Here is a 54602-nt window from a genome sequence, read left to right as displayed (position 1 = left end):
CCGTAGGAATCTTCGTCTCCGCGATCAATTCTCCGCTTCGCACCAGATCGAGAATTCCACTGCGGAGCTGCTCGTACAGTGGGGTTCTGGATGCTGGATCGAGGTGCACTCGCATATGGACCCTTTGCTCTCGTGCGCCTGCAGAACCAGGACAGTCAGAGGGCATCTTCCAGGCGTACCCCACCCGAAGTCAACATCAGTGTCTTCCCGATCGTCGACGGCGTTTCGATCAATGCTGCAATCACCTTTGCAACGTCGCCGCGCGGCACCGTTCCTCGCTCGAGTGGTGGCTCGGACAAGGCAATATGCGCCGTCGCGTCCTCGTCGGTCAATCCGCCCGGACGAAGGATGGTCCAGTCGAGTTTCGTTCTGGCTTTCAAATCTTCCTCGGCCGCCGTCTTGGCAGCCATGTACGCCTTCCAGCTGTCCTCGGCGTCAGCGGCTACCGGCTCACCTGCACCGAAGGAACTGATCTGAATGAACCGCTTGACTCCGGCCTTCTCCGCGGCGTCGGCCAGGAGCACCGAACCTGCTCGGTCCACCGAGTCCTTTCTCGCGGCCCCACCCGATCCGCCCGATCCGGCAGCGAACACGGCCGCGTCGGCGCCGGCGAGAACCTCGGCTACCTCGTCGACCGTCGCTGTTTCCAGATCGAGCACCACGGGAAGGGCACCCAGTGCCTCCACCGCACTCTCGTGTTCGGGGTTGCGAATCAATGCGACCGCGCGGTCGCCATGCGCAGTGAGCACCTGAATCAGGTGCTGCGCGATCTTTCCGTGGCCTCCAGCGATAACTACTCTCAGATCCGTCATGTCTAGTCGCCTACCCTGGTGGCAGAATCAACAAACATGGCTTCTACTGCGACTATTTACCACAATCCTCGTTGCAACACCTCTCGGACTGCGTTGAAGATCATCGAAGAATCCGGGCTGGAACCGACGATCGTGAAATACCTGGACACGCCGCCGACGAAGGACGGTCTCCGCAAGCTTCTCGACGACGCCGGCCTTTCTGCCTCGCAAGCAATCCGCACGCAGGAGCCGGTCTACAAGGAACTCGACTTGGCTCACGCCTCCGAGGACGAACTCATCGCGGCGATGGTCGAGCACCCCATTCTCATCGAACGGCCGATCGTGGTGACGGACCAGGGAACGGTGCTGGCGCGACCAGCGGACAAGGTCTGCGAAATTTTGTGATGCGCAGTTCGGCGTGGGCCACGATGCCTTTCCTGCCACTCAGGCAGAGGCCTCGAGCGAATCGCGTGCCACGGGGCAGGACATGCACCGCGGACCGCCACGTCCGGAGCCCAATTCCGAACCACTGATCCGCAACACCTCGATGCCCGACGCCTCCAGCCTGGCGTTGGTCTCGACATTGCGCTCGTAGGCGACGACGACACCGGGGGCAAGGGCGAGGGTGTTGTTGCCGTCGTCCCATTGCTCGCGTTCGGCGGTGACATGGTCGAGTCCGGTATCGATGACTCGGAGCTTGCCGATTCCCATCGCGTCCGCTGCAGCCTCCAGAAACGGATCGGCACCGCGGATGGAAACGCCGGCATCTTCTCGACGAATCGTGTACGCCGACAGCGTATTCTGAATGGCCGGATACATCACGACGGCATCGACGTCGACCATCGTGCACACGGTGTCCAGATGCATGGACGCACGCTCCTGCGCGATAGGAACAACCAGCACCGTATGGGCCAGGTCATCCTCGATCAGGCTGCGAGCCAATGCCTCTGCACCGGCAGGAGTGGTGCGCTCCCCTACCCCGACCGCCACCACACCCGGGGCGAGCAACAGCACATCGCCTCCTTCGACCGGAGCCGTCCGCGATTCGTAGGCGCGCCGAATACCGAGGAACCTCGGATGGAACGCATAGATCAGATCGGTCAAGGTCGTCTCGCGTAGACGAGCAGGCAACGCCAGGGACGTGATCGCGACGCGATTACCGATCCAGAACGAGGAGTCACGCGTGAACAGCAGATTCGGCAGCGGGTCGATGATGAAATCCGCTCCGTGGTGCATCCGACGAACCAGTGACGCGCCACTGAGTTCGGGGTCACCACTCTCCGCTTCCAGAAGCTCGTCGAACGTCATGCCTGCCATGAGGATCTGCGCCAAGTCCGCAGCAGGGACCCCTCGCAGGTGTGCGGAAAGATCGTGCGCCAACGCGCGGCCGAGACGCCGCTCGTTCACCGCCGCCGAAATGCCCTGCATCCGCGCTGCTCCGCTCACCGTCATCGCCTCGGTGAGCAACGTCGACAACAGCAGCACTTCGACGTCGCGGCCGCGCAGCAGTTCCGCGAACGCGTCGTGTTCCTCCTGCGCTCGATCGACCCACGGGATGCCGTCGAACAGTAGTTGATCACTGTTGCGGGGTGTAAGGCGTCGCAGTTCGTCGCCCGGGCGGTGAAGCATCACCGTACGTAGCGTTCCGACCTCGGAATCAGCGCCGAGTTCTGCAGTCATCACTCAACCGTAATGCGCTGTGCGCAACCTTGGGTCATTCACCGAACTGCCGAACTACTTCCGAAGCAGCTTGCTGAATTGATCGTTGGCCTTCTGCAGCACGAACTCGTACGGTGGCGCGAACTTGCGTGCCCACCAGTAAGCGAACCGAATATCGTTGGACGAGTACACCAGATAGCGATTCTTCACGATGCCCGCCAGGATCGCCTCGGCCACCGTCTCCGGTTGGACGGCACGTGCTTCGAACCGACGCTGCAGCTTCTGCACTCGCGGATCGTCACGGTCGACGCCCGCGATGTCCACCGTGTCGACCAGGCCTGTCTTGACTCCGCCTGGCACGACGAGACTCACCCCGATACCGTGCCGCTTCAGGTCGTATCTGAGCACCTCGGATGCGCCGCGCAATCCGTATTTGCTCGCACTGTAGGCGGCATGCCACGGCAATGGAATCAGCCCGGCGGCCGAAGAGACGTTCACCAGGTGTCCACCCCGGCCGGCTTTCACCATCGGCGGCAGGAAGTTCTCGATGACATGGATCGGACCCATCAGATTTACATCGATCATGGACTTCCAGTGCCGATGCTCGAGATTCTCCACGGTTCCCCACGCGGCAATGCCGGCGACGTTCATGACGATGTCGAGACTGCCGCCCTCTGCATGGACTTCGTCTGCGAATGCAGTCACATCTTCGAACACGGAAATATCGAATGATTTTGAGCGAGAGACCTTTCCACCTGCAGCCCGGACGGCGTCGACGGTGCCCTTCAGGCTTACGTCGTTGATGTCGGTGAGTATGAGTTCTGCACCCGCCGCACCGGCAGCGAGCGCTGTCGCACGGCCGATCCCGCTACCTGCACCGGTGATGAACGTCTTCTTACCGCGTAAATCGGTGATGCCCATGTCGGTGTCTCTTCTCCCACACTCTCGGCGGCATGCTGCTTTGCGTTCCTGACCGCACCTTACGCGTCGACCAAGTTGTCACGGGCAACACCGAGTTGTCACAGGAAACAAGGCGGAGGACACTTCCAGAGCAGACAAGGCGAGGAGATGACCATGGCACTGGTGTCCCGAGGATTCCACGGAAAGCGTCGCGGCAACGACGGTCGCACCCCACCAGGCCAGTACCTGGTCGACGATTTCCCCGTCTTGTCCCTCGGTCCGACACCCAGGGTGGACACGGACCGGTGGCAGTTCACCATCTCCACCGAGATGGGCTCCAAGCATCAGTGGAGTTGGCAGCAAATGCGTGCGCTGCCGGAAGAGAAGCCGACAGTGGATATTCACTGTGTCACCAAGTGGTCGAAACTCGACACTCGGTGGCGTGGCATCTCGCTCGACACGCTTCTCGACGGTATCGAGACGCAGGCCACGCACGCCATGGCGCACAGCCACGACGGTTACACCACCAATCTCCCCCTGACCGATCTGCGCGGCGGAAAAGCCTGGCTTGCATACACATTCGACGGCAAGCCGTTGAGTCCCGAACACGGAGGTCCAGCTCGACTCCTGGTGCCGCACCTGTACTTCTGGAAGTCCGCGAAATGGATCGAGAAGTTGACGCTACTCATGCGAGACGAACCGGGTTTCTGGGAGCGCAACGGCTATCACGACTACGGCGACCCCTGGCAGGAACAGCGATACCAGGGAGATTGAACGCACCATGAAATGGCTCGTCGCGACACTTGTCGAGAAGATATTCGAAACGGACACTGCCTGCACATTGATCTACGACGTCGAAGGTTGGCCCGGACACCAGCCAGGTCAGCACGTCGACATTCGTCTCACCGCCGAGGACGGATACAGCGCGCAACGAAGCTATTCTCTCGCCAAACCGAGCGACGGTGACCGAATCGCGTTGACGGTTCAGACCGTCGCCGACGGCGAGGTATCGCCTTACCTGACGTCCACGCTGGAGGTCGGTGAGCGGATCGAGATGCGCGGACCGATCGGCGGTTGGTTCGTCTGGAACGAGGCCCGCCCGTCACCGGTCCTGCTGGTTGCGGGAGGGTCTGGCATCGTGCCGCTGATGGCGATGACGCGGGCCCGCAGTCGCAGCGCGAGAAAGACCTCGTTCCGGTTGCTCTATTCGGTCAGATCTCCGGTCGACTTGATCTACGCCCGAGAGCTCCGCTCACTGCCGGAGGGCGTCGACGTCGACTATCGCTTCACCCGCGAGGCGCCGCCGGAATACGACGGCCGAGTGGGCCGACTGACTGCGCAGGATCTGGCGTCGGATAAGTGGCAGCCAGACTCCGCGCCGGACTGCTTTGTGTGCGGTCCTACAGGTTTCGTGGAGTCGGCTGCCGACATGCTCGTCGAACTTGGTCATGCGCCGTACCGGATCCGAACGGAACGATTCGGTCCGACCTGAACCGGTAGCTCACAAGCGTCGCGACATCTCGTCGCGGTACTCGTTGACCGTCTTCTCGATTCGCTCGGCGTCCTCTTCAGAGCCGCGCCGACGTGCGTCGTCGGCGCGGCTCTGCAAAGTACCGATTGCTTTTCGAAGGTCGGTGTCGGACATTACGCGGTAACTCGTTGTGTGGCTCATATCACACAGTGTCCGCCGGGCGTCGACCCTTAGCAAGCATGCTCAGACGTGAGAGCTACGCGTTGGTGAATTCCTCGGACGGCACGAAGCTCGACAGACTGCGCGCTGCGAACTCGCGGAAGTATCCGAGCTTGTTCGGCGGAACGAGTGACGGAAGCACGGTGTTCCATACCTTTTCCATGCGGGACGGTGCACTCTCCAGTGCGGACTGAGCTTCGGACACCATCAGAACGCCGGCGAGCATCTCGCATACGAGGAGCGAAGCGTTTCCGGAGTCGAGGTGATCGGCGACGTCACCGTGTTCGATCGCCCGATCGAAGAGATGCTCGAAGATGTTTCCCCAGGTGCAAAAAACACTGCCCCTTGCGGTTTCGGACCCGTCGATCTCCATCTGCAGCCGATACATCACTCGGACCAGAGGATCGGAAGCCGCCAGCTCGAGCACAGAGTACGAGATGCCGATGACCGACTCGAGTGCAGGTGATCGACTGTCGACCAAGCCAGCGCACGCAGTCGATACGCGCTCGTGACCCTCGTCGACAATGGCGCGGGCGAGTTCTTCCTTCGACGCGAAGTGGAAGTACAAGGCACCCTTGGTGACGCCGGATTGCGCGGACACCTGGCTCAGTGTCGCGTTCGCGTGCCCGACGTCGAGAAAAAGATCCGCTGCCGCCCGAAGCGCGGCCGCTCGTGTTGCTTCCGCTCTCAGTTGCCTAACCATGATCGTTCACCCCTGCCCAGTTACCTACCATGACACCTACGCTGTTCAGCGTGGACATCCGAGTCACAAGGAATCCGTAGTCTCGAACTCACTGAACCCGTACTCGCAGGGTAATAATAACCACAACTAAGTCCATAATGTGACTTAAGGTGCCCCGATGCGGCGAACACCTCACCGAATCAGATAACAACCGAGATAAAGAGTTCCACTTCACCGGACGGTGTAACGACTTCGATATCTTCTTTATATGCCCGGAATAGTGTTCCGGATTCAGTTGCCTCATCGACCTGGGCCCAGACATCGTCGATAGGATCGCGAAGATTACCGATCGGTACGAACTTTGCGAATACTCCGCTCGGGACTTGCAAGAACACGTCCCCCACAGGCACATCGCTCGGTGACAAATAAGGCAAACCGATCAGCGCGTTGTAGTCGCCGAGCTCGTCGGGAACGAAGACCGTACTGACCGCAACAGGGTCGGCCGACCTGTCTCGAATGCGTTCTCGCAGAAAGCGAAACAGCTCGCTACCGCTGGATTCGGAACCCGGAACGGCAAGTGGGGCTACCAACCCACCGAACAAATCGGCACCCCGCGCAGTCACGCTGTGCGTCATGCCGACGGTCCCGGAGATGCGATCGACAAGTACAAATCGATTTTGTACGCGTGCGGATAGCACTCGTAGTCGCCGGTGAACAATCGCTTGATCTCACCCTGATCTTCCGCATGGTCGATCTGTTTCCACAACCGCGTCATGACGTCGGGGAAATGGCCCACTGCGGAGAATTTCGCGTACTTTGCGCGCGGCACCCTGGCTATGAGGTGGCCCCGCGTCACTTGACTCAAAGAAGAGCATCGATAACCGACTATTTGCGTGTTATATGATCCGATACCGGGTGCGAAGTCTGTATAAATGGATGCGAGCGGACCGGAGATTTCTTGCTTGAGTACCGAGGACCACGCGCGATTCAGAGCGGGATCGTCCAACCTTCCCAACGCCCGCTTGGGGCTACGCACAGGAAGACCGGCGACCCACGTTTCCTCGAGGTCGACAATCTCGAAAGTCATTCACTCTCCACATAGCTCTCAGTGCGCACGTTAGAGAATGCTGGGCCAGGTCGACGTTTCCCGGTAGACGTCGACCACCAACTCTGATCTCAACTTGTAGCAAGACTACCGGGCTGAGACCTCTTCCTTCACACGACGCTCACCGGTCGCTTCGAGTGCCGCCCGGAAATCATCCACTCGAATGAGCTCTCCGGGTACCCGCAGAATAGCCGCTGCCGTGTTTCGTACTGCCCTACATCTGGTGGAGCTGAGGGGAATCGAACCCCTGACCTTCTCGATGCGAACGAGACGCGCTACCAACTGCGCCACAGCCCCTGGTGCAGCGTTTGACACTGCTGCGCAACCCTATCAAAGGGATCGGAAACCGCGGAACGTCAGGCCCCTGATGCCCGTCGTACGCCATGGCTCTCGCGCGCGGACTGCTGAAATGGCTCGTCGTAGTGGTCGAGATGCTCGAACTCCGGGTCCTCGTCGTCGATTTCCAGTACCACGGCTCCGGGCCGACGCAGTCGCTGTGGAACTAGCCGGAGCTCTTCGTCGGTGCGTGATTCCACACCGAGACGTGAGCGACCCGCTCGGGTCATCCGCCGCCGCCGGATCTCCTGCTCGATCTGGACCTGCCGACGCAGGTAGTAGAGGTATCCAGCGAGGGCTGCGACCGAGAGGGTGCATGCCCACCACAACATCGGCGTCATGATGACCGCGAGAGCGCCAGTGGCGATGACAGCGAACACCAACCCGAGTACCGCGCGCTGCCGGAAGGAGTATCGAGCGGCGCTTGCAATCGCGTCAGCTTCGGCGTCGAAGCCGCCGCGTCCTCGACGGCTCGGAACGTAAGCACGTTCGACGTCGTCTGTGTCGATTTCTTCGGTTTCTGCGTGAGTGTCCATCGGGTCCTCCGCGTCGGTGCTTGGTGCGTTACGACCGAAGACGACGCCGGCGGGTGCCGATGTGCGCTCGTCGTACTCGGGTCGCCAGTCGGGGTCGCTTGCGTGTCCGGCGGCAGGTCCCCGTTGGGGTCTCGTGGTTCCGCCGCGGTACAGAACGCGGGTCGCGAGGGCGACATCGGACGTCTGCATGATGCGTGGGCGCTTACTCATCATCATCGGCAGTAGGACGAACAACCAGATTGCGACAAGACCGATCCAGATGATCGAGTTGGGCATATCGGCGTTCTCCTCTCATGCCTGTTGGGTCCGACATCTATGACGTCTTCAGGCTATGCGGAAGTTGCTGCCGAACCCCGCCGACGCGCCGACACCAGATTACACACAGGCAACTCCAGTCACATCCGTCACGAGCACACGCGTCCGAGTTCTAAGCCCACGCAGCCCGTCCATTGCGCACCAACCGGTCTGCGACAGTCCCCTGAACCTCGTTGGAAGTCAGCGCCACCAGGAGGTGATCGCGCCAGCGCCCATCGACGTCGAGGTAGTCCCTCAGGAGTCCCTCTTCACGGAACCCGACGTTACGTAGTACAGCCTGGCTCGGAAGGTTCTCCGGTCGCACTGTCGCTTCGACACGGTGGAGTCCGAGCGGACCGAAACAATGATCGAGACCTATGGCCAACGCTGCTGTGGCAACGCCGCGACCATTGACGTCCTTGGCCACCCAATACCCGATCCATGCAGATTTAAGCGCACCGCGAATAATGTTGCCGACAGTCATTTGTCCACAGAATTCACCGTCGACCTCGATGGCCATCGGCAGCATGTGGCCCTTACGCGCTTCGGACTTGAGCCCAGAGCACAAGGCGGGCCATGACGAGATGTGGTGTCGCGCGGCCCATGAGCCCTCACCGGTCGGTTCCCACGGCTCCAGGTGGTCGCGATCGCGGAGCCGGAGCCGACTCCAGGCGCCCGCATCCCGAAGCTTCACAGGGCGGAGAGTGACGTTGCCCCCGGCAACAGTCAGAGGTCCCAGTTTCGCCGGCCAACCTGGGTGGCTCGACCACGTGAGCGGCATCTGTCTTACATTAGCGCCTTCGGCGATGCCACTGCACCATCGCCGCGGACTCGTTACCCCCGCTGGGCGAGGAACGACACGTCGACTTCCTCACCCGTTCTGATTTCGGTGACATTCGGCTCGATAACCACGAGACAGTTGGCCTCGGCGAGCGTGGCGAGCAGGTGTGAGGAGGATCCGGGCGCGCCACCGAGAGCCTGTACGAGGTATTCACCCGAGCCCTCGTCACGCATCAGCTGACCGCGGAGAAACCCTTTGCGGTCCTCGATCGAGGTGATCGGCGCCACCGTTCGCGCAGTCACGGTGCGACGCATCGGCTGGCGACGTCCCAGCGCGATGCGGATAAGCGGCCGCACCATGATTTCGAACACCACGAGTGCACTGACGGGGTTGGCCGGAAGTAGAAACGTCGGCACTTCGTCGCGGCCCAATTGCCCGAAACCCTGTACCGAACCTGGATGCATCGCGACGCGTTCGACTTCGAGATCGCCGAGGTCCGACAGTGCCTCCCGGACGCTGTCCGAGGCGCCGCCACCGACTGCACCGGCAATGACGACGATCTCAGAGCGAATGAGCTGGCCTTCGACGACTTCACGTAACCGTTTGGGGTCACCGCTGACGATTCCAACGCGGTTGACGTCTGCGCCGGCATCACGTGCCGCAGCCGCAAGCGCATAGGAGTTGACGTCGTAGACCTGGCCGGGGCCCGGGGTGCGATCGGTGTCGACGAGTTCTCCGCCGACGGAAATGACCGACAGGCGCGGGCGCGGATGGACCAGCACCTTGTCACGCCCGACTGCAGCGAGGAGACCGACCTGGGCTGCGCCGATTATGGTGCCTGCCCGCACGGCAACATCACCCGGTTGTACGTCGTCCCCGATCTTGCGCACGTAGTCGCCCGAGCGCACCGGTCGATAAACCTGCACGCGCGCCCGTCCCGCATCGGTGCGGTCCAGCGGGAGTACCGCGTCGGCGAGCGTCGGGAGCGGTGCACCGGTGTCCACCCGAACAGCCTGCCGCGGTTGCAACCGAATGGGTTGCCGTGAGCCGGCGGTGACCTCGCCGACGACAGGCAGCGTCAATTCGATCCGCTCGTCGTCCTCGTTGCGCAAGTCGGTACCGGCGGATGCGACATCGACGCTGCGCACGGCGTAACCGTCGATGGCTGCTTGGTCGAAACCTGGCAGTGGACGCTCGGTGACCACTTCCTCGGCGCACAACAAGCCCTGCGCTTCCGAAATCGCTACTCGGACAGGCCGTGGAGCGACCGCCGCAGCGGTCACTCTGGTCTGCTGATCTTCAACCGAGCGCATCTGGCCCCTTCTCTATCTCTGTACTACGGGCCTATTCATACGTGGTGAGTTGCGGCGCCCAATCGTCACTCAGTCGTTCGGTCAGCCATTCACGCAACGACGGACCGTAATCATCGCGTTCGAGTGCAAAGTCAACCGCAGCGCGTAGGTATCCCCCGGGATTTCCGAGGTCGTGTCGGGAACCGCGATGTACGACGACGTGAACCGGATGACCCTCGTCGATCAACAATGCGATGGCGTCGGTGAGCTGAATCTCGCCACCAGCGCCAGGCTCGATGCGTCGCAAGGCGTCGAAAATCGCTCGATCGAGTAGATAGCGGCCTGCCGCGGCGAACAGTGACGGCGCATCTTCACGCTTGGGCTTCTCGACCATGCCGGTGACCTTGAGGACATTCGGGTTCACCGCATCGGGGACGGTTTCGACGGAGAAGACTCCGTAGGAGGAGACGTCTTCTTCGGGTACTTCGAAGGCACACAACACGGTGCCGCCACGCTTGGCCCGCACCCGGGACATCACGTCGAGCACGCCGCGGGGAAGTACGAGGTCGTCGGGCAGCAGCACTGCCACAGCGTCTTCGTCGTCGTCGAGTACTTCTTCGGCACATGCGACTGCATGTCCGAGTCCGAGCGGCTCGGACTGCACGACAGATTGGACATCGAGTAGCGAGGGAGCGACGCGGACCTTCGCGAGCATCTTCAACTTGCCGCTCTTCTCGAGCTTCGTCTCGAGAACGAGATCCTCGACGAAGTGCGCGACGACGCCGTCCTTGCCTGGCGAGGTGACGATCACGAGACGCTCGGCGCCGGAGTCGGCCGCTTCACCTGCAACGAGTTCGATTCCCGGTGTATCGACGACCGGAAGCAGTTCCTTGGGAACGGTTTTGGTGGCAGGCAAGAAGCGTGTCCCCATGCCGGCGGCCGGAACGATCGCTGTCCGAAAGTGCCCTTGATGCCCGACATGCGTTGTCGGAGCGTCTGCTGCGGCTTCTGTCATGCTGCCCACCTTATCCATGGTCACCGCGGATCTCGCTCCGCGCCTGCCGACTGTTCCCGAGGTGCCTAAGCTCGACCCATGCTGCTACAGACGATGCTGCTGGTAATGCTGTGAAACCGATCTCGAAGAAGGAGTGGCGCCTACGCGTCCTCGCGTCTCGTCGGGCCTCCAGTGCGCTCACACGTGAAGACGAGTCGCTGAAACTCTGTCATGCCGCAGCCGAAACGGTGCGTGGCGCGTCCGCTGTTGCCGCATATATCCCGGTGGGAAGCGAACCAGGGTCGCTCGACATGCTCGACGCGCTTCGCCTTCGATCTCCGGTCGTACTGGTCCCTGTGGCCAGGGAGCCAGGGCCGTTGCAGTGGGCGGAGTACACAGGGCGCGAGAATCTGAAGGCTGCTTCCTACGGCCTGTCCGAACCGACCGGACCGCTGTTGCCTCCCGCGCGAGTCGCTACGTGCGATGTGGTGTTCGTGCCCGCGTTGGCAGTCGATCGGCGCGGGGTCAGGCTGGGCCGGGGTGCCGGTTTCTATGACCGAACACTCGAGCTGGTGGCTCCGGGAATCCCTGTCGTCGCTGTCGTTCGCGACTCGGAGTTGGTGGACGAACTTCCCGAGGAACCGCATGATCGACGCGCTTCCCATGCCCTGACCCCTTCCGGCGGTCTCATTGCCTTGAATCGGGAATAGCTGCCTGAATGGCAGCGTTGGCAGTCATGACTGTAGAGTGCTAATGCTCTCTCCTTCTCGGAGAAGTTCCAGCAGTTTTTTCGGCACACCAGTGGTCTCGACCGAGCAATGGCGAAATCTCCATGGTGACCAGTCGACCAGTTGACCAGTTGACCAGCGCGGAGGAACATCGATGCCCACCTATTCATACGCCTGCACCGAGTGCGAGAACCGGTTCGACATTGTGCAGTCGTTCAGCGAGGACTCACTGACCGTGTGCCCTCAGTGCAGCGGCAAGTTACGGAAGCTGTTCAACTCGGTCGGAATCGTTTTCAAGGGAACCGGGTTCTACCGGACCGACAGTCGTAGCGGAGCGAGCAGCGCCAGCGATAGCGCGGGCGAATCGAAGAGCGACAAGAGCGATTCGGCACCGGCGAAAACGGACGCGAAGGCCAAGGAATCCAGCTCGAGCAGCACATCTTCGACGCCGAGCACCTCCTCTTCGACACCGTCGAAAGCAGCAGCAACCTCGTAGTTTTCTCGTTTGTCCACAGGCCTCGGCGTTATCCACAGCCGAGGCCTGTTTCTACTGCTTATGCAGACTGTCCGTCGTTACGGTGACTTTCATGCCACAGCGACATGCCCGACTCGACTCCACGATGTTGGATCGACTCCTTGTTCGGCCGGGCTGGACTCGTACCGTCCTTGTCCGTCGCGTGGCCGCCGGGGCCCTTGCCTTCCTGGCGGCTGTGCTGTTCGTCAGGGATGCCGCCGCGACAGATCGCGTACAAATTGTCGTTGCGGCCCGCGATCTGGCTCCCGGTAGGCCACTCCAGAACGAGGACGTCCGGATCACCGGCTACGAGCCGGGAACTGTCCCCGAGGGCGCGATCACGGATGTCGCCGACGCCACGGCCCATACAGTGGCGGGCCCGATCCGTGCCGGCGAGCCTCTCACCGATGTCCGACTGCTCACTCCGCGGTTGGCTGGGGCAGCTCTCGGTTCCGCCGACGCCCGAATCGTGCCCGTCCGGCTGACCGACGCCGCAGTCACAGATCTCCTACGGGAGGGTGACATCGTGGACGTGCTGACGGTCCAGGCGGAGGGGGAACGCGGTGAACAGAGCGCGCGGATATTGACGACCGATTCCGTTGTTGTACTGATTTCGGAGAAGGACGCGCGTCAGCGCAGCAGCGACCGAGTGGTGCTTGTGGCAATGTCCCCCGAGGATGCGACGGCCGTGGCCGCTGCGTCCCTGGTCAGCTCACTGACCGTGACGTTTCACTGACGGCGAGCCCGTGCATGCCATCCGACGGCGGATCCTTCATATCCGACGCCGCGGTGTCGTCGACGTCTGCAGAGCGGGCATCGAGGTGCCCGGCGTAGGTCGCGAAAGTGGTGAATACCAGTGCGCCGATCCAATCGGTGAAGACGATTTTGACGCCGAAGCTGTCCGAGTTGTTCTCGCGGTCGTGGCTCTCGAGGAAGACATCACTGTGCAGACTGTCGTCCGAGCGCAGAGGTCGATGCTCGATGGTGCGCTGCTCGGTCAGGCTCAGGACATATGAGTCGAATTCCGCGAAGACTTCCCGGAGCACGTGTGAAGCCGCGGACGTCGCCAGGTTTCGCTGCGCGTCTGCCCTGTACGCAGCGTCTTCGACGTCACCGGCTTTGGAAAACATCCACAGCAGGTCCGATTGGTCTGCGCGCGTGGCCGCCAGATCGTAGAACTCGGACAACCGGTGCCGCTTGCCCAGCACGCCTTCGATCCAGTCGCTCGAAGGCGCACAAGCGGCGGCTCTGTGACGACTCATAGCGGCATCTTATCCCGCCACAAGTTTGCGCATCGAATCCTGAGACAGATCACAGAAACTCGTGAGATCTTGATCCCTCGCATCAACCGATGCTGAAAGGCTGGCCCCAGAGAGTGACGGTCGAGGTCACTGCATCGTTCTCGATGGTGACATCTACGTACGAGCGGGCCTCCGCGAAGCCTGCGCAGCCGGACACGCTCAAGGTTTCGTCGGCGAAAGTGAACCCGCCTCCGTTGCCTTCGAACGGGAAGTCGTTGTCCGTTTCGGTCGCAACGGTGATGCCATCGATCTTCGCATCTGTCTCGTCGGCGACCAGCTTGACGTCGTTGAGCTGTCCCGGCGCGAGCTCCAGGTTGAGGCCTGCGCCGATCTCGTAGGTGTTGGGCTGCGTCCGGTCGATCTTCAGCGAACTCAAGTCACCCGGTTCGAGCGAAATGGTATTGCCCTGACCGAACGTGGCGCCTACCCCGCCGCCGATTCCTGCTGCGAAATCGACCTGGCACCCGACGAGGAAGCCTGGTTCGATCTTTCCGCCACCGGGGTTGGAAGTCTCGACGGTGTAGTTGCCCGTCACCCATACGTTGCGCTGTGTCGGCGTGGCGCCCATGGACGGAGAGATCAGCCCACTCTGGCCGAAGCCCTTGACGGTCACCACTGTTCCGTCGATGAGAGTCTTGCTGATCTCGTTGTCCGGCAACGGTACGAAGGTATCCGCGCTCGCTGCACCTGCCGACCAGAATCCGATTGCGACGGCTCCGACTGCCCCGAGTGCTGCGATGCGCGCAGCAACAGTTCTGCTGTTGTTCACTGTGTCTGTTCCCCTCTAGGTCCTACGAAGTTGGAAAGTCTCAGCCGAGGCTGAACGGCTGGCCGTACAGAGTTCCCTTGTATCGGTAGTTTCCGGTGAGCTCGAGTGTTGTGTAGGACCGCGCCTGCGCAAATCCTCCGCAGTTCTGGACCGAGATCGCGACGTCCTGGTACTGGATGGCCGTAGTCGGTCCCAGCACATCCTTGGATGCTATTTCGACAGCGGCGACCTCGCGGTCCTGCAGCGGAATGTCGAAGTCAGCGCCGCCACCGATCTTGTTCTCGGTCTTACCTTCTCCGCCGATCAAGAACGGGATGGGGAACAGAGTGATGATGTTGGTGTTGCCACCCTCGATTCCGGCATCGAAATTCAACCCGAATTCGAGATCGGTCATATCGAGTTGGCAGCCGACCAAGTAGCCGGTCTTCAATGTTCCGGTCGAGCCTTCGGGAACCTCGGACAGTGCGGTGCCGGTGGCCCACGCGTTTCGGTTCAGTCCGTTGAAAGCAATTTGAGGCGCAACCTTTGCGGACTCATCGAAGTGCGCAATCTTGTAGGGGCCGGCCACCTTCTCGCCGTTGGCCAATGGGACGAATGTTTCCGCGTTGGCGGCACCGGTGGACAGCAGTCCGATGCCGACGGACGCCACGGCACCGAGTGCGACCAGCCGGCCGAACCTGCGCAGCGCGGAAAAGCGAGACTCGTTCATGATTCCCCTCATACAGCGTCAACTGAAAAGACTTCGAAATCCGACGGCCCTCACATGAAGCGAGGCGTTTCCTCGGGAAGGGTACTGGACATTCGGCATGCCGTCATGAACAAACGGAATCAAATTTTACAAGACCGTTATAGAGACAACATTCGAAGGACCAGCCAAGTTTCTCCCTGAACGCCGCTCATTCCGTTACCCTTTCCAACAGTGCATTGCCGTCCATCGGCCCGGCTGGACTCTAGGAGAATCATGCTCAAGGGATTCAGGGACTTTCTGCTCCGCGGAAATGTCGTCGATCTGGCCGTCGCGGTGGTCGTCGGAGCTGCGTTCACAGCCATCGTCACCGCGTTCACGACCAACGTGGTCAACCCGCTCATTGCGGCCATCGGCGGCTCCAACGAATACGGTTGGGGATTCCAAATCACCTCCAGCCCTGAGACATTCGTCAATATCGGCGCAGTGATCACGGCGGTCATCAACTTCATCATCCTCGCCGCGGTGGTGTACTTCATACTCATCCTGCCGGTGACGACCGCCAAGAAGCGGTTCGTAAGCAAACCCGACAAGGAACTCAGCGACGTCGATGTTCTCGTTCAGATTCGAGACATGCTGGCGGGCGGAACCGACGTCGGCCGCAGGCTCTCGACACCCGCGGATGACACCGGTGGCAGCGGCGAGGCAATAGGCGATGCCGACGATTCAGGCGGCGGGTTGCACAGCAAGTAGACATACCCCTCAAGGCCAGAAGGCCCGTTTCTGCTGATCCCCTCAGCACAAACGGGCCTTTTTGGCCTACCTGAAGCATCCGAGGGGTCGTACCGTTCACCCCTGGGATAGTGACATTCGAAAACTTCCTACGCCAAGCAGTTCACTGCCAGGTACACGCGATACACATCCTCGTCGTCATTCTGGTAACCCGCGAGGTCTGTCACTGCACTCTGATGAAAGACCACACAGTTCGGCCCACCACCGTTCTTCGATATCACTTTGGGCTTGTAGCCGTCATCTGCCAGCACGCCCCTGGCTTCCGACTCACTCATCCCCACTACGTTGGGCGGCGGGACACGCGGTTCGGCGTGAGCTACCGCCCCGAAGCCCAACAACCCACAACCCGCGAAGCCGATTACACACATGCTCCTCTTGAACATTTGCACTCCTAGACCCGACCATGATGAACGGGAAACTAAACGGAGTAAGTGTAATGCGTATCACATAGAAGCGGGGGAATTTCCCGGTTCATGCCAGGGTCAAAACTTCTGCAGGGGGAACTCAGCCAACTCGACAGTCGTACCGTCGCTGTCGCACGAAGTTGCCACCGCCTCCGAATTGTCGACGAACGCCTGACCCGAGACGCTGTCCGCCTCGGTGAGCTCGAGCGAATCCTTCGGAAGTGCGGAGACGAGCGTCTGAATCTTCGCCTTCACCTCCCCCGCTGCTTGGTCAACGAGGGGGGAGATCTTTGCGAGCGCAGCGTCTTTGTCCGCGGTCCACTGGACAGTGTCCCCGCCGACACCGGGGCCGGCGGTGGCGAGTGCCGTCAACTCGTCGTGCGCAGCGCTGAACTTCGTGCAGACATCGGCGTTCGCGCCCGATACCGAGCTGTCCGCCGAATCGCCACTGCTGCAACCGACTAGAGCAACCAGGGCAGCAAAGGCGACTACGGGAATAAGAGTGAAGCGCATCGATTATCAGCCGTTTCTCGTACACCCAGAGCCCGCCGGGTCCAGTGCACGCATCCAGAGGAAAGTTGGGGACGAACAAATCGGGCCCGCCCGGAGAATTCCGGACGGGCCCGATCAGGTTCAGCGCATCAGCGCTGGGGTGTGAAGCTTTCGATCAACCGATCGAGATCAGTTGAAGGTCCACGGGACACCGTAGGTGACAGCAACGTCACCGGTGGAGCTGGTGACCGAGACATACGGGCGAACGCGAACGTTGCCGAGGATGCCGGTCGCGGTGCCGTGAGCGTTGGCGATCTGGATGGTGCCCGAAGCGCCTTCGGCGTCACCCTCGGTGCCCTGGACATTGCCCGAAGCAGCGGTAGCGTCGACGATGCCGGGTCCGGGAGCGATTTCCGCGGAGAAGCCGGCCTGCGGGAGGATGTCGCCGACGGACAACGACACTGAGTCGGCGGACACGCTGGCGCCCAGTGACGGCGTGCTGTAATCGAATGTGACCTTGCCGCCGATGCTGGCCGGGTAGCCGACCTGGTAGCCGATGGCTACGGTGCCCTCGAAGTCAGCGGCGTCAGGTCCGGTAACGGTCCAGCCTGCAACACCATTAGCGAACCACTCACGGGTCAGCGGGTTGCCGTCGAGCGGTGAAACGCTGTTGATGAAGGTGTCGGACAGCGACACGGTGATGGTGTTGCCGTTGGCGTCGACGACAGTGTTGGTGCTGTCGACTGCTGCGGAAGCGGTACCGGTACCGAGCACCAGGCCGATAACCGAAGCGCCTGCTGCAACCGCAACGCTCATGGACTTGAGCCCACGGCTACGCCGCGACTTCTGGATCTCCGTCATTTATTCCTCATCATGTTCAGTCCCAGCACAGTCGCACGGGAAGCTTGTGGCTTTCACCCTCGGTTCACGACGGCAGCATTGCCGAGAATCCCCGAGCAGAACTTTGATCCTTGGATCGCGTTCGTTGTCAGTTCCGACCCAGGAGCGTCGAACGTGTAATCCCACGTCCTCGAAGCCGGAAGCTGAGGGGAACATTAGAGGAGTTGCCGGATCGTGACAATCCCTACGATTTCCCGTCGGAGGTGTCCCATTCGTGATGTGTTTCGGGCAGGTGAACGACGTTGACAACATACTGACGAGTAACGCAGATCACTTTTTGGACGCCCTTGGCCGGTCCGTTACAAACCTCACCGCGGACCGCACGTGGCTTGAAGTGGGCAGACACTCAAGTAACACGCCTCACACCGCCGTCGAACGCCCCGAAAGTGGAGATTGGAATCACCGTGATCGGAAGCGCGACACCCATTTCGGGCTGACAAACAGTGCTAAAAACACGTAAACAAAGAATGAACACAGGTTCGACACAGCACGGAAAACGTGTCCTAGATCACATCAATAGTGGTGCGGCGGACGCTCCCGATCGAACCACTCGTCCGATCTCGTGTCCTCTGATCCCGTCCGCTCATCGCCCGTCGTTTCCGGGAGCACGTCCCCGAAGATACGAGCGAGCCGAGCCCGTTCGATTCGGGCTCGGCTCTCGTCGTCGTGCTTGTCGTTGTTGTGTTCGGCCATAGAACGAGGCCTCCTACTCAGGCATCCAGGCCGGAGAGGTCGGCGATGACCTGACTCGCCAACGGGGTCAACGTCGCCATGCCGTCACGAATCGCAGCCCTCGAGGACGCCAGATTCACCACCAGTGTGCTGCCGGAAACTCCGACTAGCCCACGGGATAGACCAGCGTCGAGAGTGCCCGCCGCAAGCCCGGACGATCGAAGGGCCTCACTGATGCCCGGAATCTCTCGGTCCAAAACCTCGGCAGTGACGTCCGGGGTCACATCTCGCGGTGAGACGCCGGTTCCACCGATCGACACGACAAGGTCGACGCCACCGATGACAGCGGTATTGAGTGCATTACGTACATCGACTTCATCCGACGTCACGGCAACAACGCCGTCGACCAAAAATCCTGCTTCGGTGAGCAACTCTGTGACCAATGGGCCGGTCGAGTCCTGTTCGCTGCTGTTTGCGGTCCGATCGTCCACGATCACGACCAACGCCCGTCCAGCCAGAGGTGCCTCTATTTCCATAGTGCTTACCGTAGTAGTAGCGCGCTGTTCGGTCTCACGCTGTGCGTAAATCGTTGCAACTGTCGCCAAGAGATCGGTATCGGACAACATCAGCGGCCACCGGGGAATCCGGGGATCTGCAGCGGTGACTGCGGCTCCGATTCGGACGGCGGCTGGACGGCGGCGGTTTGCGGCTCGGCGGTTCCGAGGGTTACGTCGACGGTCTTGTCTTTGCCGCCTTCGTTGTACGTGATCTTCACCGAATCGCCGGGGGCGTGCGAGCGCACGGCCGCGATGAGGGCGTCACCACTGGAAATCACTCGATCGTCGACCTTGGTGATGACAGCTCCCTTGGGGATGCCCGCTGCGGCAGCCGGCCCACCCTCGGTCACTTCTACTACCGTCGCACCGTTCGCGTCGTCCTGCGAGGGGACCTGGACGCCGATCATGGCCTGCGTCGCCTTACCGGTCTTGCTCAGCTCATCGGCGATGCGCTTGGCCTGATCGACCGGGATCGCGAAGCCGAGTCCGATCGATCCGCTCTGCGCACCCGAGGACTGACTTCCGCCGAGCGAGGCAATGGCGGTGTTGATGCCGATCAGCTGACCGTCGGTATTGACCAGTGCGCCACCCGAGTTGCCGGGGTTGATGGCGGCGTCGGTCTGGATGGCATCGATCACCGAGTTCTGGTTACCCGACTCACCACTGGTCGACACCGGACGGTTCAGCGCGGACACGATGCCCGTCGTCACAGTTCCGGCGAGGCCAAGCGGTGAACCGATTGCCACAACCTGCTGCCCGACCTGGAGGTTCGACGAGGTGCCGAGTTCGATGGGCGTCAGTCCTGTCTTGCCTTCCGCCTTGATGACCGCCATGTCCGACACCGCATCCGCACCCACGATCTTGGCGTCTGCAATCGACCCGTCCGAGAAAGCAACGCTCAGTTTGCCGTTGGCTCCCGCACCGGTCGCAACGTGATTGTTGGTGAGGATGAGTCCGTCCGAAGACAAGATGACGCCGGAGCCCTCACCCTCTGCCTGGCTGCCCTTGACTTGGATCTGCACAACGCTCGGCAGAACCTTGTTCGCCACGGCCTGGACCGAGCCGTCGGGGAAATTGGCGGCAGGCTGCGCCGCAGTGGCGCTGGAGTTGAGCGAATTGGACACGTTGCCAGTGCCGTTAGCGTTGTTGGTAGCCAGTGCCCCTACCGCGCCACCGATTCCGCCGCCGACCAGAACCAGTGCGATAGCGCCGGCGACGAGAGTGGTTCGGCCGGGCCGGGCCTTGAGCGCTGCGGGCGCCTGGGTTGCCGCCTCGTGATGCTGTGGTGCAGCGTGCTGGTTGTAGCCATACCCCTGTTGGGGATGCGGATCTTGACCGTATGACTGGCTTCCGTACTGCCCGGTGGCCTGCGGTTGGCCATACGGAGGTTGCTGCGGAGGAAATTGCTGGGTGGAATGCTGATCCGAGGGGCTCTGCGCAGTGGGATGCTCAGCCGCTGGACGCTCGGGGTTCTGCCCTGAGTCTGTGCGATCATCGGTCATCAGTGAGTACTTCTTTCAGTAGAAACCTCGGTAGAGGTCGCCCGCGTTGTTATCGGTAACAATGCCGGTTACTTCTGAGAGCGTGCTGAGATGCACCTATTGATTTCCCGAGACTCTCCAGCAACAAACCCTTTGCCGTAAAGCTCCTGGCCAGAAGGTCAAACATCCGAAGCCGTAGGCATGATCTGCGGATCCACTTCACCCGGCAACACAATTCGAATCAGCGCACCCCCACGTTCGGACACCTCCACACCGATGGTGCCGCCGTGTTTGACCACAACTTGCCGAACAATCGCGAGTCCTAACCCGGACCCGGGCATCGACCTCGACGCAGTCGATCTGTAGAAGCGATCGAACACGAGCTCGCGATCCTCCTCAGGAATACCCGGTCCCCCGTCGTCGACGGTGAGTTCCATGAGCCCATCGCCGATCTTGCGCATCACCACGCGAACCTCACCGCCCACAGGACTCCACTTGGCAGCGTTGTCGAGAACATTGAGCACCGCACGCGACAACCCTGCCTGATCCCCATAGACGAACCACGGCTCGAGCGTCGCGACGAAGTCGATTTCGTTGCGACGCCGTCGTACACGCTCGAGACTGCGGGCGACGGCATCGGCAAGATCCACGCGCTCGAACACCGTCTCGGGTGTGTCTTCACGGGCGAGGTCGACGAGATCTCCGACGAGTGTGGACAATTCCTGGATCTGCGCGACGACGTCCGTGCGCAACTCGGCCATGTCCTCGTCCGGAATCGACGGAGCACCGGGGCGGCCCGCGGCGATCAGCAATTCCATGTTGGTGCGAAGCGAGGTCAACGGGGTACGGAGTTCATGACCTGCATCGGCGACGAGTCGACTCTGACGGCCTCTGGATTCGGCCAAGGCTCGGAGCATCGTGTTGAAACTTTCGGTGAGACGAGCCAATTCGTCGTCGCCGGTGACAGGAATCGGCGTCAGATCATCGGTACGGGCGACGCGTTCCGCTGCCGCGGTCAGTCTCGCAATCGGACGTAAACCGGTGCGGCCCACTGCCATTCCAGCGCCAGCAGCGAGTGCGACACCACCACCGCCGACGAACAGCAGAACCCACGCGAGTCGATCCAGTACCTCACCGGTGGGTGAAAGCCGTTGCGCAATAACAATTGTGCTGCCGTCCTGCGTGCGCTGACTGAGCACCCGTTGCCCGTCGACAGTCCGCAGAGAAAGATCACTCTCACCCTCGGCGACAGCGACTTCCGCAGCCCCGATCGGCACCTTGGAACCCGGCGGCACATATTTGGTGAGATCGGGATAGATCAGCGCAACCGAGACGTCGGTGCTGTACAGCGTTGCACCCGCAACGTAGCGGGGGTCGAACGTCACCAGATTGCTGTTGATCAACGCATCTGCCCGGCTACGAAGCTGGTTGTCAACGTCCCCGTACAACGCTCGCGACACGACGGCGTAAGCCGCTATCGCCATCACCGCCACGGCGATAGCCACCACCGACGCGGCCAACAACGTCACCCGCCAACGCAACGACACCGTCCGCGTCAACGGCATGGGAGGACGCATCGCCGACGGGTCCGCCACTGCCTGCGCGGGCGGCCGACGCCCGAAGGGAGCAACCATTACGGAGGCGTCTCGCGGAGCACGTAGCCGACTCCTCGGACCGTATGAATCAGCCGAGACTCCCCCTCAGCTTCGGTCTTGCGTCGCAGATAGCCGACGTACACCTCGAGAGCGTTCCCCGACGTCGGGAAGTCGTATCCCCACACCTCTTCGAGGATTCGACTGCGCGTCAGCACTCGACGCGGGTTCATGATCAACATTTCCATGAGCGAGAACTCGGTACGCGTCAGACTGATCGACCGCTCCCCTCGCGTCACCTCGCGAGTGACCGGATCCAGCGACAAGTCGGCGAACTCCATTGCCTCCGATTCTCCGTCGGCTTCCATCGCGGTGCGACGAAGCAGCGCGCGCAGTCGAGCCAACAATTCCTCGAGCGCGAACGGCTTGGGCAGATAGTCGTCTGCCCCGGCGTCGAGACCGGCCACACGCTCGGACACCGAGTCGCGGGCAGTGAGCACCAGAATCGGCAAGTCGTCCCCGACGCTACGCAAGCGTCGGCACACTTCGAGCCCGTCGAGACGGGGCATCATCACGTCCAGAACGAGCGCGTCCGGGCGATCGGCTGCGATCTTTTCGAGCGCATCGAGACCATCGACAGCGATGTCGACGGTGTAACCGTTGAAGGTGAGGGATCTCCTGAGCGAGTCACGGACCGCTCGATCGTCGTCGACAACCAGAATGCGCATTCGTCTAGTTTGTCCTGAAGGACTGAGATATGTCTGAGAAGGGTCCCGATGTGTCCTACTCCTCGGCAGGGAGGCGTCGGGCAATCGGTAGATTCCACCGTCTCCACAGGGCTAGAACACGCAGCCCCGTGGCGGCAACGGTGCCGATGACCAGGCCGATATTCACGGACCATCCGATTGCTTCGGTCACCGCAACCGCCGCTGAACCCAGCAATGCCGGAACGGCATACAGATCGCGCCGAAGCAGCAGCGGAACCTCGTTGACCAGGACGTCTCGAATGACGCCGCCCGCCACAGCTGTCGTCACACCGATGAGACAGGCCGCGAGTGAACTGCCCCCGCTCTCCAACGCGATCGTTGCACCCGTCGCCGCGAACAACCCCATTCCGAACGCGTCGAAGAGCAGCACGCCTTTCCAGACACGATCGATGACCGGATGCGCGACGAACACCAACAGCGATGTGATGAGCGCGACCGTCAGGTTGGGCCACCGATCCAGCGACGTCGGCGGGTGGATCCCGAGCAGGAGATCGCGGATGATGCCGCCACCGACTCCCGTCGTGATTCCGACGACGCACACACCGAAGAGGTCGAGGCGTTTACGAACACCGATCAGAGCGCCCGACGCTGCGAACGCCGCGATTCCCACATAACCCAACACATCCACGAGCACCCGGTAAGCGTCCCATGGGCGCATTCACCACTGCTGTGGCACGCTGAGTTCATTCGAGGAGCGCCACAGGAAAGGTTGGGTACACGTTGCCGATCGTCGACAACGCCGTGTATGTCGACGGCAAGAGGACAGTCAACCCAGGCAGTCTCGACATCACCTACGAGGTGATGCGGGAACGCAAAGGGATGGCTTGGATCGGCATGTACCGCCCGGGGGTCGACGAAATCGACTCGGTCGCTGACGAATTCAGCCTCCACCGCCTGGCCGTCGAGGATGCCATCGCCGCACACCAGCGGCCGAAACTCGAACGTTACGACGACCAACTGTTCGTCGTACTTCGACCCGCTCGGTACATCGACGAGACCGAGAAGGTCGAATTCGGTGAACTCCACATCTTCCTGGGTCCGGACTTCGTCATCACCATCAGGCACGCCGAATCACCGGACCTCAAAGTGGTGCGCGAACGACTCGAGAAGGCACCCGCACTGCTCCGCCAAGGTACCGAGGCTGTGCTCTACGCCATCCTGGACCAAGTCGTCGACGAGTACGAGCCCGTGGTCGAGGGACTCCAAATCGACATCGACCAAATCGAAGACCAACTGTTCTCGAGAGACGAATCGGTGTCCCGACGCATCTACACCCTCTCCCGTGAGGTCACCGAGTTCCAACGCGCAACCGGGCCGCTGGTGACGATGATCGAACACCTCGCGAAGGGTTCGGACAAGTACCACGTCGACATCGAACTCCAACGCAACTTGCGTGACGTGCTCGACCACTGCGTTCGGATCGCAGAACGAGTCGAAACATTCCGGTCGAACCTACAGAACGCACTCTCGGTCAATTCGACGATGGTCGCCCAACAGCAGAACGACGAAATTCGTGCCATGACGCAGGTCAGTCTGGAACAAAACGAGCAAGTGAAGAAGATCTCGTCGTGGGGCGCCATCCTGTTCGCGCCATCACTTATCGCCGCGATCTACGGCATGAACTTCGAGGTCATGCCAGAACTGAGTGTGCATATCGGATACCCGCTTGCACTGCTGGCGATGGTCCTCTGCTCGAGCGCACTGTATGTGACCTTCAAGCGACAGAAGTGGCTATAGCTGCTCTCAGAAGCTCAGGCCCCAATTGAACGGATTGAGAACCACCCGAAACCAGACACCGGCATCGGCGTCGAACGTGCAGGGGACGAAGACGATCGACTGCGATGCTTGCTCGAGCGCCTGCGCTTTCGAACAGAAATACTGACCACCCTCGCCGGACATCTCGGCTCGGTAGACCGGACCCACGTGCCAGGGCGCTGCCTCCGCCGTCGCCGATCCAAGGGCCACCGGCACGGATGCCAAGGCCACCAAAACTGCAACGCGTCGAGCTGATCGCTTCATGCCTGTGACGTCGCCTTCCGGTGGTCACTCGTTACTGCAACGACCTTGGGATCCGCCGCCTGGTCCAACTGGATGTCGAGGCCGGCAATCTCCGCGAATGCTTCGAGCTGCTCCAGGTAGTGAGCAAGCGATTCGTGCCGGACCGTCAGGTTGATCCGGGTCGCTCCGGCCTTCTCTGCGGAGGCGATAACCTCGGTTACCAGGCCTGACTCCTCGGTCGGGTCCAAGGCTTTACCCGGGGAGAACACGACATCGAAACCCTCCGGCAGATCGTGCCGGTCGAGCATCTGCCGCATCAGTTCCGGGGTCGGTCCACGGAAGGCCTGCGGCGCCGGGGCCCAACCGTCGGCGAGGGTGACCGCTCTGCGCAAGGCGCGCTCGCTGTGTCCACCGATCCACATCGGTACCCGAGGCTGGGCGGCGTGCGGGTCGACCACCATGTCCTGGAACGAGTAGTAAGGACCGTCATACGACACCTTTCTGCCGGACAACGCTGCCCGCAGTGCCCGGAGGGCGTCGTCGGCTCGCGGCCCGCGGTCGTCGAAGGGGACCCCGAGCATGTCGAATTCTTCCTTCAGATTCCCTACTCCGAACGCGAGGATCAGCCGTCCGCCGCTGAGATGGTCGAGTGTCCCGTACCGCTTGGCGATCTCCAACGGGTGGTAGAAGGGCAACACCAACACGTACGGCATGAACCGGAGTCGGCGCGTCTGCCCTGCCAGGAACGAGAAGGTCGCCAGGGGGTCGTAGAAGCGTTCGCCGCGCGGGAGCCCGGGCGGTACGGCCACGTGGTCACCACACGTCATGTACTCGTACCCGAGTCGATCGGCGGCCTGAGCTACCCGGACGAGCTCGGCAGTACCGGCCGCAGCCTCCCATGCGGGACGATGACCTGCCAACGCCACGATCGGCGAGCTGATTCCTACCTTCATACCTGTGCCTCCGTTACTTGTAACGTTCGCTGTAGTCGAATCAACGGGTCGTCCCCGTCCCTGCTTCCAGAAGGCCCCGCACCCTCTTTGGGTATCAGCCGGCCGGCGTCCGAGCGGGTCCATTCCCGCACAGCCCACCGCTCGGCGATCGCCCACCGACCGTCTCGCCAAGCGAAGTGGTCGACGAATCGCACGCCGCTGGTGAAATTCACCCGGGAATCGTCGGTAGGTTCGCCCCAGTGAACCGACGTGCCATACGTCTCGCTGATCGCACTATCACCGAGCAGTTCGACCAGATGATTGCCGAGGATGTGCATCGTCCCACCGCGCCGAGCCCTCAACTTGGGTTCGACCCAGGCGATGTAATCCTCACGCGTGCCCTCGAAGCCGGTGTGGTGGTCGATGGCGTCCACGTGATAGGCAGACCGAACGAGATCGAAATCCAGCCGGTCGATCCCGCGGCAGTACCGCAACACGACATCGTGGATCTGTTGGCGATCGGACCACTCGCTACGTTGAACATTCATACCGACCGACGGTAGCGAAAGCGGCACCGTCCATTACCGCGAATCCCGCTGTGTGGGAGCAGCCACGGTGAGCGACGAATTTTACTGGCCACCTTGAATTTTGGGCTCGGACTGGCTTCGAGCCGGTATCCCGTCGGCCATTCCGGTGAAGATCATGATCTCACTCTCTTGATGGACCGAACATCGATCATATCGACGCATATTTCGCGTCGCACAAGATGCCACTTGTCATCGAATTTCCGATAGCTGTCGCCGTAATGCAGATGCCAAATCAAATCGGTATACTCATGCCCTTTTCGTAGGACATGATGCGCGACACATTTTATTCTTCCGCTTGCATATTCGGGGCTGACACCCGGTTCGAATACCTGCCCGACCAGTTCATGGAATGTCAACTCGAAGTCCCGCAGACGAGACAATTCACTCTCGATACCAGCTCTTCCGGAAATCCTCGTTACCGGCGCTATATTACTGGGAAGATCAGGGACGATCAGCTCGCCATCCTCCGTAAACAGGTTTGCTACGTCGGAGAATGATTTACTGTCCACAAGTGAAGCGTATCGATTGACCAGGTCGGACAAAGCGATGTAATCGTCAGTTTCCATGTTGATTTCGATCAGTCCTATCCTTCGACAATGAACATGCTTATCCGCCAGGTATCCCAGCCGCGGCTAGGTACGGGCCTTGGTTGCCGCGACCAATTCGGTGATAACCCGCTGGACATCACCCTGGGTGTAGCCCAGCGCCGCAGTATCGGCGGCATCCGTCTCGTAGGAGATGGTGTTGCCTCGGCCCTGCACAATGAAAACGTCCGGTAGGAGGGGATGCTCCTCGTTGCGCTCCTCGAGTTGGATCTTGCTGCCCGCCGCGTCGAAGATCGTCTGAAAGTATTCACGGAACGTGAGATTTACATCGCCAATGAGATAGGCCTTCGATTCACCGCTCTGGAGTGCCCCGCGTACGGCTTCCGCGAGGGACCGTGCGGACATGTAGTTGGTTCCGCCGGCGGGGGCGAAGTTGGGGATGTCCGGCAAATTGCCTGCACCCCAGGCCAGAACCTTGCCTAGACCTGACATGGTGCCCCCCGGATTCGCTCCGAGTATCGACGGTGGATTGAGCGTCGTCACGGTGAAGTCCGCATCTGCGAGTGCTCGTGCGCCCTCGTCGGCAAGGCACCTGGCTCGAACGTATTCGTTGGTTTCGACCAACTTCGGGAGCACCTGGTGGTAATAGCTGCCGATCTGGACGACGCGGCGGACGCCAGCTTCCTTGGCGAGCGCGACGAACCGGGGCACGCCGCCGCTCTGCGTCTTCTCCCAGAAGTCGACGGTGTCCATGCCCCGGGGAATGTGCCTGATGTCGCTACCGGCCGCGAAGACCACGGCCTCGAATGGGGCAAGGTCCTGCGCCGAGAAGGTGCCCGCGCTGTAGTCACCGAGCACCAGTGGGAACTCTGACGCGAGAGAACCCGGCTTCGGCGCGGTGCGCGCGGCCACCGAGACGTCGTTTCCTTCCTCACGCAGAACTGCGGCGATGTGAGTGCCGATCATGCCCGTGCCGCCGACAACCAACGTCTTCATTTCGCTCCCTGTTTCTGAACCCGATATTCGGGACTGTAAACGCGATGCCACTAGGAATATCTGCCCAGGAGGCCGACTACCTCACGAAAGCAGTGCGGACCTGTCCGGATGACTCTCGTAGGTCCATCAGCTCTCCCTGTGTCGTCGACAAACCACCATCGACAACTGGATTACGAGCGAATGGCGCGACTCTTCCCTCTCGAAACCAAGCACGACTGGGCGAGAAACATTGGCCGACTCCCGTTGAGCGGGACAGCAACTCTTGCACCGCGTTAGCATTCGCAGCTGCAGCGACAAAATCGCTTCACTCCCCCACCCAATTCCTCGCTGAAGCGGTTCTTCGAATTCAACTGGGCAGCTCAGGAAGTCCGAATTTCGGCGCCCAGCCGGCGCGGATCGGGTTAAACCGAATCCTAAGGCCCATCCGGCGGGGTATGTCGCGGCGCGTTTCATCGTTCGCCAACGAAAAGCGGAAGGCCAATCCGACAAAGCTGCAGCGAGACGGAACCAGAATCGCTGTCGGTGCGTCTAACCTATCGACGAGTCCAACGGATAGGGGTCCCATGCAGCGCCGATGGCCAGCAGTTCTGGCGGTAGCCACGATGTTGTGCGCCTGCGCCCAGCCTGTAGACGGCGTCGCTGTCGCGGGATTCCCAGGGGTCACCGAGCAATTCGAGCCCTGCAGCATCCCCGACGACGCCATCGCGGCCACAGGTTTGTTGGATCTCGAAAAGCAGGAAGTCGGATGGGGTGATGATGCAAACGTCCAGGATTGGACGCGCTGCACCTGGGCTGGCCCCCGGGGGGAGAATACGTATTTTTTTGGAATTTTGGCGTCATCCCAATATTCACTCAGCGACGTAAAACTAAATCCGGAGTATGTCGATCAAAAAGATATACAGGTGGGCGGAAGACAGGCAGTGATTTTTCGATTCGATGGTGTGAGATCGACAGAGGGGTGCGATATCGCCTTCGATACTAACGTGGGTCTCGTCCGGTTGAACATCGAGGCAATGGGCGGAATGACACTTGGGGGTAATCCATGCGAGCTTCTTGATCAAATAGCTGTTGTTTTAGAGCCGATCCTTCCACCATCTCGCTGAGGAACAAAAAAGAATGACAAACGAATCACCAATTGAATACTGGAATAACTTGGCAACCGCGGCCGACGAGGGACAACTATTCCTGAGTGCCGAAGCGGCACACGACTGTGATAAGGCCTGCGATCAGTATCTCACAGTACTTCGCTTGCAGAAGTACAAGACCAATGCAATCTCCAGTGTCGAAGGAATGGGCACCTTCGACTCTGGGATTGCACTCGCGCGCAAATTCTCCCAGAAGGCGCAGGGTGGTCCTAATAATTTGGCAGACGTCCTCCAAAGCCACATCGACGTCGTGATGGCAATGCAAGCCGTGTTCCGGAAGTTCTTCGACGCAACCGTGGATGTCGATGACTCGAACGCCGCCGCAATTGGCCGGGACGGACCCAAATAGCCGACCGAACGCCCACCACCCGAGCCCGTTATGACACCTCGGTCAGCCGGACGTTTCCGCTGTCGTCGACGCTCCACCCGGGGTTGTGGCAGATTTCCCAGATCAATCCGTTGGGGTCTGCGAAGTGCCCGTGGTATCCGCCGAAGTCGGCGCGGCGAGGCGACTTGATCAGCGTTGCACCGGCTTCCACGGCTGCTGCAACAACTGCGTCGACCGCATCGGGGCTGTCGACATTGTGGGAGAGCGTCAACCCGCTGACCGACGCCGGGCCACCGCTTCGTCCCATGTCTTCTACGAACTTCTGGGCGTCGAACAGCCCCAGCACCAACCCTGGCGCGGTCTGGAAGAAGAGGATGTCGCCCGGCACATCCAGCAGGGGCGTCCACCCGAGTCCGTCGCGGTAGAATGTGCGCGCAGCGTCGAGGTCAGGAGTTGCGAGGGTCAGGAAGTGAATTCGCTGGTCCATACCCTCAGTGTCACACCATTGGGCACCTAACGAAAGAGCCCTGCGACGAACGGGATCGAGTCTGCCTGCGAAGCGAGCATCGCGCCGCTGTGGTCGGTGGGATAAGTGTGCAACGTTACCGGCTGACCGTTGGCGATCATCTGGGCAACCAACGAAAGCGCTGACGGCGCAGGCACATCCGTGTCGTAGAGACCTTGAGCGATGAACACCGGTCGGTCGTAGCCGGTGAAGGGAACACCCATGTAGTCGTTGATCAGTCCGTAGAAGTTCGGTATCTCGTTGAGCGGGCGGGAGAACAAGTCGCCGCTGAAAATGCCGTCGAACTCTTCTTCAGCTTCGAGGACGCAGAGTGTCTGAGCTCGATCGACGGTCTCGCGTCCGAGAGGCGTCAGGTAGGAGTCGAGGTCGATCTCCGGGTGAGCCGAACGCAACCCCGCAAGGATGTAGAGCAGGTACGTCGTCACGCCTTTACCGACGGCGATGGGAAGAAATCCGGGGCCTGCGGGAAGTAGCGCAAGTTCGATGTTGGCAGGCACCCCGGTCCCGACGCCTCCCCGGTAGTCGAGGTCGGGGCCGCCGAATTCGGAAGCGTAGCGCGCGGTGGTGATTGCGGCACCACCACCCTGTGACTGCCCGACGACGACCCACTTGTCGGACAGTGACTTCTCGACGGTTCTCGATGCCTTCACCGAATCGACGACGTTGTGCGCCTCCAGTTTGCCGTCGAGGTACGACATTATGCCGGGGGTTCCGAGCCCGACGTAGTCCGTCGCAGCGACCGCGTATCCCTGCTCGAGCCAGGTCCCGAGGTACTGCCGATCGCGCGCTGGATCGGGCGGGCCGACGAGGGACGGTGTGCACTTGTCGTCGAGACCCGATGTGCCGTGGGCCCAGGCGATGACGGGCCAGCCGCCTTCGGGGGCATTTCCCTCGGGGACGAAGAACGCTCCGGTGCTCAGCGCGGCCGCACCGTCGGATCCGAGAGTCCAATAGGTAATTCTTTTGGCATCGCCTGCGCCCGGCAACCACAGTTCCGAGGCAAGATCTTCTACCGCGACAACGGTGCCGGGTGAGGTGTTCACCTCGTCTGCACTGGCGTACGCGGCCGACCCTGCTACGAGCAGGACGGCAACTGTTGTGACAGCGGCGAAGTGGCGTACAGCGGTGAGCATGGCAGGAACTCTAGCGCCAGAAGTATCGATTCCGACCGAATCAGACGCCCCCGCCGAACAAAGTTCCGAGCAGGTAGGTCGCGCCGGCAGCTCCGTAACCGATGGCCAACTGGCGCAGCGCTCGCTTGACGGGTGGCCCGCCACTGAGAAGGCCCACGACCAGACCGGTGCAGATCAACGCAATTCCAACCAGTACCGACGCGACGACAAGTGCCGCAACGCCTTCCATGCCCACGAGGTACGGCAACACTGGGATGACCGCGCCCGATGCGAAGAAGCAGAAGCTGGCGACGGCGGCCCGGACGCCCGTGCCGACGGATTCGTGCTCGTCGGCCGCTGGACCCATGTCGTCCCCCGTCATACTCTGCAGCACCTTCGATGCTTTCGACTCGGCCTCGGCCGACGTCATTCCACGTGCCCGATACACCAGTGCCAATTCGTTGGCATCGACGTCGAGGTTGTGCAATGCATCACGCGCTCTCCGGTCGGGCGAAGACGCTTCGAGCAGTTCCCGCTGCGAGCGCACCGAGACGTACTCCCCCGCCCCCATGGACAACGCCCCTGCCAGCAGGCCAGCGAGTCCCGTCAGCAGCACAATGTGGTTCGAGACCCCGCTGCCGCTGATGCCCAGCACCAGAGCGAGGTTGCTCACCAACCCGTCGTTCGCGCCGAACACTGCTGCACGGAACGTCCCCGACAACCTGTTGCGCCCACGTGCGGCCAGAGCCCTGACCACTTCGGCGTGGATCTGCTCGTCCGCGATCATCGCTTCGGTCGCGTCGCCGTCGAGTGCATACGGTGACCTGGACTCTGCGCGCTGTGCCAACGCCAGCACGAACACCGAACCGAACCGCCGCGCGAGCACTCCGAGCAACCTCGTCCGGAGATCGCCCCTCAGTGGCGTCCCGACGCGATCGCCCAGCAAGGTGCGCCAATGCCGCTCGTGCCGACCCTCTGCTTCGGCCAGAGCGAGAAGGATTTCTCGCTCCTCACCGCTGCGACGCTCAGCGAGATCGCGGTAGACAGCAGCCTCTGCCAACTCGTCGGCGAGGTAGCGTCGCCACCGTTCGACGTCTTTGGCTGACGGGGCAGGTTGGACCATGGAGTCAACCTACCGGCGTCTACCTCGGATCGTAGACACCCGTTGACACTGCCTTGACCAACCTGCGCGGCACCCGAAAACTCGTGCCGTCCACCCGCACGGTCACAAGGTCCGGTACCACTGCCTTCCACTGCGCCCGCCGATTGCGAGTGTTGGAGCGCGACATCTTTCGTTTCGGCACGGCCATGTTCAGGCACCCTTCCTGGTTCGACGTCCATAACGCTTTTCGAACTTCTCGACGCGCCCCTGGGTGTCCATGATTCTTGTGGCTCCGGTCCAGAACGGGTGAGATTCGCTGGTGACGTCGACCATCACTAGCGGATAGATGACGCCGTCCTCCCACTCGACATCGCGGGCGGAGGTGATGGTGGAGCGGGTGAGGAACTGCGTTCCTGTTCCCGCGTCCCGAAACACCACCGGGTGGTAGTCGGGGTGGATATTCCTCTTCATTCTGTTGCCTCTCTGTTGACGTCCGAATAGGGGGATTGGATTCTGTCGCAGGGATCTTCGTGACTGCTCCCGAATGGGTCCGTCCACGTGATCCACTTTTCACGCATCAGCATTTCGTCGTCGGACACCAGCGCCCACCGCAGTGTTCGATCGATCTCCGACGGATCGGCAGTGTGGACGAGTACCACGAGCGAGGTGTCACGATCACCGAACTCCTCGTCCCACCGCAGTGCTGCCATCGCCCGCCTGGTGAAGTCGGCACGGTTCAGTTCATTGGAGTTCATCGACGCCAGCCACTTCCCTGCACTGGCGACGCGCAAGCCCCCACCTGCGGATTCGACCCACAGAGCCTCGTTCGGTTGCGTCGCCACCCAGGCTCGCCCACGGACACTGACGACGCCGGCGAGCAGTACGTCGACGGCCTCGTGGAGCCGCTCTGGGTGTAACGGACGTGATGCGGTGAACTCGACGAGCGAAACGCCACAGTCCTCGGTGAGTGGCGGTTGCCCTCGCAGCAGCGGTGAGTGCGCATCGGACACCGCACCGCGTCGCGCGTCGAAAGGCACTGCGCTGAGCAGCATTTCACCATCGGCGGTGGAATCGACATCGATCCACACAACGGGGGCGCCTGGCGCGAGCCGCGCCAGGACTGCGGCGAGCGGTCCCCGATCCCAGCTTTCGACGTCGGGACCTGCCGTGACGACGAGCGCGTCGGCGTACTCGACCTGCCCGACGACCAACTGGGCAAGCGTCCGCTCATCGTCGTGACTGGCTTGGGTGCCCCGGTCGGTGAGGGAATCGTCGCCGGTCGCGTCGTCGAGCCATGTGGCCGCGTCGAGACAATTGATGACGGCTTCGACGCGGACGTCACGCGAGGCCGGTCCGTCGACCCGACCGACGATGCCTTCGACGACGACATGACGGATCGCCCAGCACAACACCGCAGGTTCGAGAGTCGGGTCCATGGCGAGAACTATGCGGTGGATGGAACTGCGGTTCGAGAGTGTGCGGAGCAGGGGCAGCAGGTCTTGGCGCAGAGTGCAGGACACGCAACCGTGCGCGAGTTCGAGGATCGTCTCGCGCGGCTGCTCTCCCGCCGTATAGATGGTTCTGCGCACGACGCCCTCGCGTACGCGGCTGAGATCGTGGCGCACAGCGACGGTTCCCTCGGTGAGAAATGAGGTCACCACTGCGCCCATCGCTCCGGTCCAGCCGGACACGAGTACCACCGGTATGCGGCGGTCCGTGGGGAGATTCACTGAAGCCCTTCCTTCGACAATGATTGTCATTGCGTCTTGAAGCACGCTACATTCGCAAGGTTCAGTTGTCGAATATGATTGTCATTAACGATAGGGAGTGGCTCGTATGTCCAGGCATTGCCAAGTGACGGGACGAAAGCCGGGATTCGGCAAGTCCGTCTCGCACTCACACGCCCGAACCAGCAGACGGTGGGACCCCAACATTCAGAGGAAGACGTACTACGCCCCCAGCCTCAGCCGGCGCATCACGCTGACCCTGTCCACCAAGGGCATCAAGACCATCGACCGCGACGGCATCGACGCCGTCATCACCCGTATCCGCACCCGGGGGCACAAGATCTGATGGCCATCATCACCAAGCCCCCCAGCCACGATTCCGAGCGCACGGAGACCCGAGTGGCACTGCAGCGTTTGTCGCATGCTCGGAGTCCGGTACGATTGCGCAATCGCGACGCTGCGGATGGACGTCCGCGCGGTTACCTGCGGAAGTGTGGACTCTCACGCATCGACATGTGCGAGCCTGCGCACCGCGGGGAACTGCATGGCGTCCATAAGTCGAGCTGGTAAGGGAAAAGGTAGAGATGGCAGTCAAGAGAGCACCGTCGAAGAAGGTCCGCGCAGAGGTTGGCCGTCGACCCAAGAAGAACCCGTTGAACGCCGCCAAGGTCACCACGGTGGACTACAAGGACATCAACCTTCTTCGTCAGTTCATTTCCGACCGCGGCAAGATTCGTAGCCGTCGCGTCACCGGCCTCACGCCGCAGCAGCAGCGTCAGGTCGCCGTCGCAGTGAAGAACGCTCGTGAGATGGCACTGCTGCCGTTCACCAGCCGCTGATCACAGTCTTTCCAAAAAGGCCACGCATCCTTCGGGTGCGTGGCCTTTCTCGTGAGCCACTAAAGTTAGAGGCGCCCCACTACCGATCCGAATCGAGACCCTGAAACCTTCATGTCCGGAGTTCTCGAAGGCTTCACGGTCATCTTCGTCGTCATCGCGCTGGGATACATGCTGGCGCGACTCGGGGTTCTCGGTGACCACGGCCAATTCGTCCTGAGCCGACTCGTCTTCTTCGTCGCGACGCCGGCCCTGCTGTTCGTCACGATGGCGACGTCGGATCTCGCGGTCATTCTCTCGCCGACCCTCGCAGTCGCGGGGGTGTCCGCGCTGGTGGTCGGGTCCATCTATCTGCTCACCGCCAAGCTGGTGTTGAAACGGGCTACCCCGGAAGCGACGATCGGCGGCCTCGCCTCGTCGTATGTCAACGCCGCGAATCTCGGAATCCCGATCGCCGTCTACGTGCTCGGTGACGCAACTTTCGTTGCCCCACTCCTGCTCTTTCAGATCATGATCTACTCGCCGCTTGCGCTGACGATTCTCGACATCTCGACGATGGGCAAGAAGGCGTCACTACGCAATATCCTCATCTCGCCATTCAAGAACCCGATCGTGCTTGCCGGCGGACTCGGTCTCGCCCTGTCCATCACCGGACTCGAACTGCCCGAAGCCCTGATGCAACCGTTCGAACTCGTCGCGGGAACCGCCGTCCCCGGCGCACTGCTGGCCTTCGGTCTGTCGCTGTACGGGACCCGGGTACTCCAGAAGGGCGCCAGTCCGCGACGGGACGTAGCGCTCGCCACCGGCTTGAAGATGATTCTGCAGCCCGTCCTCGGCTACCTGTTGGCTCGGCTCCTCGGCGTCGAGGGACACGAGCTTTTCGCCATCACCGTCATCTCTGCTCTCCCCACGGCGCAGAACGTGTTCGTTTTTGCCAGCCGATACAACCGCGGCGTCGTCATGGCCAGGGACACAGCCTTCGTGACAACACTTCTCTCGATCCCTGCCATCGCACTCGTCACGGCATTGTTGGCCTGAGGACAACTCTTGCGCAACCCAAAGGTTCTACTCAGCTCACGGCGCTACCTTGGAGGCATGAGGTTTCTGGCTGCGGGAGTACTGATGTGCGTCCTGCTCGTCGGCTGCGCGAGCGAGGCGACGACGGCAGGCAGCGTCGACGTCGAAACCACGAGCAGTCCGGCCGCCACCGACCCGATGCGCTCCCCTAGTTCCCCACCTGTTCCCGTCGAGGTCCCTGTCGGAGAGGTCGGGACGATGTTCGAATCGACACCCGAACTGATTCGCGCAGCGCCGACACCGTTCGAATCGTGGAGTCAGATTTCTCCCAACACCATCGCCATCCACTTCGTCACCGGGACGCCTGAGTGCTACGGCGCGGACGCGAAGGTCACCGAAACCGATACCGAAGTGGTGATCGCACTCCGGACAGGCACACGTCAGGAAGCGGCAGACAAAGCCTGCATCATGGTGGCCGTATACGGCACGATGCAGATGACATTGCACAGCCCGCTCGGAGATCGCACCGTCGTCAACGCGGCATGACAGTCGAGAAAGCCCACCAAAGACTCAGGACTTCCGACGCCGCTTCAGATAGTCGCTGACCACCGCTGCTCCGAGACCATCCAAATCCGGCGCAATGACCCGCCCACCGACCCGTTCGGCCATCCGATCGACGACACGTGCAAGCCCCGGATCGTCACCAAGACGGAAAATGGTCACCTGCGCACCGAGTTTCGCAATATTGTCCAGCTCACGGACCGTGAGACCCAGAGTGCGCGGACTCGGCGGATAGTCGAAATACGCATTCCCGTCCGGCTCCAGATGCGCCGTCGGCTCGCCATCCGTCACGATCAGCACCACCGGCTGAGCGTTGGGGTGTCGTCGCAGATGCCGACCCGCCAACAGCAAGGCGTGGTGCAGGTTCGTGCCCTGATCGTAGGCACCGTCCAGGCCCGCCAACTCCGACGCCGTCAACTTCTGCGCGTGACGCCCGAACCCGATCAACTGTAGATCGTCGCCCCGAAACCGTGTGCTCACCAGATGCTCGAGCGCCAACGCCGTGCGCTTCATCGGCACCCACCGGCCGTCCATCACCATCGAGAAAGACGTATCGACGAGCAGCGCGACGGCCGCCTGCGTTCGAGTTTCGGTCTCACTGATCTCGACGTCCGTGACCCGCAAGGACACCGGAAAACTCGATCCTTGGGCCGCTGTGCGCAACACCGCGTTGTTGACCGTCCGCGTGACATCCCACGGCTCGGTATCACCGAACTCCCATGCCCTCGACGCCCCGGTCGGCTCCCCCATCGCGCCCGCCTTACGGGTATCTCGCTCGCCACCGCGTCGGGAAATCTTGCCTGCGACATCGCGGAGCGCCGACTGTCCGAGCTGACGCATCGCCTTCGGCGACAGCCGCCATTGACCGTCGGCTCCCTTGTCCATGAAACCCTGCTGCTGCAAAGCCTTTTCGAGTTCCGACAGCATTCGTGCATCCGCTGCAGCTTCCGGGCCGAGCTGCTTCAGGAGCGATTCCGCATCGATATCGTCCAGCGCAGCGCCGTTGTACTGTTGCGACAGTTGGTTTCCCAGATTCTCCAGCTCCGCGATGTCCTGCAGCGCACCCGTGCCATCGCCGAGGCCCATACCGTTCTCACCGCGGAAGTCCTGCGATCCGTCCCAATCCTCACCTGGCCTTGCCGCCTGTAGGTTCTGATCGAGTTGGTCGAGCTGGCTCAGCAAATTCGAATCACCGAAAGCCTGTTGCGCCAGCGCGTCCAGCTCGGCGCGTTGATCCGGACTGAGGGAGTTTCTCAGTCGCTGAGCTGCCGCTGCTCGCTGCGCAAGCGAATCGAGAAGCTCTTCCACGTTCTGTGGGTTCTCCGGGAAGTGCTGCCCATGCTTGTTCATGAACTCGTCGAACTGCGCGTCCGTGTCCTCGCCCTTGTTGTGCGCGTCGAGCAACTCGTTCAGGTCTTTCAGCATCTCGCTGATCGCCTGCCGGTCCTCGTCGGTCGCACCTTCGAGCGCCTTCTTCATGCCGGCGAAGCGTTGATCGAGCATCTCGCGACCGAGCAGATCTTTGATCTTCTCGTAGTTCTCCCGCGACTCGGACGAGCGCCAGTCGTAGTCAGCCAGTTCCTGTACTGCCTGCGCGGTGGACGGTGACAGATCACCGATCTGCATCTCCTTGAAGCGCGCATCGTCGTCCAGTGCGCGAGCGAGCGTCTTGCGTTCTTCGAGCACAGCCTTGTCGAGAAGCTCGCGAACCTCCTGCAACGTGCCGTCCAAATTGTTCTTACGCAACATGTCTCGACGACGACGGTTGGCCTGGGCCGCGAGATCATCGAGACCACGCATGTTCTGCGTACCGCGTCGCAACATCTCTTGCAGAGCCCTGCGCGGAGATGCCCCCTCGAGGACATCGTTGCCGATCGATTCGAGTGCTTCCCTCAGATCGACGGGAGGCGCCAGCGGATCGGGTCCTCCGTGATATCGACCGTATCTGCTGGCCGACATCAGCTGTACACCGTCTGACCGTCTTCGTCGGGATCCTTGGCGATCCGGCGAGCCAGGTACAGCCCTTCGAGTGCAAGTTCGGTTGCCGCGGCCCGCTCGCCATCGGAAGAAGCATCGAGCCGTGCCGAAACCTCGTCGAGCACCTCCAGATCGGGAAGCTCTCCGAGCAACGCTTTGGCGGTGATCCGGTCGCCCGTCACCACCGGCTCGCCCTGCTCGATCGCTGTCACCAACGGGGCCAGGTTGATTCCACCGAGTCGCTCACGGACGGTATCGGCCGTTGCACGACGCAACAGGTGCTCGAGTACCTCGACCTCGCGGCCCTCTTCCCCTGATTCGAACTCGACCTTGCCGCGTAGAACCTCGATGATCGTGCCCAGATCTACCGGACGCGCTACCGCATCGGCCTCGCCGAGCACGGCAGCGCGATGAATGGCCGCAGCCGAGATGGTCTCGGCCGCCGCGATCGCGAAGCGCGCCGACACACCCGAACGCTGATCGATCGACGGCGACTCACGCAGAAGTCGGGTGAAGCGTGCCAGAACCTCGAGCAGATACGACGGGACCGTCGCTGTCAGCTCGGCCTCCTGCTCGATGACCGAGACCTCGTCGCCCAGCACGATCGGGTAGTGCGTGCGGATCTCCGCGCCGAAGCGGTCCTTCAGCGGCGTGATGATGCGTCCACGATTGGTGTAGTCCTCGGGGTTCGCACTCGCGACGAGCAACACGTCGAGGGGCAGCCGGAGGGTGTATCCGCGGACCTGGATGTCGCGCTCTTCCATGACGTTGAGCAAGGAGACCTGGATGCGCTCGGCAAGATCGGGGAGTTCGTTGATCGCGACTATTCCGCGGTGGCTTCGTGGTACCAACCCGAAGTGAATGGTCTCCGGGTCACCGAGGCTTCGGCCTTCGGCGACCTTGACCGGGTCGACGTCGCCGACGAGGTCTGCAACAGAGGTATCGGGCGTCGCCAACTTCTCTGCATACCGCTCGCCGCGGTGGCGCCAACCGATGCCCAGTGCCTCGCCGAACTCGGCGGCCTTCCTGATGCTCGCCGGAGTGATCGGCTCGTAGGGATGCTCGCCGAGTTCGGAGCCCTCGATCACAGGCGACCACTCGTCGAGCAACAGGTGCAAGGTACGCAGCAGGCGCGTCTTGCCTTGCCCCCGCTCCCCGAGCAGAACGACGTCATGGCCGGCAATGATGGCGCGCTCGAGCTGTGGCAGAACCGTCCTGTCGAATCCGACGATTCCCGGCCACGCAGACGTCCCTTCACGAAGGGCGTCGAGCAGATTGTCTCGGAGTTCTTCCTTGACCGAACGCTGTACGTGTCCGGATGCGCGCAGTTCGCCGACGGTGGTCATGCCAGGTTTGGTAGAGGTCACTTCACCACGTTACGAGCGTTCGCACATTTGTGCACCCCCTACCCTGATTCGGGCGTCCCGAAGAGCGGGGATGCACAACTGCGAACTCTAGTGCGCGAAGTGCCGTGCACCCGTCAGGTACAACGTGACGCCGGCATCCTGAGCGGCGGCGATGACCTCGTTGTCACGTACCGATCCGCCGGGTTGTACAACAGCGCGCACCCCTGCGCTCAGCAACACCTGCAACCCGTCGGGGAACGGGAAGAAGGCATCCGAGGACGCGACCGAACCTTCGACGCGTTCGCCAGCCCGCTGGACCGCCAGATGAGCCGCATCGACGCGATTGACCTGACCCATTCCGACGCCGACCGAGGCGCCGTCGTGGGCGAGAAGTATCGCGTTGGACTTGACCGCTCTACATGCACGCCAAGCGAATTCGAGGTCATTCAGCGTCTGTTCGTCGGCCGGCTCACCGGCTGCGAGGGTCCAGTTGGCCGGGTTGTCACCATCGGCGTCGATCGCGTCGCGCTGCTGCAGGAGCGTGCCGCCAGAAATAGGCTTCAGCTCTATACCCTGCGGTGACGGCGGCGTAGCAAGAAGCACACGAATGTTCTTCTTACGCTGAAGAACTCCCAACGCACCATCAGCGTACGACGGCGCGACGATGACCTCGGTGAAAATCTCCGCTACCTGCTCCGCCATCTCGACGGTCACCTCGCGGTTGGCTGCGATGACGCCGCCGTATGCGCTGACCGGATCACAGGCGTGTGCTTTGCGATGGGCCTCGGCGATGTTCTCGCCCAACGCGATACCGCACGGGTTGGCATGTTTGACGATCGCGACGGTCGGCGCAGAGTGGTCGAACGCGGCCCGCCACGCGGCGTCGGCGTCGGTGAAGTTGTTGTACGACATCTCCTTACCGTGCAACTGCTTCGCCTGCGCAATGCCGTCACCCGCTGGGTCGATGTACAACGCAGCAGCCTGGTGCGGATTCTCGCCGTACCGAAGCACTGCAGACCGGTCCCACGTGCCCCCGATCCACCCGGGGAATGTCGTCTCGGGATCACTCACGAGCACACTACTCATCCACGATGCGACTGCGACGTCGTACGACGCAGTGTGCGCAAACGCTTGCGCCGCAAGGGCAGTGCGTTCGGCGAGAGTGAATCCGCCACCGGACACTGCAGCAAGAACATCTTCGTACCTGGCCGGGTCCACAACGACGGCCACCGAAGGATGATTCTTCGCCGCAGCGCGAACCATCGACGGACCACCGATGTCGATCTGCTCGACGCATTCGTCCTCGGTCGCGCCACTACGAACAGTCTCGGTGAACGGGTAAAGATTGACGACAACGAGCTCGAACGCCTCGATACCGAGCTCCTCGAGCTGCGCGAGATGCTCGGGCCGTCGAGTATCCGCGAGCACTCCGGCATGAACGCGTGGGTGCAGGGTCTTGACCCGGCCGTCGAGCGTCTCAGGGAAGCCGGTGAGATCCTCGACCTTGGTGACCGGAATCCCCGCGTCGGCGATCTTCGACGCCGTGGAACCGGTGGACACGAGGGCGACGCCTGCGCTGTGCAAACCGGTCGCGAGTTCGATCAGTCCGGTCTTGTCGTAAACACTGACCAACGCACGCCGCACTGCTTTACGTTCACTCATCGCCTAATCTGAGCCTTTCGTCCATCGGAGACAACACCTCGGGTGGCCACGGCCGCGATCACATCGACCAGCAGCCGTCGTTCCACAGTTTTGATTCTCTCGTGCAGCGACGATTCACTGTCGCCTTCAAGCACTGCCACGGCCTCTTGGGCCAAGACCGGTCCGGTATCGACACCCGAGTCCACGAGGTGCACCGTCGACCCAGTCAGCTTGACGCCGTATTCGATCGCGTCCCGAACAGCATGTGCACCGGGAAACGACGGCAGCAGCGCCGGGTGCGTGTTGATGATGCGCCCGGCGAAAGCATCGATGAAGCTCGGGCCCAGGATCTTCATGAATCCGGCGGTGACGACGAGATCCGGCTGATGCTTCGCGACGGATTCGGTGAGTGCCACGTCCCACTGCGAGCGATCCGCGTAATCACGAAGCCCTACACGGAAGTGGGTGATGTCAGCCGCACGTGCATGCTCGACAGCGTCGCACTCGCGGTCGACGCCGACGGCGGTGATGCGTGCTGGGTAGGAGTCCACCGCAGCCGCTGCGATCAGCGACTGCAACAGCGTGCCGGTGCCCGAAGCGAGGACAACGACTCGTGCTCGGTGCTCACGCGAGGCAGTCAGCGCAGTTCTCCTGAGAATCGTCGTGGTTGCCCGTCGATCCGGGCCAGCACAAAGACTAGTCGCTGCTCTCTGCAGGCTTGACGGGCAGGTCCTCTGTGGACTTCACCTCGACCGGTTCGTCCACGTCCGACGTCGGTGGCGCAACCAAGTCCACAACCTCTGCCTCGACGACATCTTCGGCTGCCGATGCAGCCGCTTCGGGTTCTGGCGCAATCGTAGGCACGTCTACGGCCTCGGGCACGTCGATTATCTCGGCATCCAGAGCGTGTTCTTCATGGACGACGGGTGGGGTCTCGGCTGGCTGTTGGGCATCGATGGTCTGGGCATCGGCGGACTGGGCACGAGGCGTCAGGACAGGCTGCTCGCTTGTGCGCTCAGTTTTCTCGGGCAGCGGTTCGTCGTGCTTCGATCCCCCACGCCATGCAGTGAGGGCGGCAGCCAGTGACCCGACCACCGCCAACCACGCGAACGTCAACAATCCGAACGACCACGCCGTGATTTCGACGGTGCCGAACGTCCCCAGGCTTCCGCCTGCCGCGAAGCCGCCCACTGCCGCGAGAATCCCTAATGCCGCTGCACCGAGCCAGACGGAGGACATTGCGTAATGCACGTCGACGGTTCGACGCGCGCAATCGCGGCCGAGCATGACAGCAGCGGTGATCGGGACCACGAGCATCAGGAACCACGCCGTCTGCGCTGACCCTTCCGGCAGAACCGCAAGAACGGGGAGCGGCGGAAGTGGACCGGCTGCGGTGTGGAAAAGGCTGACCGAGGCTTCGCCGACATGCGCCGCGGATCCCACCGATACCGCGGAAGTTCCGAGCACCACATTGGGTAGATAGAGGATCGAGAGCACGGTGAGCCCGAGGAAGCCGACGAATCCGTTCCCGGCGTCGAGAAGCATCTCCATCGTCGACCATGACGCGACCATCGCCGCGAGGGATATAGCTGCGCCGCCTGCGATCAGGACCATCGCGGCACGAATCGTCGGCCGCACGACCTCCCCCACCCAGGTTGGGACCCTCGGGGCCAAGCCGAGCGAATCCCAGCTTCCCATCACCACACCGATGGCGGCAGCGACGGCATGAATTCCGGCGACCCAAGCGAACGCGTGAAACGCATTAGGGCTCGACAGGCCGATCGCTGCCGAGGCATCGGTGGCGACAGCCAACGCGACCGCGGTGACGAGCAGTGGCCCTAGTACGGCGGCAGCGAAGATCGATCCCAGTTCTCGACGCGTCGAGAACTCCGTGGACACCCGGTGGACACCGCGGGCGACGACGACCATGAGCACAATCGTCGGAAGCAACGGAAACACTCCGAGCGAGGTTCCGGAAATACTCAACGGCACCTGATGCACGGCGAACCACATGCCTGCGATCGCGCCGAGCGTCCCGGTGAGCTCACTGTTGGCGGAGACGAGCGTGACCAGAACGAGCGAAACAATGATTGCTATCAAGAGGCCAGGAACCCGGAAGCCGACCCGGACCAACATTCTGGACTGGGCAGGGGTCAGCAACGGCGGACGCTGCTGTGCCGGGTGCCGCGTACGCCGTCTCTCATGATTCAGTAGAGCGCTCATCAGGGATGAGGGTTTCACCATCGGGCGAGGCGATGGATCAGGCGCGCCGAAGATCCCTACTTCTCGTCGTCGTTGGCGGGAGTGGTGCCGAACGCCTGGGTGGGTTCACTGTAGGAGGGCCCACCGGTCGAGCCACTCTCGGTGGGCGTGGACGGCCCTCCGGACTGCTGATCCGTCGGCACTGCCTGTGTCTCGGGCGAGACTGCATGCTGAGGCGCTCCTGATCCAGCAGAACCCACCGGCGGTTGGCCGTACTGGTACTGGCTGTACGGCGAAGACTGATCGGCAGAGCCCGTCGGCCCGCTTGCACCATGCTGCTGCGGGTCGACCGGGTAACCGAGGCTGCCGGACGGATTTTGTCCGCGGGCAGGCTGATTGGGTGCAGGCTGTCCCGGGTAGGTCGGTGGAACGTAACCACCCTGAACCGGGCCTCCATAGCTCTGCTGTGGCTGACCATAACCGTAATTCGGTGGCTGCTGACCAGGCTGGCGGTAGCCCGGAGTTGGCGAATAACCCTGGAACTGATTCTGCTGGCCGTACGAAACATCCTTAGGTGCAGGCACTTTCAGAACATCCGCACCGAACAGAAGTGCGGCGATCGCAGCAAGGGACTGAAAGAATCCGAGTACCAAGACGATGATGGCGCCAGTTCCCAGACCGATCGAGCTACCCATTCCTCCGCCCGAGTCGATATTGAAGGACTGGAAGACCAGCGTCAGCCACCCTGAAACCGCCAACGCTGCTGCGATTCCGATGGTGCTCGACTGCTTGGGTAGCAACCCGACCGCTGCCACAAGCCCCGAGGCCAACAGCAGTGCGATCGAAGTGGGGTCACCGTTGCCGAACTGGAAGAAGTTACTGGACACGTCGAACGCCGAGTACTGGCCGGCCAGGCCGACCAGAAAACCGATCCCGCCAAGAGCGGCGACGACCAGCGTCAGAATCCGTGGCAGCGGCAACGGCGTCTTCGAAGCAGGCGACATATTCGAAGCAGGCGACGGCGAGTACTGACCTGGTTGCGAGTACGACTGCTGCCCTGGCGTCTGCTGAGACGGACCCTGTGAAGTGGGCCCCTGCGATGACTGACCTTGTGGTGACGGACCCTGTGTCGATGGCCCCTGTGGGGTCGCACCGTAGGACGGGCCGTGGCTGCCGTATCCGCCGGCTCCGTAACCGGGCGAACCTGAGTTTGGGCCCTCGGGCGGATAGGTCATGACACTCACCTCATGTTTCTACGTCGAAATTGGGTCCACGGACCACGCTAGTCTACGGACCCGATGCGACACCTCGCCCAGCGTCGACCAGCGCAGGTGACACCGCAACGGTGTGGCCCAAAGACCGTGCGGGAACAGCAGATCGATCGCTTCGATGCGCCATTCATACGATCTGATAGCTCGAGTGCGCCATTCAAGCGGGCGGGGGTCGGGCGATGAGCACACAAAAGGCCCGCCACCACCGGTGACGGGCCTTTTGAAGGTGAAAGCTACTTGACGGAGAGCGATTCGAGGATCTCGCGAGCAAGTGCAGCGGTCTCGGACGGCGTCTTGCCGACCTTGACGCCTGCGGCCTCGAGAGCGTCCTTCTTGCCCTGAGCCGTACCCGAGGACCCGGAGACGATGGCGCCTGCGTGGCCCATGGTCTTGCCCTCGGGAGCGGTGAAGCCTGCGACGTAGCCGACGACGGGCTTGGTCACATTGGCCTTGATGTAGTCGGCTGCGCGCTCTTCGGCGTCGCCACCGATCTCACCGATCATGACGATGATCTTGGTCTCGGGATCGTTCTCGAACGCCTCGATGGCGTCGATGTGCGTTGTACCGATGACCGGGTCTCCGCCGATGCCGATGGCCGTCGAGAAGCCGAAGTCACGGAGTTCGAACATCATCTGGTAGGTCAGCGTGCCGGACTTCGAGACGAGGCCGATGGGCCCGGTGCCGGAGATGTTGGCGGGCGTGATGCCGACGAGAGCTTCACCGGGGGTGATGATGCCGGGGCAGTTCGGTCCGATGATCCGGGTCTTCTTGCCCTTCTCCACGTTGTAGGCCCACGCGTAAGCGGAGTCCTGCACGGGGATGCCCTCGGTGATGACGACGAGCAGCGGGATCTCCGCGTCGATAGCTTCGACGATGGCGTCCTTGGCGAATGCCGGCGGCACGAAAGCGATGGAGACGTCCGCGCCGGTCTTCTCGATTGCCTCGGCGACGGTGCCGAAGACGGGAAGTTCGATGTCGTTGCCGTCTTTGTCGACGTGCTTGACCGTGGTTCCGGCCTTACGTGCGTTGACGCCGCCGACGACCTGGGTGCCGGCCTTGAGCATCAGAGCGGTGTGCTTGGTGCCCTCGCCGCCGGTGATGCCCTGGACGATGACCTTGTTGTCCTTGTTCAGAAAGATTGACATGGTTTCCTCTACTTCGCAGCCAGCTCGGCGGCCTTGTCGGCGCCCTCGTCCATGGTCTCGGCGAGCGTCACCAGCGGGTGCGCGGCGTCGGCGAGAATCTTGCGTCCTTCTTCGACCTTGTTGCCGTCGAGACGAACCACCAGCGGCTTGTTGGCCTCGTCACCGAGCTTCTTCAGTGCGCCGACGATGCCGTTGGCAACCGCGTCGCAAGAGGTGATGCCGCCGAAGACGTTGACGAACACGCTCTTGACCTGCTCGTCACCGAGGATGACGTCGAGGCCTGCAGCCATGACCTCGGCCGAGGCGCCGCCACCGATGTCGAGGAAGTTGGCGGGCTTGACGCCACCGTGTGCCTCGCCTGCGTAAGCAACGACGTCGAGGGTCGACATGACCAGTCCGGCACCGTTTCCGATGATGCCGACCTGTCCGTCGAGCTTGACGTAGTTGAGGTCGTTTTCCTTGGCCTTGGCCTCGAGGGGATCGGCAGCGTCCTTGTCCTCGAAGTCCGCGTGGCCGGGCTGACGGAAGCTTGCGTTCTCGTCGAGCGTGACCTTGCCGTCGAGGGCGAGGATCTCATCGTCCGGGGTGCGAACCAGCGGGTTGACCTCGACCAGGAGAGCATCTTCGTTGATGAAGACCTCCCACAGCTTCTGGATGGTCACCGCTGCGGCATCGAGCACCTCTGCGGGAAGCTTGCCTTTTTCAGCGATCTCACGAGCAAAAGCGAGGTCGACGCCCTTGACGGCATCGACGGCAATCTTGGCGAGTGCATCGGGGTTCTCTACTGCCGTCACCTCGATCTCCACGCCACCCTCGACCGAACACATCGCGAGGTAGGTGCGGTTGGTGCGGTCGAGCAGGAAGGAGATGTAGTACTCCTCGGCGATGTCGGATGCCTCTGCAACGAGAAGCTTCTTGACGACATGGCCCTTGATGTCGAGTCCGAGAATCGCTTCTGCGTTCTCGGTGGCTGCTGCGACGTCCTTGGAGTATTTGACGCCGCCGGCCTTGCCGCGTCCGCCGACCTTGACCTGCGCCTTGACCATTACTGGCTTGCCGATTTCCTTGGCAATTTCTGTTGCTCCGGCGACCGTGTCCGTGACACGACCTGCGGAGGTTGGTACGCCATGCTTGGCGAACAATTCCTTCGCCTGGTATTCGAAGAGATCCATCAGCTCACCGTCTCGTCTACGTTGACGCCCGCTCCAGGGTGTGAGCGGGTCTGAGCATCGACTTTATCCAGGTAGCCCACGGGCGCATCGGGCGCATGGATGGTATGTGGTCTATCTCACCGGCAGGTGCCGTGTGTCCTGCGCCTCACCGCAGACGACCACGAGCCGAAAGCAGCGCGGCCACAGCAAGAGTGAGCGCTCCGAGCGCCCCGACGATCACTCCGGACCCGATTACGGGCTCGAGTGCGCGTGTCTCGGTCAGCGGCCACCCGAGCAAATAGATGATCATCGCGATCACGCATCCTGCGAGAAGTGCAGTGCCGCGCGAAGGCCTCGACCGTGACGCTACGACGGCGGAGACCACAATGGTCACGGCGAGAAATGCCTGTCCCCACACGTCCCATCCCCACGGAAAAATACCGAACCACGCTGCGGTGACGTCCGTGCCACGGTAGAGCGGCAGCGCCAGTCCTGCGGCAGACAACAGCCCTCCGAGCCATGCCACTGATCCGAGCCCGACGTCGATGCGCGTGTCCGAGGTGTCGACATCCTCACGCTCAGCGCTTCCGGCGAGGAGCACACATCCGCCACACAGCACCGCGCCGATAGTGCCCAGTGCCGTCGCGACACCGCCTACGCCGAGGGCAATGCCGTCGATGTCCGTGGCCAGGACAACCGACTGCAACACACCGGACGCACCCATCACGGCGGCAACAGCCAAGACACCGAGCACGGGACGGACCGGTGCCGCCAGTACCGAGAAGAACATCGGGATGGACGCAAGGACCAACATGAAGCCCGCTACGGCGGCGACCCTGGTGGCCAGGATCGTCGGATTGGGCAGCCCATCCGGAACCGAGAGGGTCGGCAAGAGGGCGCCGGCGACGATGAGGCCACCTGCCGCGACGCCCACAACTCCAGCAACGACATGCCAACGGTTTGTTGCCGAGGTCGAGTCCACGGGCGTGGTGCGTCGAACTTCGGCAGAGTCGCCACGTCGCTCCCGGAGCTTCGACACCGGGAAGAGCACAACTCCTACCACCACGAGCACTGCCGATGCGAAAACCCCGACCCACGATCCAGGCGCCGCGTCGACTCCAGGCCCACTCGACGCACCGGCCAATACCCGCGAGCCCGTGACGCCGAGCATGCCGAGCCCGGCGCCTACGAAAGCGCCGGCTGCGACGGTAGGTGAAATCGACGCCAGCGCCGCAGCCGCCACGATGAGGACGGCAAGGGCGACGATCCCCGACCCCACTGACGTCGTCATCGGGGAATCGATCACAACGGGAACCAGCACGATGGCGTCGGAAGAGTCGTAGGGCGAAGCGAACATCGACCCCGCCGCCACAGCGGCAGCGCCGACGGCAAGTACGGACAACCACCCGCCGATATGGATTGCCGAGGCCCGGTTGGCCATATCCGCGTGGGTGGAATATCCGTATCCGTCGGACAGCGAGGCTCGGCTCACCGCGATCAATCCGAACAACCCACCCAGCGCCGCGAGTACATGAGCGGCAAGCACCAGATAGGCGCCGGTGCCCGGTTCCAGCGCAGCGGCAGTGATGGGCCGAAACAGCTCCAGACGATTCGAGTCGATCGGATCGACCAGGAGCCCGATATCGAGAACGGCCAGACCGGCCGACACCGCCCCGTAACCCGCCGTCACAGCGCCGGTGAGCGCTGCGCGGCGCGCAATGACACCGAGCACTGCCATCACCGCCACCAGAACCACTGGGGTAAGCGCAATGAGCGCAGCGACAGTGACGCCCGCACCGATCACCTCTCCCGAAGCTGCGGATACCGAGCCCTGCGTGACCACTGGCTCGAACGACAGCGCTACGACACCGCACAGCGCGCCAAGCACGGTGACTGCCGCTGCGACAACTGCTGGAACGAACGCGCTCTTGTCGTCGTCGCGGTTGGGCTCGATCCGTCGAGGAAGTACATCTGCGGACTGGTCGGTCGGGGAGATTGGTGCCACGACAGCGACGTTATCTGCCGGTGCCGATTTACATGGACTTCGCGGGCCGCGTTTCGATAACGCGTATTCGGGTAGTTGTAACCGAGCGGGGGTCGGTGCTGTGGTGACATTTCCCCTGTTCGCACTGTGAGGCACATCACATATCGGCCCAGTCTGAGCCGAAAACTTGCGCCCCCCGCGATCGTTTCGTTACCGTCTGCGGAGTCTTAAGTAACGAGCAGATCACGAAACGGAGGTCGAAGGTTTTGTCGCAGCACCGCGCGTCCTTCACCACCAGCAGATTCGTCACCCCGGCAGCTGTGACCGAGAGTGCACCCACCGTGTACTCGACCGATACCAGCTGGGGAACCGAGGCCGCAGACTTCGAGACGCCGAGCTACGACTACTTCGCCAGCAATTACGGCCCCGCCGAGAGCTACCACGACGCCGAGCTGCACAGCTCCGTCGACATCGATAGCGCCGCGGGCACCGAATCCGTTACACCGATCTTGGAAGTACCCCGCCGAGGCGGATCCCACCGCATCCCGACGCCGCCCACTGCACTCAAGGGCCGAGCAGCTGTTCTCGCTGTCGCTGCCGGGGCCATCGTCGCCGCAGGCCAGGCTGTTATCGATCACGCGCCTGCCACCCCCACTTCCGAAGAAGTTGCTCTCGCTGCAGGTTCCGCGCCGGCCGCACCCGGCATTGCCGCTACGGCAGTACCGCAGGCAGCCCAGTTCGCCACCGACAGCACGAGCACAGCAGCCTCTCAAGCTCCTCAGATCCTCAACGTCGCCAACCCGGTAGACCTGAGCCAGTTCAGCAATTTGCTGGCAAAGGGCCAGCGTTTCAGCGAAGAGCGCGCCGCACGCGAAGCCGCTGCCCGACGCCCGCTGTTCGTCCTACCGGCCGTCGGAACGTACACCTCGAACTTCGGGGCCCGTTGGGGCACCCTTCACGCCGGCGTCGACATCGCCAACGCCATCGGAACGCCGATCGTCTCGGTTGCCGACGGCAAGGTCATCGATGCAGGTCCTGCTTCCGGCTTCGGAATGTGGGTTCGCGTACAGCACGCAGATGGCACCGTCACCGTATACGGCCACATCGACACGGCAACCGTGTCGGTCGGCCAGCAGGTCATGGCCGGCGATCAAATCGCCACCATGGGCAACCGCGGCTTCTCCACCGGCCCGCACCTTCACTTCGAGGTCCACTTGCCCGGTGAGAACAAGATCGACCCGCTCCCCTGGTTGGCCTCACGAGGCATCGGCCTCGGCCCCGAAAGGGACTAGCGCCACCTTCTCTGCCCGCGCACAGACATTCCCCCCCGGCTCACACGCCCTGTCGCGCACGTGTGTAGCCGGCGGTGGACACCTCTCAGAGCTTGGTCATCGGCACACCGCCGATAAGCATCATCTTCACTCGTCCCGATGTGCCGAAGTCGACGAGAACCATCGCCGATGTTCCGCTCCCGGTCGATTCGAGGACGGTTCCGAGACCGTACTTATCGTGGTTGACGCGGTCGCCGACGGCCAACACCAACGTGTTGTTGCGCGCACGTGCGGAACCGAAACTCGGTGTACTCGAGGCCCCGCCGTGGGAACTTCCGCCCCCGAAACCGCCGCCGCCGAATCCCCCGCCGCCGTAACTGCCCTGTCTGGTGCGCCCGCCGCCAATGGAGCGTCCACCGCCGATACCCGGGTCCTCACGCTTCCACTCGATCAGCTCCTGCGGTATCTCCTGCAGGAAGCGTGATTCCGGATTGTTGATCGGCTGCCCCCACGCCGAGCGCATGATCGCGCGGGTCACGTACAGCCGGTGGCGAGCCCGGGTGATTCCCACGTAGGCAAGACGCCGTTCCTCCGACAGCTCGTTCGGGTCTCCGAGTGCGCGCATGTGCGGGAACTGCCCGTCCTCCCAGCCGGTCACGAAGACGACAGGAAACTCCAGCCCCTTGGCCGTGTGCAAGGTCATCAACGTGACGACTCCGGTACCGGAGTCTGGAATCTGATCGGTGTCGGCTACCAACGACACACGTTCGAGGAATGCCCCGAGCGAACCAGGTTCCGGCAGCCCTTCCTCCGGATCCGCCTCGCCGTCGGGCACCGTTTCGGTGACGCCCTCGGCGTCGAGTTCGGCTGCGACCGCGGCAAGATTGCGCGCCTCGGAGGTGAATTCCCTTGCCACACTGACCAGTTCGTTGAGGTTATCGAGGCGGGCGCCATCCTGAGGATCGCTGCTTCCCTCGAGCTCCGCCCGATATCCGGTCCTGTCGAGAACTGCCTCGACGACGTCGCCGATGTCGACGACGTCGTTACCATCTCCGTCCGTTGTCGTAAGAACCGCGCGGAGTTCGTCGAGCAGCTCGAGAAACTGGCCGATGAGTTTCTGAGACCGGCTGTTCAGCAATGCGACGCGCCCGTCGGCCGCATCTCGCAGTGCCCGCGAGAAGCTCATGTCCCGTTGCTCGGCATGCACGGCGACACATGCCTCGGCCCGGTCACCGATTCCTCTGCGCGGAGTGTTCAGGATACGGCGCATGCTCACGGTGTCGTCCTCGTTGGACAGCACACGTAGGTACGCCACCATGTCGCGGACTTCCTTGCGCTCGTAGAAGCGCACACCGCCGACGACCTTGTAGGGCAATCCGAGCCGAATGAAGATCTCTTCGAGTGCTCGCGAGGAGTTGTTGGTGCGATAGAAGACCGCCACCTCGTCGTAGCGCACATCGTGATTGTCCACGAGACGATCGATCTCCGATGCGACGAACGAAGCCTCGTCGTGCTCGTTGTCGGCTACATAACCGACGATCAGTTCACCCTCGCCGGTGTCCGTCCACAGCTTCTTGTCGCGTCGGCCGGTATTGCGGGAGATGACCGAGTTGGCGGCCGAGAGAATGTTCTGCGTCGAACGGTAATTCTGCTCGAGCAGAATCGTGCGCGCGTCGGGGTAGTCGCGCTCGAACTCCACGATGTTGCGAATAGTGGCCCCTCGGAACGCATAGATCGATTGATCCGCATCACCCACGACGCATAGCTCACCCGGCTCGATGGTGCCCTCCAACGCGCCGTCGGCGTCGGGAGTGCCGACCAATTCGCGGACCAGCATGTACTGGGCGTGGTTGGTGTCCTGGTACTCGTCGACGAGAACGTGCCTGAACCGCCTCCGGTAGTACTCCGCGACCTGGGGAAACGCCTGCAGCATCCCGACCGTCTCGCCGATCAAATCGTCGAAGTCCATCGCATTGGCCGCGCGCAGACGCTGCTGATAGTGGCCGTACACCCGAGCGATGAGCTTGGGCAGCTCGACCGGTTCCTTCTCCGCATCCGACGCTGCATCGTCCGGGCTGATCAGCTCGTTCTTCAGATTGGAAATCGAAGTGGAGAGCAGGCGCGCCGAGAACTTCTTCGCGTCGATCTGCAGATCCTTCGAGATCATCGTCAGCAGGCGGCGAGAGTCGTCGGCGTCGTAGATCGAGAAGTTGGAGTTCAACCCCGGCAGCAAGGACGCTTGGCTACGTAGTATCCGGACGCAACTCGAGTGGAACGTCGATACCCACATGTTGTTCGCTCGCGGCCCGACGAGTCCGACGACTCGCTCGCGCATCTCGGCTGCGGCCTTGTTGGTGAACGTGATGGCAAGCACCTGCCCCGGGGTGACACCGCGCTCGGCAAGCAGATATGCGATGCGGCGCGTCAGGACTGCAGTCTTGCCCGAACCCGCGCCCGCAACGATCAGAAGGGGCGACCCGGTGTGCATGACGGCCTCGCGCTGCTGCGGATTGAGACCCTCCAGCAATGCTTCGGACTTGGATCTACCGGGAACGGGTACAGCTACAAGATTCATGTTCATCGCTGTCTCAGGTTACCGGCGCCTACCGACACGTAGAACTACTGCCGTCATTGTTACGAACAACCGACTTTCCACGAAGCCTTCCAAGTGGCAAACTGGATCGGTGATCGAATCTGCCGTGCGTCGGCGTCCCGTCTTTCGTGTCGTGAGAACGACCGAATGCGGGGGCGGCCGATAAGTGCTTGCACCCCGAGGCCCTCGCCACCAGGGCCTCGGGGTTCTTTCATGTCAGGCACCTACCCCAGCTCGTTCAATTCAGGTATTCACCCGGATTCCGTAAACGTAACGGTGCCGGACGCGGTAACGATCCATGATGTGACACAAGGAGAAGAAATGGCATCCACGACGAAGACCGACTCCGAAAATGCGTTGCCCACCACCGAGGCCGAGATCGACGAGTTGAGGCAGGAAATCGATCGCCTGGACGCCGAGATCCTGGCTGCTATTCAGCGCCGGAGCGAGGTATCGCAGCTGATCGGCCGTACTCGGATGGCTTCGGGCGGCCCGCGCATGGTCCACAGCCGCGAAATGAAGGTGCTCGACCGCTTCAGCAGCCTTGGCCAGGAAGGTCACACACTCGCCATGCTGCTGCTCCGCCTCGGTCGCGGACGACTCGGCCGGTAAAGACTTCAGAAGCTCGTTGTGCACGGCTGCCCGTGCACAACGAGGTCCCACTCAGGGCAGTACCTTTTTCATGGGAGAGCTATGTACTTGGTCTCCAAGTACTCCTCGATACCCTCACTTCCGCCCTCGCGCCCGAATCCGGAGGCCTTGACGCCACCGAACGGCGCAGCCGCGTCCGAGATCACTCCGCGGTTGACCCCGACCATGCCACTCTCGATGGCATCGGCAACACGAAGCGCCCGATCCAGATCCTCGGTGTAGATGTACGCGGCGAGGCCGAACTCGGTCGAATTCGCGGCGTCGATACCTTGCTGCTCGGTGTCGAAACCCACGATGGGCGCGACCGGTCCGAACACTTCTTCCGCCAGGATTCGTGCGGTCGGCGGCACGTCCGTCAGCACGGTCGCCGGGTAGAAGTAACCCTCACCGCCGGATGCCTTTCCCCCGAGCGCCACCGTCGCACCTGCTGCGACCGCGTCGTCGACCAGTTCCACAACCTTGCTCAGCTGGTCCGCGTTGATCAGTGGGCCCAGAGTCGTCGACGGGTCGATGCCTGGTCCGAGCTTCGTATCCTTCATCCGTGCAACCAGCTTCGAGGTGAATTCCGCTCGCACACTGTTGGCCACGTGAAAGCGGTTGGCTGCGGTACAGGCTTCGCCGCCGTTACGTAGTTTCGCGAGCATCGCGCCGTCGACGGCTGCGTCGACATCCGCGTCGTCGAAGACCACGAACGGTGCGTTACCGCCCAGCTCCATCGACGTTCGCAGCAGACCCCCAGCCGACTGCTCGACCAGCTTCTTGCCGACCTCGGTGGATCCGGTGAACGTCAGTTTGCGCAGTCGAGGGTCCTCGAGCAGCGGGGCCGAGACCGCACTCGACTTCGACGTCGTCAGAACCGACAGAACCCCCTCCGGTAGTCCCACCTCGGCGAACAACTGTGCGAGAAAGAGCATTGTCAGCGGTGTCTCGCCGGCAGGCTTGACGATGATCGTGCATCCCGCAGCCAGAGCAGGTCCGATCTTGCGTGTGCCCATGGCGAGCGGAAAGTTCCACGGAGTGATCGCAAGAACCGGCCCCACGGGCGCCTTGCTGACCAGTATTCGGCCGTTGCCTGCCGGGGCTTGGGTGTACCGGCCTCCGATACGGACAGCCTCCTCGCTGAACCAGCGAAAGAACTCGGCTCCGTACTTGATCTCGGCCTTCGACTCGGCCAACGCCTTCCCCATTTCGAGGGTCATCAACGTCGCGACATCATCGGCGCGCTCGGTGAGTTTCTCGAACAC

The 54602-nt window shown here is 62.1% G+C and carries 62 protein-coding genes, 1 tRNA gene and 1 pseudogene (2 of these 64 running past the window's edge); 17 read left to right on the top strand and 47 right to left on the bottom strand.

Features of this window, described 5'->3' with window-relative positions; translation table 11 throughout:
• Together BJD99_RS14895 and BJD99_RS14890 are read right to left on the bottom strand one after the other, a co-directional pair.
• Positions 1 to 115, bottom strand: partial view of a GntR family transcriptional regulator gene (locus tag BJD99_RS14895; protein ID WP_084347876.1) — the beginning only. Its footprint begins 245 nt before the window's first position; the window shows 115 of its 360 coding nt (coding positions 1-115); it begins with the start codon at positions 113 to 115; the stop codon falls past the left edge of the window.
• A gap of 40 nt (positions 116 to 155) precedes the next feature.
• The gene (locus tag BJD99_RS14890) at positions 156 to 812 is read right to left on the bottom strand and encodes an NAD(P)H-binding protein (RefSeq protein WP_084347874.1); all 657 of its coding nucleotides are present in this window, start codon (positions 810 to 812) and stop codon (positions 156 to 158) included.
• A 36-nt stretch (positions 813 to 848) separates the two neighbouring features.
• On the opposite strand from BJD99_RS14890, the gene arsC reads away from it, so the two are divergent.
• Positions 849 to 1196: an arsenate reductase (glutaredoxin) gene (arsC, locus tag BJD99_RS14885; protein WP_084347872.1), complete on the top strand. Its 348-nt coding sequence runs from the start codon at positions 849 to 851 to the stop codon at positions 1194 to 1196.
• Between the two features lie 39 nt (positions 1197 to 1235).
• Here the strand turns inward: arsC and arcA are convergent, their stop codons facing one another.
• Both arcA and BJD99_RS14875 read right to left on the bottom strand, forming a co-directional pair.
• Entirely contained in the window at positions 1236 to 2471 is a 1236-nt protein-coding gene (arcA, locus tag BJD99_RS14880) for an arginine deiminase (protein WP_084347870.1), read from the bottom strand.
• Between the two features lie 54 nt (positions 2472 to 2525).
• On the bottom strand, positions 2526 to 3371 hold the full coding sequence (locus BJD99_RS14875; protein WP_084347868.1) for an SDR family oxidoreductase: 846 nt from the start codon (positions 3369 to 3371) through the stop codon (positions 2526 to 2528).
• Positions 3372 to 3524: 153 nt separating this feature from the next.
• Between BJD99_RS14875 and BJD99_RS14870 the strand changes: the two genes are divergently transcribed.
• Positions 3525 to 4124: a sulfite oxidase-like oxidoreductase gene (locus tag BJD99_RS14870; RefSeq protein WP_084348075.1), complete on the top strand. Its 600-nt coding sequence runs from the start codon at positions 3525 to 3527 to the stop codon at positions 4122 to 4124.
• A 7-nt stretch (positions 4125 to 4131) separates the two neighbouring features.
• The gene (locus BJD99_RS14865; RefSeq protein ID WP_084347866.1) at positions 4132 to 4842 is read left to right on the top strand and encodes a ferredoxin reductase; all 711 of its coding nucleotides are present in this window, start codon (positions 4132 to 4134) and stop codon (positions 4840 to 4842) included.
• Positions 4843 to 4851: 9 nt separating this feature from the next.
• Here BJD99_RS14865 and BJD99_RS21000 read toward each other — a convergent pair whose 3' ends face one another.
• From BJD99_RS21000 to BJD99_RS14825, 9 genes are all read right to left on the bottom strand, one after another.
• On the bottom strand, positions 4852 to 5022 hold the full coding sequence (locus tag BJD99_RS21000; protein ID WP_179142349.1) for a hypothetical protein: 171 nt from the start codon (positions 5020 to 5022) through the stop codon (positions 4852 to 4854).
• 55 nt (positions 5023 to 5077) lie between these two features.
• The gene (locus BJD99_RS14860) at positions 5078 to 5743 is read right to left on the bottom strand and encodes a ScbR family autoregulator-binding transcription factor (protein ID WP_084347864.1); all 666 of its coding nucleotides are present in this window, start codon (positions 5741 to 5743) and stop codon (positions 5078 to 5080) included.
• A 179-nt stretch (positions 5744 to 5922) separates the two neighbouring features.
• On the bottom strand, positions 5923 to 6324 hold the full coding sequence (locus BJD99_RS14855) for a GyrI-like domain-containing protein (RefSeq protein ID WP_256895768.1): 402 nt from the start codon (positions 6322 to 6324) through the stop codon (positions 5923 to 5925).
• 29 nt (positions 6325 to 6353) lie between these two features.
• The gene (locus BJD99_RS14850) at positions 6354 to 6809 is read right to left on the bottom strand and encodes a GyrI-like domain-containing protein (RefSeq protein WP_084347862.1); all 456 of its coding nucleotides are present in this window, start codon (positions 6807 to 6809) and stop codon (positions 6354 to 6356) included.
• A 239-nt stretch (positions 6810 to 7048) separates the two neighbouring features.
• Positions 7049 to 7124, bottom strand: a tRNA-Ala gene (locus tag BJD99_RS14845).
• A 59-nt stretch (positions 7125 to 7183) separates the two neighbouring features.
• Complete coding sequence (glpR, locus tag BJD99_RS14840; protein WP_084347860.1) at positions 7184 to 7975, bottom strand: gephyrin-like molybdotransferase receptor GlpR; 792 nt, start codon at positions 7973 to 7975, stop codon at positions 7184 to 7186.
• 151 nt (positions 7976 to 8126) lie between these two features.
• On the bottom strand, positions 8127 to 8774 hold the full coding sequence (locus tag BJD99_RS14835; protein WP_084347858.1) for a GNAT family N-acetyltransferase: 648 nt from the start codon (positions 8772 to 8774) through the stop codon (positions 8127 to 8129).
• Positions 8775 to 8827: 53 nt separating this feature from the next.
• Positions 8828 to 10087, bottom strand: a complete 1260-nt coding sequence (glp, locus tag BJD99_RS14830; RefSeq protein ID WP_084347856.1) for a gephyrin-like molybdotransferase Glp — start codon at positions 10085 to 10087, stop codon at positions 8828 to 8830.
• Between the two features lie 31 nt (positions 10088 to 10118).
• Positions 10119 to 11081 (bottom strand): UTP--glucose-1-phosphate uridylyltransferase, encoded by a 963-nt coding sequence (locus BJD99_RS14825; protein WP_084348073.1) that lies wholly within the window; start codon positions 11079 to 11081, stop codon positions 10119 to 10121.
• A gap of 119 nt (positions 11082 to 11200) precedes the next feature.
• On the opposite strand from BJD99_RS14825, the gene BJD99_RS14820 reads away from it, so the two are divergent.
• The 3 genes from BJD99_RS14820 (at position 11201) to BJD99_RS14810 (ending at position 13038) form a co-directional block, all read left to right on the top strand.
• Entirely contained in the window at positions 11201 to 11770 is a 570-nt protein-coding gene (locus tag BJD99_RS14820) for a 5-formyltetrahydrofolate cyclo-ligase (RefSeq protein WP_084348072.1), read from the top strand.
• A gap of 172 nt (positions 11771 to 11942) precedes the next feature.
• Positions 11943 to 12284, top strand: coding sequence for an FmdB family zinc ribbon protein (locus BJD99_RS14815; RefSeq protein ID WP_084347854.1), 342 nt, complete (start codon positions 11943 to 11945; stop codon positions 12282 to 12284).
• Positions 12285 to 12375: 91 nt separating this feature from the next.
• Positions 12376 to 13038 carry an SAF domain-containing protein gene (locus BJD99_RS14810; protein WP_084347852.1) on the top strand — a complete coding sequence of 221 codons (663 nt, stop codon included), beginning with the start codon at positions 12376 to 12378 and terminating at the stop codon, positions 13036 to 13038.
• Here the strand turns inward: BJD99_RS14810 and BJD99_RS14805 are convergent.
• The 3 genes from BJD99_RS14805 to BJD99_RS14795 form a co-directional block, all read right to left on the bottom strand.
• Positions 13010 to 13564 (bottom strand): hypothetical protein, encoded by a 555-nt coding sequence (locus BJD99_RS14805; protein ID WP_084347851.1) that lies wholly within the window; start codon positions 13562 to 13564, stop codon positions 13010 to 13012. The genes BJD99_RS14810 and BJD99_RS14805 overlap by 29 nt on opposite strands.
• An 82-nt stretch (positions 13565 to 13646) precedes the next feature.
• Complete coding sequence (locus BJD99_RS14800) at positions 13647 to 14372, bottom strand: MspA family porin (RefSeq protein ID WP_084347849.1); 726 nt, start codon at positions 14370 to 14372, stop codon at positions 13647 to 13649.
• A gap of 40 nt (positions 14373 to 14412) precedes the next feature.
• Entirely contained in the window at positions 14413 to 15081 is a 669-nt protein-coding gene (locus BJD99_RS14795; RefSeq protein ID WP_084347846.1) for an MspA family porin, read from the bottom strand.
• A gap of 252 nt (positions 15082 to 15333) precedes the next feature.
• On the opposite strand from BJD99_RS14795, the gene mscL reads away from it, so the two are divergent.
• Positions 15334 to 15810, top strand: coding sequence for a large conductance mechanosensitive channel protein MscL (gene mscL / locus BJD99_RS14790; RefSeq protein ID WP_084347844.1), 477 nt, complete (start codon positions 15334 to 15336; stop codon positions 15808 to 15810).
• A gap of 128 nt (positions 15811 to 15938) precedes the next feature.
• Here mscL and BJD99_RS20805 read toward each other — a convergent pair whose 3' ends face one another.
• The 9 genes from BJD99_RS20805 to BJD99_RS14745 all read right to left on the bottom strand — a co-directional run bounded on the left by BJD99_RS20805 (position 15939) and on the right by BJD99_RS14745 (position 23348).
• Positions 15939 to 16124 (bottom strand): hypothetical protein, encoded by a 186-nt coding sequence (locus tag BJD99_RS20805; protein ID WP_143542176.1) that lies wholly within the window; start codon positions 16122 to 16124, stop codon positions 15939 to 15941.
• 207 nt (positions 16125 to 16331) lie between these two features.
• Positions 16332 to 16766, bottom strand: a complete 435-nt coding sequence (locus BJD99_RS14780) for a hypothetical protein (protein WP_084347840.1) — start codon at positions 16764 to 16766, stop codon at positions 16332 to 16334.
• Between the two features lie 168 nt (positions 16767 to 16934).
• Positions 16935 to 17606, bottom strand: coding sequence for an MspA family porin (locus BJD99_RS14775; protein WP_084347838.1), 672 nt, complete (start codon positions 17604 to 17606; stop codon positions 16935 to 16937).
• Positions 17607 to 18158: 552 nt separating this feature from the next.
• On the bottom strand, positions 18159 to 18338 hold the full coding sequence (locus tag BJD99_RS14770; protein WP_084347836.1) for a hypothetical protein: 180 nt from the start codon (positions 18336 to 18338) through the stop codon (positions 18159 to 18161).
• 17 nt (positions 18339 to 18355) lie between these two features.
• The gene (locus tag BJD99_RS14765) at positions 18356 to 18853 is read right to left on the bottom strand and encodes a molybdenum cofactor biosynthesis protein B (RefSeq protein ID WP_179142347.1); all 498 of its coding nucleotides are present in this window, start codon (positions 18851 to 18853) and stop codon (positions 18356 to 18358) included.
• 89 nt (positions 18854 to 18942) lie between these two features.
• Positions 18943 to 20376: a S1C family serine protease gene (locus tag BJD99_RS14760; RefSeq protein WP_084347834.1), complete on the bottom strand. Its 1434-nt coding sequence runs from the start codon at positions 20374 to 20376 to the stop codon at positions 18943 to 18945.
• A 158-nt stretch (positions 20377 to 20534) separates the two neighbouring features.
• The gene (locus BJD99_RS14755; RefSeq protein ID WP_084347832.1) at positions 20535 to 21989 is read right to left on the bottom strand and encodes a HAMP domain-containing sensor histidine kinase; all 1455 of its coding nucleotides are present in this window, start codon (positions 21987 to 21989) and stop codon (positions 20535 to 20537) included.
• Entirely contained in the window at positions 21989 to 22675 is a 687-nt protein-coding gene (locus tag BJD99_RS14750) for a response regulator transcription factor (protein ID WP_084347830.1), read from the bottom strand. The genes BJD99_RS14755 and BJD99_RS14750 overlap by 1 nt, the downstream gene beginning before the upstream one ends.
• Positions 22676 to 22730: 55 nt before the next feature.
• Positions 22731 to 23348: a trimeric intracellular cation channel family protein gene (locus BJD99_RS14745; protein WP_084348070.1), complete on the bottom strand. Its 618-nt coding sequence runs from the start codon at positions 23346 to 23348 to the stop codon at positions 22731 to 22733.
• Positions 23349 to 23434: 86 nt separating this feature from the next.
• Here BJD99_RS14745 and BJD99_RS14740 point away from each other — a divergent pair, with 86 nt between their 5' ends.
• Positions 23435 to 24451: a magnesium and cobalt transport protein CorA gene (locus BJD99_RS14740; RefSeq protein WP_084347828.1), complete on the top strand. Its 1017-nt coding sequence runs from the start codon at positions 23435 to 23437 to the stop codon at positions 24449 to 24451.
• Positions 24452 to 24457: 6 nt separating this feature from the next.
• Here BJD99_RS14740 and BJD99_RS14735 read toward each other — a convergent pair whose 3' ends face one another.
• The 5 genes from BJD99_RS14735 to BJD99_RS14715 form a co-directional block, all read right to left on the bottom strand.
• Complete coding sequence (locus BJD99_RS14735) at positions 24458 to 24733, bottom strand: hypothetical protein (protein WP_084347826.1); 276 nt, start codon at positions 24731 to 24733, stop codon at positions 24458 to 24460.
• On the bottom strand, positions 24730 to 25665 hold the full coding sequence (locus BJD99_RS14730) for an LLM class F420-dependent oxidoreductase (protein WP_084347824.1): 936 nt from the start codon (positions 25663 to 25665) through the stop codon (positions 24730 to 24732). Before BJD99_RS14730 ends, BJD99_RS14735 begins: the two co-directional genes overlap by 4 nt.
• Positions 25662 to 26192, bottom strand: coding sequence for a nuclear transport factor 2 family protein (locus BJD99_RS14725; protein ID WP_084347821.1), 531 nt, complete (start codon positions 26190 to 26192; stop codon positions 25662 to 25664). The genes BJD99_RS14730 and BJD99_RS14725 overlap by 4 nt, the downstream gene beginning before the upstream one ends.
• Before the next feature lie 152 nt (positions 26193 to 26344).
• The gene (locus BJD99_RS14720; RefSeq protein WP_084347819.1) at positions 26345 to 26797 is read right to left on the bottom strand and encodes a nuclear transport factor 2 family protein; all 453 of its coding nucleotides are present in this window, start codon (positions 26795 to 26797) and stop codon (positions 26345 to 26347) included.
• Positions 26798 to 26863: 66 nt separating this feature from the next.
• The gene (locus tag BJD99_RS14715; protein ID WP_084347817.1) at positions 26864 to 27772 is read right to left on the bottom strand and encodes an NAD(P)-dependent oxidoreductase; all 909 of its coding nucleotides are present in this window, start codon (positions 27770 to 27772) and stop codon (positions 26864 to 26866) included.
• Positions 27773 to 28335: 563 nt separating this feature from the next.
• Here BJD99_RS14715 and BJD99_RS20995 point away from each other — a divergent pair.
• Together BJD99_RS20995 and BJD99_RS14705 are read left to right on the top strand one after the other, a co-directional pair.
• Entirely contained in the window at positions 28336 to 28875 is a 540-nt protein-coding gene (locus BJD99_RS20995; protein WP_179142346.1) for a DUF3558 domain-containing protein, read from the top strand.
• Positions 28876 to 29020: 145 nt separating this feature from the next.
• Positions 29021 to 29266 (top strand): hypothetical protein, encoded by a 246-nt coding sequence (locus BJD99_RS14705; protein WP_256895762.1) that lies wholly within the window; start codon positions 29021 to 29023, stop codon positions 29264 to 29266.
• Positions 29267 to 29294: 28 nt separating this feature from the next.
• Here the strand turns inward: BJD99_RS14705 and BJD99_RS14700 are convergent, their stop codons facing one another.
• Genes BJD99_RS14700 through mrf form a run of 6 tightly spaced genes read right to left on the bottom strand, consistent with a single transcriptional unit; the run spans position 29295 to position 33745 of the window.
• The gene (locus BJD99_RS14700; RefSeq protein ID WP_084347810.1) at positions 29295 to 29732 is read right to left on the bottom strand and encodes a VOC family protein; all 438 of its coding nucleotides are present in this window, start codon (positions 29730 to 29732) and stop codon (positions 29295 to 29297) included.
• A 26-nt stretch (positions 29733 to 29758) separates the two neighbouring features.
• Positions 29759 to 30904, bottom strand: coding sequence for a lipase family protein (locus BJD99_RS14695; protein WP_084347808.1), 1146 nt, complete (start codon positions 30902 to 30904; stop codon positions 29759 to 29761).
• Positions 30905 to 30944: 40 nt separating this feature from the next.
• A complete protein-coding gene (locus BJD99_RS14690; RefSeq protein ID WP_084347806.1) occupies positions 30945 to 32006 on the bottom strand; it encodes a VIT1/CCC1 family protein in 1062 nt (353 codons plus the stop codon).
• 19 nt (positions 32007 to 32025) lie between these two features.
• Positions 32026 to 32193: a 50S ribosomal protein L32 gene (rpmF, locus tag BJD99_RS14685; protein ID WP_084347804.1), complete on the bottom strand. Its 168-nt coding sequence runs from the start codon at positions 32191 to 32193 to the stop codon at positions 32026 to 32028.
• Between the two features lie 2 nt (positions 32194 to 32195).
• Positions 32196 to 32456 (bottom strand): type B 50S ribosomal protein L31, encoded by a 261-nt coding sequence (locus BJD99_RS14680; protein WP_084347802.1) that lies wholly within the window; start codon positions 32454 to 32456, stop codon positions 32196 to 32198.
• Positions 32453 to 33745 (bottom strand): ribosome hibernation factor-recruiting GTPase MRF, encoded by a 1293-nt coding sequence (gene mrf / locus BJD99_RS14675; RefSeq protein ID WP_084348069.1) that lies wholly within the window; start codon positions 33743 to 33745, stop codon positions 32453 to 32455. Before mrf ends, BJD99_RS14680 begins: the two co-directional genes overlap by 4 nt.
• A gap of 76 nt (positions 33746 to 33821) precedes the next feature.
• Between mrf and rpmB the strand changes: the two genes are divergently transcribed.
• The 5 genes and pseudogenes from rpmB (at position 33822) to BJD99_RS14650 (ending at position 36111) form a co-directional block, all read left to right on the top strand.
• Positions 33822 to 34058: a 50S ribosomal protein L28 gene (gene rpmB, locus BJD99_RS14670; protein ID WP_084347800.1), complete on the top strand. Its 237-nt coding sequence runs from the start codon at positions 33822 to 33824 to the stop codon at positions 34056 to 34058.
• Positions 34059 to 34081: 23 nt separating this feature from the next.
• A pseudogene (locus BJD99_RS14665) lies at positions 34082 to 34282 on the top strand (30S ribosomal protein S14); the annotation flags it as partial.
• Between the two features lie 14 nt (positions 34283 to 34296).
• Positions 34297 to 34551, top strand: a complete 255-nt coding sequence (gene rpsR / locus BJD99_RS14660; protein ID WP_084347795.1) for a 30S ribosomal protein S18 — start codon at positions 34297 to 34299, stop codon at positions 34549 to 34551.
• Between the two features lie 111 nt (positions 34552 to 34662).
• On the top strand, positions 34663 to 35586 hold the full coding sequence (locus BJD99_RS14655) for an AEC family transporter (protein ID WP_084347794.1): 924 nt from the start codon (positions 34663 to 34665) through the stop codon (positions 35584 to 35586).
• A gap of 57 nt (positions 35587 to 35643) precedes the next feature.
• Entirely contained in the window at positions 35644 to 36111 is a 468-nt protein-coding gene (locus BJD99_RS14650; protein WP_084347792.1) for a hypothetical protein, read from the top strand.
• Between the two features lie 24 nt (positions 36112 to 36135).
• Here BJD99_RS14650 and BJD99_RS14645 read toward each other — a convergent pair whose 3' ends face one another.
• The 9 genes from BJD99_RS14645 to BJD99_RS14605 all read right to left on the bottom strand — a co-directional run bounded on the left by BJD99_RS14645 (position 36136) and on the right by BJD99_RS14605 (position 48864).
• Positions 36136 to 38085: a VWA domain-containing protein gene (locus BJD99_RS14645; RefSeq protein WP_084347790.1), complete on the bottom strand. Its 1950-nt coding sequence runs from the start codon at positions 38083 to 38085 to the stop codon at positions 36136 to 36138.
• Positions 38085 to 39449 carry a sigma 54-interacting transcriptional regulator gene (locus BJD99_RS14640; RefSeq protein ID WP_084347788.1) on the bottom strand — a complete coding sequence of 455 codons (1365 nt, stop codon included), beginning with the start codon at positions 39447 to 39449 and terminating at the stop codon, positions 38085 to 38087. The genes BJD99_RS14645 and BJD99_RS14640 overlap by 1 nt, the downstream gene beginning before the upstream one ends.
• Before the next feature lie 108 nt (positions 39450 to 39557).
• Entirely contained in the window at positions 39558 to 41111 is a 1554-nt protein-coding gene (gene purH, locus BJD99_RS14635) for a bifunctional phosphoribosylaminoimidazolecarboxamide formyltransferase/IMP cyclohydrolase (protein WP_084347786.1), read from the bottom strand.
• On the bottom strand, positions 41108 to 41749 hold the full coding sequence (purN, locus tag BJD99_RS14630) for a phosphoribosylglycinamide formyltransferase (RefSeq protein ID WP_084347784.1): 642 nt from the start codon (positions 41747 to 41749) through the stop codon (positions 41108 to 41110). The genes purH and purN overlap by 4 nt, the downstream gene beginning before the upstream one ends.
• 37 nt (positions 41750 to 41786) lie before the next feature.
• Positions 41787 to 43313, bottom strand: coding sequence for a DUF6350 family protein (locus BJD99_RS14625; protein WP_084347782.1), 1527 nt, complete (start codon positions 43311 to 43313; stop codon positions 41787 to 41789).
• A 56-nt stretch (positions 43314 to 43369) separates the two neighbouring features.
• Positions 43370 to 44296 (bottom strand): DUF5336 domain-containing protein, encoded by a 927-nt coding sequence (locus BJD99_RS14620; RefSeq protein WP_143542175.1) that lies wholly within the window; start codon positions 44294 to 44296, stop codon positions 43370 to 43372.
• 500 nt (positions 44297 to 44796) lie between these two features.
• On the bottom strand, positions 44797 to 45708 hold the full coding sequence (gene sucD / locus BJD99_RS14615) for a succinate--CoA ligase subunit alpha (protein WP_084347777.1): 912 nt from the start codon (positions 45706 to 45708) through the stop codon (positions 44797 to 44799).
• Between the two features lie 8 nt (positions 45709 to 45716).
• Positions 45717 to 46880 carry an ADP-forming succinate--CoA ligase subunit beta gene (gene sucC, locus BJD99_RS14610; protein WP_084347775.1) on the bottom strand — a complete coding sequence of 388 codons (1164 nt, stop codon included), beginning with the start codon at positions 46878 to 46880 and terminating at the stop codon, positions 45717 to 45719.
• A 145-nt stretch (positions 46881 to 47025) separates the two neighbouring features.
• Entirely contained in the window at positions 47026 to 48864 is a 1839-nt protein-coding gene (locus BJD99_RS14605) for a hypothetical protein (RefSeq protein WP_143542174.1), read from the bottom strand.
• A 245-nt stretch (positions 48865 to 49109) separates the two neighbouring features.
• On the opposite strand from BJD99_RS14605, the gene BJD99_RS14600 reads away from it, so the two are divergent.
• Positions 49110 to 50135 (top strand): M23 family metallopeptidase, encoded by a 1026-nt coding sequence (locus tag BJD99_RS14600; RefSeq protein WP_084347773.1) that lies wholly within the window; start codon positions 49110 to 49112, stop codon positions 50133 to 50135.
• 85 nt (positions 50136 to 50220) lie between these two features.
• Here the strand turns inward: BJD99_RS14600 and pcrA are convergent, their stop codons facing one another.
• Entirely contained in the window at positions 50221 to 52695 is a 2475-nt protein-coding gene (gene pcrA, locus BJD99_RS14595; protein ID WP_084347771.1) for a DNA helicase PcrA, read from the bottom strand.
• A gap of 159 nt (positions 52696 to 52854) precedes the next feature.
• Between pcrA and BJD99_RS14590 the strand changes: the two genes are divergently transcribed.
• Positions 52855 to 53319, top strand: coding sequence for a chorismate mutase (locus BJD99_RS14590; RefSeq protein WP_306294103.1), 465 nt, complete (start codon positions 52855 to 52857; stop codon positions 53317 to 53319).
• A 68-nt stretch (positions 53320 to 53387) separates the two neighbouring features.
• On the opposite strand, the gene BJD99_RS14585 is transcribed toward BJD99_RS14590, so the two are convergent.
• A protein-coding gene (locus BJD99_RS14585; protein ID WP_084347767.1) for an NAD-dependent succinate-semialdehyde dehydrogenase crosses the window boundary here: on the bottom strand, positions 53388 to 54602 show its 3' portion. It continues 237 nt past the right edge of the window; 1215 of the gene's 1452 nt are visible here — the last part of the coding sequence; its start codon lies off the right edge, out of view; the stop codon is at positions 53388 to 53390.

The sequence above is a fragment of the Rhodococcus sp. 1163 genome, assembly GCF_002091985.1.
GTDB lineage: Bacteria > Actinomycetota > Actinomycetes > Mycobacteriales > Mycobacteriaceae > Rhodococcoides.
Note: the sequence above shows the minus strand (reverse complement) of the source record. Positions and strands in the feature narration are given on the sequence as shown.

Excerpts from the sequence above, each read along its gene's own strand:
- BJD99_RS14875 (WP_084347868.1), bottom strand. The coding sequence starts at position 3,371 with ATGGGCATCACCGATTTACGCGGTAAGAAGACGTTCATCACCGGTGCA.
- BJD99_RS14730 (WP_084347824.1), bottom strand. The coding sequence starts at position 25,665 with ATGAAGGTAGGAATCAGCTCGCCGATCGTGGCGTTGGCAGGTCATCGT.
- sucC (WP_084347775.1), bottom strand. The coding sequence starts at position 46,880 with ATGGATCTCTTCGAATACCAGGCGAAGGAATTGTTCGCCAAGCATGGC.
- BJD99_RS14810 (WP_084347852.1), top strand. The coding sequence starts at position 12,376 with ATGCCACAGCGACATGCCCGACTCGACTCCACGATGTTGGATCGACTC.
- sucD (WP_084347777.1), bottom strand. The coding sequence starts at position 45,708 with ATGTCAATCTTTCTGAACAAGGACAACAAGGTCATCGTCCAGGGCATC.
- BJD99_RS14860 (WP_084347864.1), bottom strand. The coding sequence starts at position 5,743 with ATGGTTAGGCAACTGAGAGCGGAAGCAACACGAGCGGCCGCGCTTCGG.
- BJD99_RS14780 (WP_084347840.1), bottom strand. The coding sequence starts at position 16,766 with ATGCGCTTCACTCTTATTCCCGTAGTCGCCTTTGCTGCCCTGGTTGCT.
- BJD99_RS20805 (WP_143542176.1), bottom strand. The coding sequence starts at position 16,124 with ATGAGTGAGTCGGAAGCCAGGGGCGTGCTGGCAGATGACGGCTACAAG.
- BJD99_RS20995 (WP_179142346.1), top strand. The coding sequence starts at position 28,336 with ATGCAGCGCCGATGGCCAGCAGTTCTGGCGGTAGCCACGATGTTGTGC.
- BJD99_RS14735 (WP_084347826.1), bottom strand. The coding sequence starts at position 24,733 with ATGAAGCGATCAGCTCGACGCGTTGCAGTTTTGGTGGCCTTGGCATCC.
- rpmF (WP_084347804.1), bottom strand. The coding sequence starts at position 32,193 with ATGGCCGTGCCGAAACGAAAGATGTCGCGCTCCAACACTCGCAATCGG.
- BJD99_RS14655 (WP_084347794.1), top strand. The coding sequence starts at position 34,663 with ATGTCCGGAGTTCTCGAAGGCTTCACGGTCATCTTCGTCGTCATCGCG.
- BJD99_RS14890 (WP_084347874.1), bottom strand. The coding sequence starts at position 812 with ATGACGGATCTGAGAGTAGTTATCGCTGGAGGCCACGGAAAGATCGCG.
- BJD99_RS14725 (WP_084347821.1), bottom strand. The coding sequence starts at position 26,192 with ATGAATGTTCAACGTAGCGAGTGGTCCGATCGCCAACAGATCCACGAT.
- BJD99_RS14690 (WP_084347806.1), bottom strand. The coding sequence starts at position 32,006 with ATGGTCCAACCTGCCCCGTCAGCCAAAGACGTCGAACGGTGGCGACGC.
- BJD99_RS14835 (WP_084347858.1), bottom strand. The coding sequence starts at position 8,774 with ATGCCGCTCACGTGGTCGAGCCACCCAGGTTGGCCGGCGAAACTGGGA.
- BJD99_RS14680 (WP_084347802.1), bottom strand. The coding sequence starts at position 32,456 with ATGAAGAGGAATATCCACCCCGACTACCACCCGGTGGTGTTTCGGGAC.
- BJD99_RS14720 (WP_084347819.1), bottom strand. The coding sequence starts at position 26,797 with ATGGAAACTGACGATTACATCGCTTTGTCCGACCTGGTCAATCGATAC.
- BJD99_RS14620 (WP_143542175.1), bottom strand. The coding sequence starts at position 44,296 with ATGTCGCCTGCTTCGAAGACGCCGTTGCCGCTGCCACGGATTCTGACG.
- BJD99_RS14825 (WP_084348073.1), bottom strand. The coding sequence starts at position 11,081 with ATGACAGAAGCCGCAGCAGACGCTCCGACAACGCATGTCGGGCATCAA.
- rpmB (WP_084347800.1), top strand. The coding sequence starts at position 33,822 with ATGTCCAGGCATTGCCAAGTGACGGGACGAAAGCCGGGATTCGGCAAG.
- BJD99_RS14715 (WP_084347817.1), bottom strand. The coding sequence starts at position 27,772 with ATGAAGACGTTGGTTGTCGGCGGCACGGGCATGATCGGCACTCACATC.
- BJD99_RS14640 (WP_084347788.1), bottom strand. The coding sequence starts at position 39,449 with ATGACCACCGTCGGCGAACTGCGCGCATCCGGACACGTACAGCGTTCG.
- glpR (WP_084347860.1), bottom strand. The coding sequence starts at position 7,975 with ATGCCCAACTCGATCATCTGGATCGGTCTTGTCGCAATCTGGTTGTTC.
- BJD99_RS14650 (WP_084347792.1), top strand. The coding sequence starts at position 35,644 with ATGAGGTTTCTGGCTGCGGGAGTACTGATGTGCGTCCTGCTCGTCGGC.
- BJD99_RS14765 (WP_179142347.1), bottom strand. The coding sequence starts at position 18,853 with ATGGAAATAGAGGCACCTCTGGCTGGACGGGCGTTGGTCGTGATCGTG.
- BJD99_RS14750 (WP_084347830.1), bottom strand. The coding sequence starts at position 22,675 with ATGCGCATTCTGGTTGTCGACGACGATCGAGCGGTCCGTGACTCGCTC.
- pcrA (WP_084347771.1), bottom strand. The coding sequence starts at position 52,695 with ATGAACATGAATCTTGTAGCTGTACCCGTTCCCGGTAGATCCAAGTCC.
- BJD99_RS14695 (WP_084347808.1), bottom strand. The coding sequence starts at position 30,904 with ATGCTCACCGCTGTACGCCACTTCGCCGCTGTCACAACAGTTGCCGTC.
- rpsR (WP_084347795.1), top strand. The coding sequence starts at position 34,297 with ATGGCAGTCAAGAGAGCACCGTCGAAGAAGGTCCGCGCAGAGGTTGGC.
- mscL (WP_084347844.1), top strand. The coding sequence starts at position 15,334 with ATGCTCAAGGGATTCAGGGACTTTCTGCTCCGCGGAAATGTCGTCGAT.
- BJD99_RS14775 (WP_084347838.1), bottom strand. The coding sequence starts at position 17,606 with ATGACGGAGATCCAGAAGTCGCGGCGTAGCCGTGGGCTCAAGTCCATG.
- arsC (WP_084347872.1), top strand. The coding sequence starts at position 849 with ATGGCTTCTACTGCGACTATTTACCACAATCCTCGTTGCAACACCTCT.
- BJD99_RS14850 (WP_084347862.1), bottom strand. The coding sequence starts at position 6,809 with ATGACTTTCGAGATTGTCGACCTCGAGGAAACGTGGGTCGCCGGTCTT.
- BJD99_RS14815 (WP_084347854.1), top strand. The coding sequence starts at position 11,943 with ATGCCCACCTATTCATACGCCTGCACCGAGTGCGAGAACCGGTTCGAC.
- BJD99_RS14760 (WP_084347834.1), bottom strand. The coding sequence starts at position 20,376 with ATGACCGATGATCGCACAGACTCAGGGCAGAACCCCGAGCGTCCAGCG.
- BJD99_RS14770 (WP_084347836.1), bottom strand. The coding sequence starts at position 18,338 with ATGGCCGAACACAACAACGACAAGCACGACGACGAGAGCCGAGCCCGA.
- arcA (WP_084347870.1), bottom strand. The coding sequence starts at position 2,471 with ATGACTGCAGAACTCGGCGCTGATTCCGAGGTCGGAACGCTACGTACG.
- BJD99_RS21000 (WP_179142349.1), bottom strand. The coding sequence starts at position 5,022 with ATGAGCCACACAACGAGTTACCGCGTAATGTCCGACACCGACCTTCGA.
- BJD99_RS14755 (WP_084347832.1), bottom strand. The coding sequence starts at position 21,989 with ATGGTTGCTCCCTTCGGGCGTCGGCCGCCCGCGCAGGCAGTGGCGGAC.
- BJD99_RS14795 (WP_084347846.1), bottom strand. The coding sequence starts at position 15,081 with ATGAACGAGTCTCGCTTTTCCGCGCTGCGCAGGTTCGGCCGGCTGGTC.
- BJD99_RS14865 (WP_084347866.1), top strand. The coding sequence starts at position 4,132 with ATGAAATGGCTCGTCGCGACACTTGTCGAGAAGATATTCGAAACGGAC.
- BJD99_RS14590 (WP_306294103.1), top strand. The coding sequence starts at position 52,855 with ATGCGGGGGCGGCCGATAAGTGCTTGCACCCCGAGGCCCTCGCCACCA.
- mrf (WP_084348069.1), bottom strand. The coding sequence starts at position 33,745 with ATGACAATCATTGTCGAAGGAAGGGCTTCAGTGAATCTCCCCACGGAC.
- BJD99_RS14700 (WP_084347810.1), bottom strand. The coding sequence starts at position 29,732 with ATGGACCAGCGAATTCACTTCCTGACCCTCGCAACTCCTGACCTCGAC.
- BJD99_RS14625 (WP_084347782.1), bottom strand. The coding sequence starts at position 43,313 with ATGAGCGCTCTACTGAATCATGAGAGACGGCGTACGCGGCACCCGGCA.
- glp (WP_084347856.1), bottom strand. The coding sequence starts at position 10,087 with ATGCGCTCGGTTGAAGATCAGCAGACCAGAGTGACCGCTGCGGCGGTC.
- BJD99_RS14870 (WP_084348075.1), top strand. The coding sequence starts at position 3,525 with ATGGCACTGGTGTCCCGAGGATTCCACGGAAAGCGTCGCGGCAACGAC.
- BJD99_RS14805 (WP_084347851.1), bottom strand. The coding sequence starts at position 13,564 with ATGAGTCGTCACAGAGCCGCCGCTTGTGCGCCTTCGAGCGACTGGATC.
- BJD99_RS14645 (WP_084347790.1), bottom strand. The coding sequence starts at position 38,085 with ATGTCGGCCAGCAGATACGGTCGATATCACGGAGGACCCGATCCGCTG.
- purH (WP_084347786.1), bottom strand. The coding sequence starts at position 41,111 with ATGAGTGAACGTAAAGCAGTGCGGCGTGCGTTGGTCAGTGTTTACGAC.